We start from the raw sequence: 57671 nt of genomic DNA, 5'->3' as shown, positions 1-57671 counted from the left end.
AGGGCGAGTTGACGCTGCGGCCCATATTCTGGGGCTTGCTCCAGGTGTTGCCCGTGCGCCGCGAGATGTACAGGTCGCAGGAGCCCACGGAGCCAGGCCGGTCGCAGGAAGTAAATACCAACGTCTTGCCATCTCCCGAAATCGTGGCCGCGCCCTCATTGTAAGGCGTATTGATGGCCGGTGATATCGATACCGGCTCACTCAGCGACCCATCCTTGCTCTGTTTGGAAATCAGGATATCCTCGAAACTATCATCTGATGCGCTGGCTCGGGCCGTGAACACCAGAAAGCGGTTGTCGGCCGTCAGCACCGGGAAATACTGAAAGTAAAACGTATTTAGCGGCTCGCCGAGGCGCTCGGGCTGCTTGCCGGTGGGGTTGGCTATAGCCTTCAGAGCAAACTCGCAGTTGAGCAGTTGCTGCTGCGCCCGCGCCGTATTGCGCTGCCCTTTTGGCCCTACCTTCAGGTACTTGGTGTAGCCATCGGCTGCGGTTTTGTAATCGCCCATACTCAGGGCCAGTTCGCCCAGCGTGAAGTAGCTGTTGGCCTGCCCGGCGGCCACCGGTAACTTGCTCAGTCCGTCGCGGTAGGCTTCGTAGGCACCCTGGTTTTCGCCCATTGCCTTCAACAGAGAGCCGCGTAGTACATATGGCTCGCCTAAGGAAGGAAACTTCTCATTGAGCACTTGCAGCGTTTCTAGTGCCTTGTTAAAATCACGGGCTTTGGCTTGCTGCTGCGCTTTATCCCATAGGCCGCGCGCTTTGGTATTGGTAGTGGCCAGGGTTACCTGCGCGGAACTTGACAGAGGCAACGCCAGCACAAACGCCAACAATGAAGCAGGAAAGGAGAAGCGCATGGAAGGAGAAAGGGTGGGCTAAACCAGAAGATCGGCTAAGGAATATCGAGGTACTTATGCGTTTGCAACGACACCTGCCAGCGCGGATTGGCCTTCACGTAATCGATAATAAGCGGGGTTATGACGGCGGCTTTGCTCCACTCGGGTTGCAGGTACAAGCGGCAGTTCTCCCCTACCTGCGCGGCGTGTTCTTCAGCCCATTTAAAATCAGACTTGTTGAATACTACCACTTTAAGTTCGTGTGCTTCAGCCAGCACTTGAGGTAGAGGCGCTTTAAATTTCTTGGGCGAAACGCAGATCCAGTCCCAGCTGCCGGAGAGCGGGTAGGCGCCGGAGGTTTCAATCCAGGTTTGGCAGCCGGCCTCTTGCAGGGAGCTGGTGAGTTGGGTGAGGTCGTGCATGAGCGGCTCGCCGCCGGTAATCACGGCGTTGCGGCCGGGGTAGGACGTGACGGCGGCCACCATGTCGGCAATGGCCACGCGCGGGTGCGCCTCGGCATCCCACGACTCTTTCACATCGCACCACACGCAGCCCACGTCGCAGCCGCCCAGGCGGAGGAAGTACGCAGCGCGGCCCGTGTTGTAGCCCTCGCCCTGAATCGTGTAGAAATGCTCCATCAGGGGCAGCGTGGCTGCCCCTGTGCTATCGGCCATCAGGCCAGTTGCAACGGGAAGTTGATGTAACAAAACAGTCGGCAAAAAAGGTATCGGGCCTTAGGAAAGGCGCTGGGTACCATGGCACCCAAAAACCCTGCCTAAAGCCCGACTTTAAAGATACTAGTAAAGCTTCAAACCACGAAAATGGCGGTTTGGTTCTGGTTTTTTACCGCGGGTACACCTCGCCTTTCGCGGCGCGTAGCGTGTTCAGCAGCAGCATAGCAATGGTCATGGGGCCTACCCCACCCGGCACCGGCGTGATGTAGCTGGTTAGCGGCGCTACCTCAGTGAAATTCACGTCGCCCTTCAGCACGAAGCCTGACTTGCGGCTGGCGTCCTCTACCCGCGTAGTGCCCACGTCAATCACCACCGCGCCTGGCTTCACCATGTCGCTGGTTACGAACTCTGGGCGGCCTAGGGCAGCCACCACAATATCGGCCTGGCGCGTGATTTCGGCTATGTTTGCCGTGCGTGAGTGGCATAAAGTAACCGTGCAGTTACCAGGCTCTAGGTTCTTAGCCAGCAATATACTAACCGGCGTACCTACTATATTGGAACGCCCAATCACCACGCAATGCTTCCCGCTGGTTTTAATGTCATAGCGCTTCAGCAGCTCCACGATGCCCGAAGGGGTAGCCGGCAGTAATGCCGGTAGCCCTGCCACCATACGGCCCAGGTTCATAGGGTGAAAGCCGTCTACGTCCTTTTCGGGGCGGACTGCCTCAATCACCTTCTCCGCATTGATATGCTTGGGTAGGGGCAGCTGCACAATGAACCCATCGATTTCGGGGTCCTGGTTCAGCTCCTCTACCTTCGCCAGCAGTTCTGCCTCCGTAATGGTGTCTTCGTAGCGCAGCAGGGTGCTGCTGTAGCCTACCCGCTCGCAGGCCAGCACTTTGTTGCGCACGTAGGTTTCGGAGCCGCCGTCGTGGCCGACGAGGATGGCCGCTAAGTGAGGCACCTTTTGGCCAGCGGCTTTCAGCTGCACTACTTCGGCGGCAATTTCAACTTTGATGTCCTCGGCGGTTTTCTTACCGTCGATGAGTTGGTAGGTAGCAGCTTCGGGGGCTGGGGTCATATTAATGCGGGTTTACTCTTGGTCGGTTTTGGCCTTGTTTTCGTGGGCGGCAATGGCGGCGTTACCGGCTTCCGTGAGGGCTTTTTCCATAGCGGGCCAATCGTCGCGCCACCGGAACTTACGCTCCTGGCCTTTGATGATTTTTTCCAGTTGCTCCTGGCTTTTGCAGTTCTTGGTGATGTTCTCAGACATGGGATGGATGTGTAATCATACAACGCCGTGTCAAGAAGTGTATGAGGTGAAAAATACAGGGGCCAACAAAAAGCGCGGCCCCTGTCGGAGCCGCGCTTTCGGGCATTAGTCAATCTTCAATACAGCCAGGAAAGCTTCCTGAGGGATTTCTACGGAGCCCACTTGGCGCATCCGCTTTTTGCCCTCTTTCTGCTTTTCGAGCAGCTTACGCTTACGCGAGATGTCGCCGCCGTAGCACTTGGCAATTACGTTTTTGCGCAGGGCTTTCACCGTTTCGCGGGCTACGATTTTCTGGCCGATAGAGGCTTGAATAGCAATTTCGAACTGCTGGCGGGGTAGTAGCTCGCGCAGCTTTTCGCAGAGGCGCTTACCCCACTCGTAGCTCTTGCTACGGTGCACGATGGCCGACAAGGCGTCGACCTTCTCGCCGTTCAGCATGATATCCAGCTTCACCATGTCCGACTCGCGGAAGCCAATCAGCTCGTAGTCGAGCGAGGCATAACCGCGCGAAATGGTCTTAAGCTTGTCGAAGAAGTCGAACACGATTTCCGACAGCGGCAGCTCGAAGGTCATCTCTACCCGCTCAGACGTCAGGTAGCTTTGGCCTTTGATGATGCCACGCTTCTCCATGCACAGCGTGATGATAGAGCCTACATAGTCGGCGGCCGTAATGATCTGGGCCTTGATGAACGGCTCCTCGATGAATTTTACCGTGTTCGGCTCAGGCATCTCGGAGGGCGCATTGATGATGTACTCCTGATCCTTGGTGCCGGTGGCGTGGAACTGCACCGAGGGCACGGTGGTAATTACCGTCATGTCGAACTCACGCTCCAGGCGCTCCTGCACGATTTCCATGTGCAGCATACCCAGGAAGCCGCAACGGAAACCGAAGCCCAGGGCCGCGGAGGTTTCGGGCTCCCACACCAAGGCGGCGTCGTTGAGCTGGAGCTTTTCCATACACGAGCGCAGTTCCTCGTACTCAGTGGTATCCACGGGGTAGATACCAGCAAATACCATCGGCTTCACGTCCTCGAAGCCGTGAATGGCTTCTTTCGTGGGATTGATGACGTTGGTAATGGTGTCGCCTACCTTCACCTCGCGGGCTTCTTTAATGCCCGAAATCAGGTAGCCTACGTTGCCAGCCCGCATCTCGGGGCGGGGCTCCTGTTTGAGGCCCAAGATGCCGATTTCATCGGCGCCGTACTCCTTACCGGTAGCCATGAAGCGGAGCTTATCGCCCTTGCGCATGGTGCCGTTTTTGATGCGAAACAGCACCTCAATGCCCCGGTAGGAGTTGAACACCGAGTCAAAAATCAGGGCTTGCAGAGGGGCCTCAGGGTCACCTGCTGGGGCGGGAATCCGCTCGCAGATGGCATTCAGAATTTCCTCAATGCCAATACCAGCTTTGCCCGAGGCGTGGATGATTTCGTCCCGGTCGCAGCCAATCAGGTCCACAATCTCGTCCGACACCTCCTCCGGCATGGAGTGGGGCAGGTCAATTTTATTGAGGACCGGAATGATGGTCAGGTCGGAGCCAATGGCCAGGTAGAGGTTGCTAATCGTCTGCGCCTCAATCCCCTGCGACGAGTCCACGATCAGCAGCGCGCCTTCGCAGGCGGCAATGGAACGCGATACTTCGTAGCTAAAATCGACGTGGCCGGGCGTATCAATCAGGTTGAGCGTGTAGGGCTCGCCCTTGTATTGATACTGCATCTGGATGGCGTGGCTCTTAATGGTGATGCCCCGCTCGCGCTCCAGGTCCATATTATCGAGCAGCTGGGCCTGCATATCGCGCTGGGCCACGGTCTGGGTGAATTCCAGCAGACGGTCGGCTAGGGTGCTTTTGCCGTGGTCGATGTGGGCAATGATGCAGAAATTACGAATGTTCTTCACTAGAGGCGGTTTTTGCAACCACAAAGTTACGCAAACCGGCCCGCAAAAGCTAGCTGCCGGCACAAGTCGCCCTGCTACCTCCAAGCTCGACCAAACGCGCCGAATGACCTTTGCGTTTAAAGAAAACCCTATCCTGCCCGTGGCAGCCCGCCGCTGCTAGGGTAGGCTCTATTCATTTTCCTACCCCCTCCCCAACCATGAGCATCCAGGTAAACAAAAAAGCTGTGACGTATGCCAAGCAGCTGATCAAAGACGGCAAAATCAAGAACGACTCCGGCCACTGGAGCGAGCACAACCCCGACACGGCCGATGAAAACAAATTTCTCGAAAAGCACGAGATAGAAGAGTACGCCAAGTGGCACCTCGGCGAAGACACTAGCAAGGGCGAAGACACGAAAGGCCGTTATAAGTTTCCCTACGGTGACTTCAAAACCGTGCACCGCGACGGCCTGCTGGCGGCCAAGGAGCGCGCCGCCCAGCAAGGCTACCACGACATCGAAAAGGCCGCCGACGAGCTGGAAAAGGCGCTTGAAAAAGCTGCCAACAAATAAGTAAGTAGACACACAAACTACTCGGCGACTTTCGGAAATTCTGCGCATAAGTTCCGCGAGTTGCCGAGAGGTTTGTGAAAGTCGTCTGCTTCTCAAATCACTCTACAAAATTTGCGTCAACCTCGCCTGTCGAAGGACCTTTTGCGTTGTTAGGGTACTGCACACTCGTGTACCTACTTCTTTTATGACGCAAGCTACTCCTTTAGAAGACTATGGCCTGGTTGGCAACCTACACACGGTTGCGCTAGTATCGAACAGAGGCTCAATAGATTACCTTCCTTTCACCCGCTTCGACTCCCCTACCATCTTTGCCTCGCTGCTCGACGCTGAAAAGGGCGGACATTGGGCACTGACTCCCGCCGACGAAGGGGTGCAATCCAAACAACTCTACCTGCCTAACACGGGCGTGCTCCTAACGCGCTTCTACTTTAAAGGCGGCATTGCCGAGCTGACGGATTTCATGCCCATCAAGCACCAGGAGCAGAACTGCGCCGTGGTGCGGATGCTGCGTGTCATCAAAGGCAGCATGACGTTTACTATGCACTGCTGTCCCCGTTTCGACTACGCCCGCGCGCCGCACGAGCTGGTGCAACAGGAGAATGACCTGCTTTTCCGCAGCACCGGCGAGAAGGACTTTCAGTTTCGTCTGCTTGGCGACCGGCCGCTTCAGCCTACCGGCACCGGCGACGCTACCGGCACCTGGACCCTGGAAGCCGGCGACACGGCCAGTTTTGTAATTGAAGCCACACCCGTTGACGACCCTTCTTTTATCGCCCGCGACCTGGCGCACTACACCGAAGGCGCTTTTCAGGATACGCTAACGTACTGGCGCGAGTGGATTGAAAGTAGTACCTACATTGGCCGTTGGCGCGAAACGGTGCTGCGCTCCGCTATTACGCTCAAGCTGCTCACCTCACTCCAATACGGCTCAACGGTAGCGGCAGCTACTTTCAGCCTACCCGAGTGCGTGGGTGGTGCTCGCAACTGGGACTACCGCTTCACCTGGATTCGCGACGCGGCCTTTACCATGTATGCATTTCTGCGTCTGGGCTTTACCACCGAATCGAAAGCTTTTCTGCACTGGATTATGGAGCGGTGCAACCAGTTGAAAGACGCCGCCGACTTGCAGTTGATGTATGCCGTGGATGGCTCCACTGACCTACCCGAAAAGGAGCTATTGCACCTGGCCGGCTACCGCGATTCGCGTCCGGTGCGCATTGGTAATGGCGCCGCTCAGCAGTTTCAGCTTGACATCTACGGCGAGCTGCTTGACACGATTTACCTCTACAACAAGTACGGCGGGGCCATCACCTACGACTTCTGGAAACACGTGTCGCGGCTGGTGGATTTTGTGGCGGAGAACTGGCAGGAGGAGGACCACGGTATGTGGGAGGTGCGCGACGAGGAGCGCCAGTTCATTTCGGCCAAAATGATGTGCTGGGTAGCGCTGGACCGCGGCATTCAGATTGCCAACGACCGCTCGTTCCCGGCCCCGCTGGAAAAGTGGTACAAGGTGCGCGATGAGATTTACCAGGAAGTATTCACGAACTATTGGAGCGAGGAGAAACAAGCCTTTGTGCAGTATAAAGGCGGTGATGTGCTGGATGCCACGGTGCTGCTGCTCCCACTGGTGCGCATGTTTAGCCCAGCCGAGCCGCGCTGGCAGTCTACCATGCGCACCCTCGAAAAGGAGCTGATTATTGACTCGTTGATGTACCGCTACCACGCCGGCGGGGGTGCCTCCGATGGCCTGGAAGGAGAGGAAGGCACGTTCACGATGTGCTCGTTCTGGTACATCGAGAACCTGTCGCGGGCAGGCGATTTGGACAAGGCTACCCTGCTATTTGAGAAGCTACTGGGCTTCGCGAGTCCGCTGGGCCTCTACTCCGAGCAGATTGGAACGGCCGGCGAGCAGATCGGCAACTACCCACAAGCCTTTACGCATCTGGCCCTTATCAGCGCCGCGTTCCAGCTCAACCGTGACCTGGACGAGCGCCACAGCGGCAAGACGCAACAGGGTCATTTGTTTGTAGGGTAGGAACCATTGCGTTGCTGTTGTGGTGTTGGACGTTTGGAACTACGCAACTGAACTGACATCAGCAACTCCGATTATTTTGTATCCCTACTGCTAACTCTGACTTAGCATTTGCCTGAACAACTTCGGACAAATTCAACCTAAAAACTCCCAGCTTAAGCGCGTTGCTTCAGCCGGGAGTTTTGTTTTTGGGAGGGTAGCGTTGCAACGTTTGGGGTTTCCTTCTCACTCTATTGGCTACATCATTCTTCTTTACATGATAGCCTATCTCCTATTTCTTCCGCTTTCATCATTCTTCTTTCAGGCCCCTACCCCAGCCATTATCAATGCTGACACCAACGCCGCCGTGCCCTATGCCTCTGTGGGGGTGAAAGGCAAACCCATTGGAACGGTGGCTGATGCCCAGGGACATTTTAACCCGCAGCAACTGGCTGCCGCTGCGGCTAATGACACGGTAGTATTTTCTTGTGTGGGCTACCGGCCTTACAAAGTACTAGCTGCTGAGCTGACGCGTCACGTCACCATCAAGCTGACGCCACAAGCCCAGACCCTGGGCGAAGTGCACGTGCGCGCCAATGGCTGGAAACGCCACCGCCTGGGCCGCGACGGTATTTGGGGCTTCACCTACTACAACTTTCACCTGTCTACCGACAAAAGCCCCGCCAGCATCCCTGGCCGTGAGGTAGGGACCATCCTGCACGTGAAACCAGGCAGCTACCTAGAAGATGCACACGTATATTTCGGGACCCGCAACTATAAGAATCTACGTTTCCGCCTCAACGTGCGCACGCTCGACGCCGAAGACCACCCGGCCGCCAGCCTGCTCACGCAAGACATACAGTTTGCCGTACCCGACAATGCCCCCAAAGGCTGGCAACACATCAACCTACAACCCTACCTGGTTTGCGTAGGTGACAACAAGCGCGTGGCCGTGACGCTGGAGTGGCTCGACGGCCTGGAAGCCCGCGACCGCGCCGACAAAAACCAGTGGAACGTACTGCTGATTCCGGCTGCTTTATCGGCTACGCACCGCATGGTATTCCGTGACAAATCCGAGGATCAATGGCACGTGCAACCCGTAAATCTGAGCTTGTATGTGACAGTAGCGAGTCCCCGTGACTAGAGAAGTATTAGACTGAAGACCGCACCCTTCCGTAGCCCAGGACTTCAGCTTTGAAAGCTAAAATGAACGGGGCCTATCGTCCCAGGACTGAAGCCTTCGGCTACGAAGTAGCAAGCGGCATACTATAATAGGTGGATGGCTGCTAGTACCAGGTGCAATGCCACCGGGTAGGGACCCAGTCTACCTAGCCAGACACAATACTCGATAGTCCGTCGGGGTGATGCCTTCCAGTTGCCGGAACATGCGCGTGAAGTAGTTCAGGTTGCTGAAGCCCGCTTTGAAGCATATTTCGGTGATGCTGAGCGCCGGGTTTTTCAGGCACTTCTTGGCCAGCCGCATGCGCTCTTTGATGATGTAGTCGATGGGCGACAGGCCAAACTCGTGCTTGAAGGCCCGGTAGAAATTGGGCTTGCTCATGTACACCTTCTCGCTCAGGTCGTCGACGCTGATTTTCTCCGCAATATTCTCCTTAATGTAGTGCAGAATGTGGGCAAACCGGTTTGAGGTAGCCAGCACGGCCACGTTGTGCTCCTTTTCGTGGAGACTTTGCACCTGCATGATGCGGAGCAGCAGCTCTTTCACCGTAAAATCGGCCAGAATATCCTTGTTGCGGGAGTCGCCGAACCCAATGCGCACCAATTTGTATAGCAGCGCCGTCACTTCTTCATCGTTGTAGAAGTAGTGCTGGTTGAAGCTAAAGGTCCACTTTTCGTCCTCCGTTTTGGGGTAGTGCTCGTTCAGATAGTTCACCGTGTCGATGATTTGCAGCCGGTCAATGGCCAGGGCCACGCACTGGGTAGGGTTCTCATCTGAGGCCTCCGGGAAATCAATCCTCATCTTCAAATTGGGTGGCACTACCATCGTATTACCGGGCAGGTAGTTAAACTTCTCCTGCTCCAACAGGTGCATCACCTTCTTGCCACGTAGCATATTGGTGAGCACCAAGTCGCTGTACGACTGCTCTACCTGCGCGCTTTGTATATAGGTTTCGAGCAGACTAATCTCATAGTTTTCCAGCGTTTGTACCCGCCGGTTGTCAATCAGGGTCGTAAGGTTCTGCGCGTTGGGCAGCGGGATGAGAGGAAGCAAATCAGGTACACGCATGGGTGAGTGGTCAGAATGTATCTGCCCTCGGGCAGCGATGCAAATGGAGGTAAAATATGCGGGCTACCTGGCAAAACGTAGCCCGCAGGTGGGGTTCGATAGGATACTGCTACCACTTGATACCATTCTGCCAGTATGGCCGTGCAGCCTGCCCTAGCTTTGCAGCATAGTATCCTGATTCGCTTTTCCAGCCGAGCGGTACTACCTGAGTAACCAGCTACGTAGCCGAATCCAAAACCTGCGGACCCCATGAGCAAGACACCTTCCGATGCGCTGAGCACAACCCTGCACAACCATCTAGAGCAGATCATCCGGGAAAATCAACAGCTAGCCGAAAAGCTTGATTTCGACCAGGTAGCGGCAATCCTTCCGCTCTTGCAACAGGCCAACCGGGTGTTTGTTGTGGGCGCTGGGCGCACCGGACTGGCCCTGAAAGCCGCCGCCATGCGCCTGATGCACCTCGGCCTGACGGTGTTTGTGGTAGGCGAAACCACTACCCCCGCCATCGGCAGCGGCGATGTACTGCTGGCCGGCTCCGGCTCGGGCACCACCAGCAGCATTGTGAAAGCAGCCGAAAAAGCAGCCGCAGCCGGCGCCCGGGTGGTGGCTATTTCCACTACTACCTCGTCGCCGCTGGCGGCGCTGGCTACGCATGTGGCCGTGCTGCCCGCCGCCCAGAAGCAGGACCACGGCGGCGAAATCTCGGCGCAATATGCCGGCAGCCTGTTCGAGCAAAGCGTTCTGCTGCTCCTCGATGCTATCTTCCAAACCCTATGGGGCTTGGATGGCACCCCGGCCGAAGAGCTGTGGAAGCGGCACGCCAACCTAGAATAATTTCCTGGGGAGGCTCCTCCCCTTTTTCTTTCATGTAACCCAAACTCACCCCCATAACATGGCTAAATTACAAGTTGCAATCGACCTACTGACCACCCAGGAAGCCCTGGCCCTGGCTGGCAAAGTAGCACCCTACGTTGATATTATTGAGTTGGGCACGCCCCTTATCAAGAGTGAAGGCCTCGCCGTTATTACGGCCATGAAGCAAGCCCATCCCGACAAGCTCGTTTTTGCTGATTTCAAAACGGCTGACACCGGCGAGCTGGAAGCCGATATGGCCTTCAAAGCCGGCGCCGACCTGGTAACCATCTTGGGCGCTGTTGATAACGCCACCATCGTAGGTGCCGTGAAAGCCGCCAAGGCCCACGGCAAAGGCGTGGTAGTAGACACTATTGGCGTGACCGACCGCGTGAAGCGGGCTCAGGAAGTAAGTGCGCTGGGCGTAGAATTCGTGGAGCTGCACGCCGGTCTCGACGAGCAGGCTCTGGAAGGTTACTCCATCCAAGTCCTGATTGACGAGGCGAAGCGCGCCGGTGTACCCGTTTCCATTGCGGGCGGTGTCAACCTGAGCAACATTGCTGCCGTGAAGCAAGCTGGCGTAGCTGTTGCCGTTGCCGGTGGCGCTATCTACGGCGCCGCCGATCCGGCCGCTGCTGCCAAGGAGCTACGCGAAGCCCTCGACGCTGCGTAAGGCAGGTAGTCTCTTTGCTGCATCCGTAGTACACACGCCTCAATAGGCTAATAAAAAAAGCTCCGGCCATTGGCCGGAGCTTTTTTTATTAGCTGTGCGCGAATGGATGGATGAGGCAGAAGCGCCTCCTGAACGTTGAGACTATTATCCACGTTTTGGCATTAAGACCAAACGCGTATCTTTCTGCTATGCTACCTCTCTTCTCCGAACACAGCCTGGTTTTGCGCGGCCCGTACCTGGAAAAGATGACCGATGCGGAGTTTTTCGACTTCTGCCAGCAGCATCCGGAGTTGCGCATCGAGCGCACGGCCAACCACGAAATTGTGCTTATGTCGCCTACCGGCAGCCGCTCCGGCAAACGCAACGCCCGCTTGAATGGGCAGTTATACAACTGGTTTATTGACCATACAGAGCTAGGAGAGGTCTTTGACTCCAACACCGGCTTCACCCTACCCGATGGCTCCGTGCTGTCGCCGGATGCTTCCTGGGTTTCGGCGGCTAAGTGGAACGCCCTGACGACTGAGCAGCAGGATAAGTTTGCCCCCGTTTGCCCGGAGTTTGTGGTGGAGTTGAAATCGGCTACTGATTCGACTAAAACCCTGCAAGCGAAGATGCTTGACTGGCTCCGCAATGGTGCACAACTGGCCTGGCTGCTCGTACCCGAGACAGAAACCGCCTACCTATACCGCCCCGGCCAGCCAGAGCCGGAGGTAGTACAAGGCTTTGACCAGGAGCTTTCGGGCGAAGCGGTGCTGCCAGGGTTTCGGCTGCGGCTGACGGAACTGCGGTGAAATAGGTTATCCTTACTGGTTTCACTACGCATCATTACTTCTTAAACCCAGCATATGGCTCTTATTATTGATAACCGGAATTTTCGGCTTGTAATAGCAAGTGATGTGAACCCACGCGATGGCTTGGGCTGGGAGTTGTGGGAGGGCCATACACTACTACTAGAGATATTCAGGCATGACGATTTGAAAAAGATAACATTCTCAACATTTCACCAGGGTATTGACATTCCCATTGAGGCTCTGGAATACATTTTAAACAATTTTAATACTACTGGTGGTAGAAACTTCATTGAGGACTTCGAAGAAGATTCATCTAATTCTGAATGAATAGTCTGCCTAATGCAAACTCGCACCACGCCTCGGCCCTCGCCAGGGCTTTTTTATGCGCGTTGCAACGCTACGCTACCCGGCTGCACTCCCTTAGCTGTATCAATCAACGCTACAGCTTCATGCGCTTTACCCTATTAATCGGTTTTTCATTGATTTTATGTCGGCCTACCCTGCTGGTTGGCCAAACCTTGCAAGGGCAAGTGTACTACGATTCAACTGCTGCCCCCGTGCCGTTTGCTTCTGTTGGGGTGAAGGGCAAGGCTTTGGGAACCGTAGCAGATGCCCAAGGACGCTTCAGTTTCTCAGACTCGCCGGATCTTGCGGCGACGGATACCGTGGTGGTCACGTGCGTAGGCTACCAGCCGGCTCGACTGGTAGTACGTCAGTTACGGCAACAGCCCTTAACTATCCGGCTGCGGAGGCAGCCGCAGACATTGCGCGAGGTAATGGTGCGGCACCAGCAACTAAAGCCACAGGTACTGGGACGCACCGGCACCAGCGGAATAGCCCACTGGGGTGTGAATAGTATCGTGGCGGATAGTACCCGCCGACGCGAAAAGCTCGGCTCGGAGTTCGGGACTTTCCTCACTTCCTCTCGTAATTGCTACGTAGACGATTTCAACGTGTACGTGGCTAGAAATCCGTTCCGGCAGGTCCGCCTGCGGCTGCTGTTCTACGCCGTCCGCAACAGCCGGCCGGCGGAGTTGTTGCTGCCCGCCGATATTCAACTGGTGCTTACCGAACAGCAGCACGGCTGGATTAGCGTCGATTTGAGGCCTTATAATCTGCAACTCAACAAAGGCCAAAAGATAGTAGTGGCGCTGCAATGGCTCGACGCGGTGGGAGAAACAGCTGGCTATGATTCCTTCGATGTTCCAGCGGCCTTCCCGACTCCCCTGCATCTGGTCTACACCCGGAATAAAAGCCAGGACCAGTGGAAATTCTACCCCGGACAGCCCAGCCTGTATTTGAATGTGCAGAGCTGGCGGTAGGGGCGCGTTGCACGCGCTCGTCGTTGCTGACGTTGTTTAGGTAGCACGAGTTGAATGAGATAGCACAGCACGGACGCCTTATACGCGCCCCCGCTGCCTATTTCGTACCTTTAGCCCTACCCAAACTACCCTACCCCACCCAACATGCAAACCACCCCCGTTGCCCCTTATAAACCCCAGAACCACGTTCGTATCGTAACGGCGGCTGCCTTGTTCGATGGGCACGATGCCGCTATTAATATCATGCGCCGCATCATCCAGAGTAGCGGCGCGGAGGTGATCCACCTGGGCCATAACCGCTCAGTGCAGGAAATCGTAGACTGCGCCATTCAGGAAGACGCCCAGGCCATTGCCATTACCAGCTACCAAGGCGGCCACAACGAGTATTTCAAGTACATGCACGACCTGCTGCAAGAGCGCGGCGCCGGTCATGTGAAGATCTTCGGTGGCGGCGGCGGTGTTATCCTACCCACGGAGATTGAAGACCTGGAAGCCTACGGCATCACCCGCATCTACTCGCCCGACCACGGCCGGGCCATGGGCTTACAGGGCATGATCAACGACCTGCTGGAAAAATCGGACTTCCCGACAGGCCAGCACCTCAACGGTGAGGTCAGCCACCTGCAAGAGAAAGATGCCCGCAGCATTGGACGCTTGATTTCGGCCGCCGAAAACTTCCCGGAAGAATTCTCAGCTGTTAGCTCTCAGCTGTTAGCTGCTAGCTCTTCGTCCACAGAAAATAATGACAAGCCAACAGCTAACAGCCAACAGCTAATAGCTAAAACACCAATACTAGGCATCACTGGCACGGGTGGCGCGGGCAAGTCGAGCTTGGTAGATGAACTGGTAAGGCGCTTCCTGCTCGATTTTCCGGAGAAGACCATTGCCATTATTTCCGTCGACCCCAGCAAGCGCAAGACGGGCGGCGCCCTACTCGGCGACCGGATTCGGATGAACGCCATCAACTCGCCGCGGGTGTATATGCGCAGCCTCGCTACCCGTCAGAGCAATCTGGCCCTCAGCAAGTACGTGCAGGACGCCGTGGACGTGGTGCGCGCCGCCGACTTCGACCTGATCATCCTCGAAACCTCAGGCATTGGGCAGTCGGACACGGAAATCACCGAGCACTCCGACGCCAGCCTCTACGTGATGACGCCCGAGTACGGCGCGGCCACCCAGCTGGAAAAGATTGACATGCTGGATTTTGCCGACGTCATCGCCCTCAACAAGTTCGACAAGCGCGGCGCCCTCGACGCCCTGCGCGACGTGCGCAAGCAATACCAGCGCAACCACCAGCAATGGGATGCGCCGCTGGACCAGATGCCGGTGTTCGGCACCATTGCCAGCCAGTTCAACGACCCCGGTATGAATCGCCTGTACCGGGCCGTGTTGCACGTGCTGGAAGAAAAAACGGGTGCTACCTTTGCCTCGCACCTGGAAACCCCGGTGGGCGAATCGGAGAAGATCTATATCATTCCGCCCCACCGCACGCGTTATCTTTCCGAAATAGCCGAAACCAACCGCCAATATGACCAGTGGGTCCACCAACAATCCGCAACTGCCCAGCAGCTTTTCGGACTTCAGCAAAGTGTCGACGCCGTCCGCAGCCTCGGGGCCGGAAGCCCTAGCGGAACCAGCGGGGGCAGCCCAGCCCTCGACGCCGGCGCACTCGTGGCCGGCCTGGAGGCCACATTCGAGGAAGTCAAGCTGCGGCTGGACGGGCAAAACTGGAAACTCCTGGAAACCTGGCCGCACAAGGTAGCCGCCTACAAGGCCCCAGAGTTTGTATTTAAGGTGCGCGACAAGGAAATCCGCATCCAGACGCACACCCAGAGCCTCTCGGGCCAGCAGATTCCGAAGGTTTCCCTACCCCGCTATACAGCCTGGGGCGACTTGCTGCGCTGGCAGTTGCAGGAGAACGTGCCCGGCGAGTTTCCCTACACGGCCGGCGTGTTTCCGTTTAAGCGCGAGGGCGAAGACCCTACCCGCATGTTTGCCGGCGAAGGTGGCCCCGAGCGGACCAACCGGCGCTTCCACTACGTGAGCATGGGCCTACCCGCCAAGCGCCTGAGCACGGCCTTCGACTCGGTAACGCTCTACGGCGAGGACCCCGACCTGCGGCCCGACATCTACGGCAAAATCGGCAATGCCGGCGTGAGCATCGCCTGCCTCGACGACGCCAAGAAGCTTTACTCCGGCTTCAACCTAGCCAACCCCAGCACGTCGGTATCGATGACCATTAACGGTCCGGCCGCTACGCTGGCGGCGTTCTTCATGAATGCGGCCATCGATCAGCAGTGCGAACTTTATATTAAGGAGAACGGGCTGGAAAGCGAGGTCGACACCAAAATCAACCAGCTCTACCAGGAGAAAAACCTGGAGCGCCCGCGCTACCAGGGCGCCCTACCCGAGGGCAACGACGGCCTGGGCCTGCTACTGCTCGGCGTGACCGGCGACCAGGTCTTACCCTCCGACGTGTACGCTGCCATTAAGGCGCGCACGCTCTCGCAGGTGCGCGGCACCGTGCAGGCCGACATTCTTAAGGAAGACCAGGCCCAGAACACCTGCATCTTCTCCACGGAGTTTGCCCTGCGCCTGATGGGCGACGTGCAGGAATACTTTATCACGGAGAAAGTACGCAATTTCTACTCGGTGTCGATTTCGGGCTACCACATTGCCGAGGCGGGCGCCAACCCTATTACGCAGCTGGCCCTTACCCTCAGCAACGGCTTCACCTTTGTGGAGTACTACGTGAGCCGGGGCATGGACGTGAACGACTTCGCGCCCAATCTGTCGTTCTTCTTCTCCAACGGCATCGACCCCGAGTACGCCGTGATTGGCCGCGTGGCGCGCCGCATCTGGGCCAAGGCCATGAAGCTGAAGTACGGCGCCAATGCCCGCTCGCAGATGTTGAAGTACCACATCCAGACTAGCGGCCGCTCGCTGCACGCCCAGGAAATCGACTTCAACGATATCCGCACCACATTGCAGGCCCTCTACGCCATCTACGACAACTGCAACTCCCTGCACACCAACGCCTACGATGAGGCCATCACTACGCCCACCGAAGAATCGGTGCGCCGGGCCATGGCTATCCAGCTCATCATCAACCGCGAGCTGGGCTTGGCCAAAAACGAAAACCCGCTGCAAGGCTCCTTCATCATCGAGGAGCTGACCGACCTGGTAGAAGAAGCCGTCCTGGCCGAGTTTGACCGGATTACGGAGCGCGGTGGCGTGCTGGGCGCCATGGAAACCATGTACCAGCGCGGCAAGATTCAGGAGGAAAGCATGCATTACGAGATGCTCAAGCACACGGGCGAGTATCCCATCATCGGCGTGAACACCTTCCTCTCCTCCAAAGGCTCGCCCACGGTCATTCCGGCCGAGGTAATCCGGGCCACGGAGGAGGAAAAGCAGTATCAAATCACGATGCTGCAAAACCTGCACACCCGCAACCAAGGTACCACCGAGCAGCGCCTGAAGCAACTGCAACAGGTAGCCATTGCCAACGGGAATTTGTTCGAGGAGCTGATGGAAACCGTGAAGTTCTGCTCGCTTGGGCAGATTACGAATGCGCTGTTTGAGGTAGGCGGGCAGTATAGAAGGAATATGTAATTTGGAGCTGATTTCAGCTATTGTGAAAGGGTGCTATCTTGCTGAGGTAGCACCCTTTTTAAGTCACACTTATTTTATTCAAAAACGTGAAATCAATCAAAGACTTGATATATTTTGATCTTGAAAAAGCCAAATCGCTAATAAGTCAATTAAGCGGAGGACTAATAAGTGAAATATCTAGAGCTTTTGAAGACGAGAACGAGGTTTCGTCCGGAATAGGAATTGACATCAAACTAGTTAAAGCCAACGTAGGAGGCAGAGGCAAAGAGAGGTTAGTTAAGACTGAAAAATCAGAGCTATACCACGAGTTACTAAACGAAATAGAAAAGCAGTTATTAAACAATAGTTTACTAACGAACATTAACAATAGCTTCGATTTATGGCAAGGCTCATACAATGGTTTTATGGGTGAGATTCATAATATGAACTATATCAAAGCAAGCGGATGGGGAATATTTGAAGACTTTGAAAGATTTAAGCATATATTATCCAACTACAACGAAGTACAGCGGTTGATTTACAAGGCTCAACTAGACAACAGCCCTGAACTGCTATCTTTAAGAAAGCAACTATCTGATGCTCGCAAACTAGCCCATCAAAAAGACGACCGTAACGTCAAGTCTAGAGATTTAGCTCAAATCAGAGCATTTGAAAAGAAGATAGACTCTCTTTTAGAAAATAACACGGGAATAAGTTTTATCGACGAAGATTTTATTTCAGGAGTAAAGACATTTTTAAACACTTTTACTCCTAAAAGGCTAAACTTCAGATTACTCCCACTCGATAATTTTAATGAATTTCAAATTCTTGCAAATCTTAAGGATAAGTATATTATTGACGGAGATTTTGAAAGTATAATTTATACTTATGGCACAAGGCCTAATGTTAAACTTACAGTAGTAGGGATAATCACATCTGCACCTCGCCAACAGGATGTTAGAGTTGACCCAAACGACGAATTCCTCATTTATTCATCGGATGACTTAAGTGACGTACAGGGGTTTGACAAAGCTTTTCGAAACATGTTTTCTACATTTGAAAACTTTGAAAAGTTATTTTATGTGCCAGCATACCCTAAAATAGCCATTAGTCCAATTGCTATATATAGAGAAGTAATACTAGGCTCATCTGAAAACAATTAATTTCATTTGCAGCGTAAGCTGTGCCGATTCAGTATACAAGAAGCCCTAGCCGCCCCAGCGGCCAGCCGGTACCGCGCCGCTTTGAGTCGTCTGGGCGGCGTTAAATTGTTAAGAAATATTTCCATTTATTAATTACTGCACAGGAAATATAGAGGATTAAGAACATGGGGATGGCAACTAGGCTTTATGGCTGTATCGAAGAATACGGCTTACTAAAAGGCATAAAGCAGAACGAGGTCTATCATCATAATAGAAAGGTGATTGGAAACTTACCTATTAAAGATGAATGGCCTCCTCTGACACGAAATATGTTTGCTATCACGCATTGTGACTTAAATAGACCGGGAATCAATTATGCTTATTCGGGTAGGATAATACATTTCGGAGCAAACTTTAAATCGATAGAACATGAGTGGCGAGAATGGAAAGACAAGTTTGAGAATCTGCTGACTAGGTTATATTGGCTATCAGCGGCTGTTCACTTCAAAACCGAATACACCGACATACAAACATTTACCTGGGAAATTGACCTCGATAAGTGGTCTATTCCCTATGAGAGCAATGGCACTATCTTGCCAATCAAGAAAGACTATTGGCGTTACGAAGGTGCCCAATCGTGGGAAAGCTGAACCATAAAACCGCGCCGCTTGGAGCTATCCAAGCGGCGCGGTTTTATGGTAAGCAGAGAAGAATACTACCCTACTCTTGGCCTTGTTCGGACAGAATCCGCTGGGCAAGGTCGGTGTGCTTGTCGTCGGCCTGTTTGGCTTCTTGCACGGAGGCTTTCAGTTCTTTTTCGGTCTGCGAGAGGCCTGCGGAGGCAGCGTACGAGGCCACCGTGCCGAAGGAAGCAATCCAATAGTGTAGGGCCATTTGGCCGCTGGCAATGATGCCCAGATCGCGCACGCTGTCAGTTTTGGCTTGCGCCCGAATCTCTTTGCTCACTTGGTAGTGAGCTTCCATGATTTCGTTGTCCTGGTTGTTCGCGCCGCCTACTTCTTCGATGGCACGATCAAGGCGCTTGGCCCACTCCTTGGATGTTTCGTTGCCTTCCTTGAGGGCGGCTTTCAGCTCGGGGTGCGTGGCGTCGTCGAGAATTTCGTCGGTTGCTTTGGCGGCTACCTGGCTTCCTGCTTTTTGGGCCGATAAGCCGTCTTTGATGAGTTGCTTTAGGTCGTCGGTTTTCATGATACAGAGGATAAAAGATCGAAGGTGAGAATCACTTGTCTTGCCCTTTCAACGGTCCCCCTGTCGATTTGTTGGCGGCACCGATCAGCAACAAACACCGCGCTTTTATTTACTATTACTACCTTATTATCAATATTTTGCACTTATAAACAACCTCATTACTTTCTGCGATACGAAGACAAAACCAAGGCCTCCTACCCCATAAATCCTATTGTTGTGACCGCGCTAAGGCCGAGCTTCTTCTTCCGTTTTTCGTCACCAAGCATATAGGTGGCAGTCAACATTATAGCGTTCTATAGGCCACGAAATTATGCTGCATCAACATACCTAGCTCCGGTATAGTCAATCGCTCTTTCGTGATACTACCCTGTCTCCTAATACATGGGCTGGAGGAGGGTAGAACGTTATCGGCTAGTTCACGACAGCAACTCAGCAATGTCTTGTCACTGAGGCTGCAAAATGACAATATCCTGTAGGTAAAACAGCCTTGGGCCATGAGCTACGAGGTGGCCACTCAGCACGACCCCAGCCAGCGCGAGGGCGTACAGCCTACCTTGCGGTTGCAGCTACTATATGCGAGTTGTATCTTTAGTGAGCCTGCGGGCAAACCGCTCCGATTGGGTACAATGCCTACTTGCGTAAGCTGGCCTCGACCTTGGCTACCCTACACGGACGCTACCCGCGCAACGGCTGCTTGTTCTGCCCAGCGCACGGTGTCTTGCAGCCATTCCCGATACAGATGAACACTACCCTGATCGAGGTTGCGAGGCAGCTCGCGTAGGGCGGCTTGCGCCTGCGTGCGGGCACGCTCGGCATCGCCGGCGAGGCGAGCCAGGGCCGCTTCTACGCGCGGCGGTTGGTCGGCTGGGGTGAAGGCGTTGAGCTGGGCCTGGGCCTGGTAGGCGCGGGCTGCCGTGGCGTCGTGCTCGTAGGCGGCGCTGAAAAACGCGGATTCCAGCCAGCCGCTGGCTTGCAATGCCGCCGGCACTTGAGACAGCTGTTGGCGATAGTAGGCCAGTTGCTGCCCGGCGGCTACCGGGTCGCCCGCGTCGAGATAGTGCAGGTAGAGGTAGTGAGACAGATGGCATTTCAATGGGTGCTCGACGTGCAGGGCAGCGGCGGCTTCCAGGGCCGAGCGGTTCAACTCACGCGGTCGTGTGCCGACCATGCTGCGGATAGAGGCCGTCAGCATGCTCACTTCCAGTTCTTGTTTTGGTCCCCGGCGGCTTAGGTTGAGTAGGCGCATGCCGTCGCTGGCGAAGCCTCCGGTGTGAAAGGGGATTATGGTGACGACGAACAGCAGAAGAGAAATACCACCGCTCAGGGCCAGCGCTATTGCCGGCACCGTGCCTTGAGTTGCGGCCGGCAGCAGCGTGTAGAGGCCTACCCCCAGCGCGCCCCATGCCAGGCTCGCCAATGGCCCTCCCGCAGCGAATACGCGGAACCGTTCGCGCAGGTGTACGTCGTCGGGGGGCACGCTGAGGGCCAGGCCCCCGGCCGTATTGAGGTTGCGGTTCCACTCGAAGCGTAGGCGGCCTGTGGGCTGGCGGCGCCACATCAGCGGGCCTATCGTCAGCCAATGCAGGCAAAACCCTTGCAGGCGTCCGGCCAGCGCGTGGCCCAATTCGTGCAACCCAACCGCCACCAGCCACGCCACCGGCAGCAGGGCCAGCAGCCCCAGCTTTTGCATCAGGGTCCAGTGCAAGGTGATGGGAGGGGAAAGTAATCCGTACTTGGCACATAGAAAACCTATAACCCCGCCCACTATTGCGAATATAAATAGTCTTAGTTTCTTCATGATAAAGCTGTTTAGGAAGTTGAAAATAGGGAGGTTGAACGTCATGCTGAGCGGAGTCGAAGCATCTTGCGTGCTGACGATAGATAGGATCACACTCGATTCATCGAAAAGCACGGCCCGAAGCTCCGCAAATGCCTAGCTTTACTCTCATGCGCACGGTTTTCACGATTCAAGGACTACTCTTCTTCTTGCTGTTTGTAGGGCTGGCTGCTTGTTCCTCGTCGGACCAGCAAACCAGCGACCCGGCCCAGGCCGCAGACCCTACCTACACCCGGCAGCGCATCGTGGTGTCCGACTCGCTGCACCGGGGCCGCATTCTGGATCGGTGCGATTCGGTGCTGGTGGATACGCGCCCGCAGTTTCTCCTGAAACTCCCACGCCGCCTACTCGACACGCTGGCGCTGGGTCAGCTGCTGGACTGGGACTCGGTGACCGTCCGGCAGCGCCTGGCCGATGCCCTACCCTACGGCCTAGCCTCTACCGGCTACCCCATCCAGTTCCGCCTCACGGCCAAGGAAGCCGCGCGCGTGCGCCGCGACAGCAGCGCCACCAAGCTCCAAAAGCTTGTGCTGACCCAGCGGCGCCAGCGCGTGTACACCACCAGCGCGGGAGCTTCCGTACTGGGCTATCTGGGTGCCGAGGCGCAGGCTTTCTACCGCCAGGCCAAGCGCACCAAGCGCGGCCGCTTTTACCGACTGCGCAGTGGTGGCGTCGAAACCTATTATAATGGGCTGCTTACCGGGCATTGGGGCTATCTGCACCCGCTGGTGGATGAACAGGGCAATCAGCATGGCACCTGGGCGAAGGATACCGTTTTTCAGCAGGGTCAAGACCTGCACCTAACCATCGACGCAAAGTTACAGGCCTACGCCGAAAAGATGCTGAGCGGCCGCAAGGGCTACCTGGTGGCCCTGGACCCGCGCACCGGCGAAATCCTGGCCTATGTGTCGGCCCCGGTGTACCCGGCCAGCACCATCACCGCGCCCGACCAGGCTGGGGTGCGCACCCAGCTGCTGCAAGATGCCGATATGCCGCTGCTGAACCGGCCGGCCATGCTGGCCAACCCGCCCGGCTCAGTGTTTAAGCTGGTGAATGCCGCCGCCGCGTTGCAGTTGGGTGCTATTCTCCCTACCACCGGGTTTCGCTGCGACCAATCGTTGGTGCGTTGCGTGCACCATCACCCCCAGGCCAACAGCCTGACCATGGGCCTGAAGTACAGTTGCAACCCTTACTTCTACCAGGCAATGCAACAGCTCATCAACCGCGTGCCCGACAGCCTGGCCCAGGATTCGGCGGCGGCCCGCCACGTCAACCTGGCTTTGTGGCGGCGCTACGTCCGGTCGTTTGGGCTGGACTCGGTGCTGGGTGCCGACGTAGCACGCGAGGCACCCGGCTTCCTCCCTACCCCCGCCTACTATGATAAGAGCCGCGGCACCCAAAAGTGGACCTACCGCTCTATCTACTCGCTCAGCATTGGGCAGGGCGAAATCAACCTGACGGGCCTGCAAATGGCCAATATGGTGGCCATTGTGGCTAACCGCGGCTGGTATTACCCGCCGCACCTGGTGCGCAGCGTGGGCAACAGCGGCCCTCTACCCCGCTTCCGGGAAAAGCATCATACCCTGATTGATAGCGCCAACTTTGCGGCGCTGTTACCCGGCATGGTGGCCGTGCTACAGCGTGGCGGCACGGCCGAAGCCTCTAGCCTGGCCGACGTAGGCATTACAGTAGCCGGCAAAACCGGCACCGTGCAAAACGACGAAGGCGACGACCACGCTGCTTTCGTCGGCTTCGCCCCAGCCGACAATCCCAAAATTGCCGTGGCCGTGTACCTTGAAAATGCAGGTTTTGGGGCCACAGCGGCGGCGCCCTGTGCGGTGCTGGTGATGGAAAAGTACCTGCGCGGCAGCATTGCGCCTAAGCGCAAGCGCTGGGAACGGCGGATGCAGAGTAGGGCTACTGGTAGGTAGTATTTATGAGAGGAAGATTAATAGTTTTACTTTTTTATTAAACAACATTTTACCCTCACACCTAGCTATGCGGCTTTATCACCTATTGTTCTTTGTAGTATTTCTATCAGCTTGTTCCTCACCGACTCCATTGACACTAATTGATCCTACCACCAAAGCCGCAGCATTAGTGAGAGTAACGGATGAACTAACAGTTCTGGCGCCTATCATAACGCAAGAATCATCGCCATTCAATACCGTCTACTATGTCGCCGATGACAATAAGCGTGCGGCTACTTCACAGGAACGGCTCCAGGAGGCTACAGAGCTTCTCGAAGAATCACCGGATCTAATCAATAAAATGGTGGAAGACTTTTCACCAAACATGCTTTCTTCAAAGAAGGCAAAGCTGAAGAAGAAGACGCAGCTTCAATCCTGGCTTCAGACGCATCCGAATCTAGATTTAGGCTGGGCTTGGTTAGCTGGTTTACAAGAAGACCAGGATCAAGCTATTACCTCGCTTTCCAAGGCTATTGCACTAAATGGGCAAGTAGGTTATTACTATAGCCAACGAGCCCTTCGATATTTCCTGCAAGGCAATTACTCAGCTGCTATAGATGACGATAAAAAGGCCCTTACGCTCTATCATAACCGCTCAGCCGTATATAAAGAACTGGCTGATACATATGCTATGATGCAGGATGACAATCATTTCACTGAAACTAGTGATTTACGCATAGCAGAAATGCGGCAAGCGTTAAATGGACTTCGCAAGTCCACTAGCCATGAGTTAGAAAGGATTGACAGCCTGCGCTTACGAGAAGAAATTGGCTATGCCTACCTCACAAAAGCCTTATATTTTATTGAAAACCGCAAGCAACCAGCGCTTGGATGCAAAGATCTAAGTAAAGCCATTGCCTATAACGTAGCAGAAGCGGCAGAGCTACAAAGGAAACACTGTCGCTGAAGTAGCGCCCGAACTTACGCAGGCCAGGGTGGTTTACTTGGCATCCTTCTACGCACCTAAACCGCCCCTCCCCATGCCCTCCACCATCACCATCGCCTCTCACTCCACCCAACCGCTTACCGTCAACCGCTTGGGCTACGGCACCATGCGCCTACCCGGACCCGAGGTGTGGGGTGAGCCGGCCAACCGCTCCGAGGCCCTGCAAATCCTACGCACGGCCGTAGAAAACGGCGTAAACTTCCTCGACACGGCCGATTATTACGGCGAGGACGTCACCAATCGCCTCATCCGCGAAGCCCTCTACCCCTACCCCGCCGACCTAGTTATCTGCACTAAGGTAGGCGCTACCCGTCGACCCGATAAAAGCTGGGTACCCTTCAACACGCCCGAAAATCTGCGCACCAGCATCGAGAACAACTTGCGCACCTTGGGTCAGGAGCAGATCCAACTGGTGCACCTGCGCCTGATGGGCCACGGCGCGGTGCCCTTGGACGAGCAGTTGGGCGCTATGTTTGAGATGCAGCGCGAGGGTAAAATCCTGCACGTGGGCCTGAGCAACGTGACCCGCGAGGAGCTGGAAACCGGCTTGCAGCTAGGTGAAATTGCTACTGTAGAAAACATGTATGGCTACGCCCAGCGCACTACCTTAGCCCATGCACACGGCCACAACCCCGGCGGCGAGGAAGTGCTGGATCTCTGCGAAAAGCACGGAATCCCGTTGATTCCTTTTTTCTCGCTGCTGCACGCCCTACCCAAAGAACTCGATAAAATTGGCGAGATAGCCCGCCGCCACAACGCCACGCCTGCCCAAATTAACCTGGCTTGGCAGCTGCACAAATCGCTCTGGATTCTGCCGATTCCGGGTACTTCCTCGCTGGCGCACCTGCGGGAAAACCTGGCTGCTGCCGCTATCCAACTGAGTGCGGAGGACATGGCGTATCTGGGGTAGGAAACGGCGGAGCGACGTAGCCTAATCGCAAAGTTTGTTTCTTGTAGGCCCGCACCTTTCAACTCTCTGTATGTCGAGAAGCTTCTTCAGCGCCGTTCTACTCTGTGGCTCCACCTGTTTTTTAGCCAGCAAAACCTCCGACTATTTATCTGCCCACCACTTGCCAGGCCGACCTAGTGTCAGCGCGCCGGCGACCCCGCCGAAGCCTTACGGCGCCCTACCCTCGGCCAGGCAACAGGCGTGGCACACCACCGAAGTATACGGCATTGTGCATTTCACGCCTACTACCTTCGAGAACAAGGAGTGGGGCTATGGTGATGCGGACCCGAGCGTCTTCAACCCCACCGATTTTGATGCCGAGCAGATTGTGCGAGCAGCTAAGGCAGGCGGCTTGCGCGGTATTATTCTGGTAGCCAAGCACCACGACGGCTTTGCGTTGTGGCCCACCAAAACCACTGCGTACAACATCTCAAAAAGCCCTTTTCGTGGTGGAAAAGGCGATTTGGTGAAGGAGATGGAGCAGGCGGCTCGGAAGCAGGGCCTGAAGTTCGGGGTATACTGCTCGCCTTGGGACCGGAACAACGCTGCCTACGGTACCTCCGCCTACCTCCCCATCTACCAGGCCCAGTTGAAAGAGCTATACGCCAACTACGGGGAGCTGTTTATGAGCTGGCACGACGGCGCCAACGGCGGCGACGGCTACTACGGCGGTGCCCGCGAGAAGCGTTCCATCGATAACACCACCTATTATAATTGGGACCAAACCTGGGGCATCACCCGCAAGATGCAGCCCATGGCCAATATCTTCAGCGATATTGGCTGGGATGTGCGCTGGGTAGGCAACGAGGAAGGCCACGCGGCCGAAACCAGCTGGGCTACCTTCACGCCTCGCCCGCCCGAGGGTAAAAACGTAGCCGTGCCGGGTCAGGCCAACTACCCGCAAAGCCCCATGGGTATCCGCAACGGCGAGTTTTGGATGCCGGCCGAGTGCGACGTACCACTTCGCAAAGGCTGGTTCTACCACCCCACCGAGGCGCCCAAAACGCCCGAAGCGCTGTTTGATTTGTACCTGAAAAGCGTAGGCCGCGGCGCGGCCCTGGACCTGGGCCTGGCCCCCGACACCCGCGGCCAGCTACACGCCGACGACGTAGCAGCCCTCAAAACCTTTGGCGATATGGTGCAGCATACCTTCGCTGACAACCTAGCGAAGGGCGCCCGCCTCACGGCCAGCAACACCCGCCACAACACCTACGCCCCCGCCAAGCTGCTCGACGGCAACCGCCAAACCTACTGGGCCACCACCGACAACGTGCACACGCCCAGCTTGGAAATAGCTTTCACCGCGCCCAAAACGTTCGATATCATCAGCTTGCAGGAGTACATTCCGCTGGGCCAGCGCGTAGAGGGTTTCACCCTTGAAGCTTGGCAGGATGGCGCTTGGAAGCCACTTTACACAGGCACGAGCATTGGGGCCAAGAAGCTGGTGAAGCTGGATGCGCCCGTGACGACCACCAAACTGCGCGTGGCCATCACAGCATCGCCGGTTTGTGTGGCCCTGAGCGAGGTAGGAGTGTATAAGCAGAGGCCGTAGATGCAGAGTAGGCCCGGTGAGCACTATACCTCACTGGGCCTGAGATGAAAGCAGGTGGCGGGGCGCTCGAAAGCTCAATGTGTAATCTAGCTTGATAAATGTGAAGCCTCTTATGGCCGTGCAAGACGAATTGCCGTATGTAAGAGACTTTTGCTTCACTTAAAACAGATTTTATTGAATTTTTCGACGCCAACTAATGCGCTTTCCTTTTTCTCCAAAGTAGTTGGCAGCATACTTCTGAATGTTGCAACTATATTCCAGACTGTTGCACAACCCACAGCCACCCCATCTGATACGCTGACTACCCAGCAGAAACGCACTCGGCAGCTTGTATTGGGTACTGGCTTTGTAGTGGGCTATGCGGTTTCGCTCAAACTGCTCAGCGACGCGTGGTACAAAGAATATCCTCGCACCCGCTTTCACTTCTACGACGACAGCCACCACTGGAAGCAGATGGATAAAGCGGGCCACTTCTGGACTGCTTTCCACGAAAGCCGCATGGGCGTGGACGCGTTGCGCTGGGCAGGCACCTCCGAGAAAAAAGCCATCTGGCTTGGCAGCCTAGTTGGTCTGGCCCTGCAAACGCCCATCGAAATACTGGATGGCATGAGCGAAGGCTACGGCTTTTCCAACAGCGATATGGTAGCTAATGCTGCCGGTGCGGCGGGAGTGCTGGGGCAGCAGTTGGCCTGGGGCGAAATCAGGGTGATGCCGAAATTCTCGTTTCATAGTACGTCCTACCCCACTACCCGCCTCGAAAGCCTGGGCAACAGCTACGCCGGGCAGGTATTGAAAGACTACAATGGCCAAACCTACTGGCTCTCGACGGATATATCCCGCTTCCTACCCTCTAGCACGCGCTACCCGAAGTGGTTGAACGTGGCAGTAGGCTACGGCGCTGCCGGGATGGTGGCAGGCGACCCGGCCCAGAACCGGGCGCTGGGCTACCGGTCCTACCGCAAGTTCTACCTTTCTCCCGACCTGAACCTACAGAACATTCCTACGCGCAGTGGCCTGCTGCGCACAGCCTTCTACGTGCTTAGCATTGTGCGCATACCTGCACCGGCTTTGGAATACAATACCAAGCGCGGGCTCGTGTTCCGTCCGCTCTATTACTAAGTTTGTGTACCTACCAGCCATCTATTCAGCTGAATATAGTATCTTTGCCCACAACCAACTGACCATCATCATGCTACCATCCATCACTATGAAAAGAAGCACTGTTGCCGTTTCGTCGTTTCTGTTGCTGAGCAGCCTGGGGTCGTTGAGCTTCCTGGCCTCTCAGGTGCGGGACCTGAACCTGTTTTTTGACCTGCGCGACGGCGAGGAGTTGCATTTCTAGGCTGCTGCCTACTAGCTGTTTTTCCCTAAACCCCGCTACAAGCGGGGTTTTTCTATGCTTGGCGCATCGTACAAAAACTCACTGATTATCAAATAATTATTTTATAAATCCAAAAAAATCAGAACTGTTCGCAGGGGTTTTCGGTACTTCACGCTGAGTTAACCCATACAGGGTCATCTCTACTTTTCACTCGCTGCTACCCCATTATACTGGCTTGCAGCACAATTTAGAATGTATGAACCTGAGTAGCCTCAAGGAGCAAATCAGCTACATTATCGGCCGCGACATGGCCAGTAACTTCTCGCAGCAAGGCCTCGACCTAAACGTAGATGTGCTGGCTCAAAGTATGAAGGATGCCCTGGGCGGCAAGCCCAGCGCCCTCTCCAACGAGCAAATTGAGGCCGCCATGCGGCAGCTCCAGGAGCAACTGGGCGGCGCCGAAGAAGATGACACCCAAGACCCCAACGCCATGAACAACAACAAAGCCGAAGGCGAAGCCTTCCTTGCCGAAAACAAAAACAAGCCGGGTGTGACTACCCTGCCCAGCGGCCTGCAATACGAAGTACTGACTGAGGGCAATGGCCCCAAGCCTACCCCTAGCTCGTCGGTAACCACACACTACCACGGCACGCTCATCAACGGCAACGTGTTCGACAGCAGCTACCAGCGCGGTCAGCCCGCTACCTTTGGTGTGAACCAGGTAATTGCCGGCTGGACAGAAGCCCTGCAACTGATGCCCGAAGGTTCAAAATGGCGCCTCTACATCCCTTCGGACCTGGCCTACGGCAAGCGTGGCGCCGGCCGCGACATCGGCCCCGATTCCACGCTCGTCTTCGACGTGGAATTGCTGAAAGTGAATAACTAACTGTTTCCCCGGCACCCGCTGCGTCTTCCGACCCGGCGGCTGTCGGGGAAACGTTTTTCCTGCCTTCTCCTACGGACTTTTCTACTCCTCCCCTTCCTCCCGTCGACTTGCCTACCCTGCGTAGCGAGGACAACCGCCTGGAGCTAACGGCCACAACTCTGCGCGTGCACGACCAACGCTACAGCCTGCTGGAGCTGGAAGCCGCCGAGCTGACGCCTGTGCGGTGGTTGCTGTGGTATATGCTGGGCGCGCTGGTGCTGGCGGGGGTGCTGCTGGCTTTCCTGCAAAACTGGCTGCGCACCCTACCTACTGCGCTGGGTCTGACGGTAGGCGCTCTGCTACTGATTTACGGAAACCGCGGCACCAACCGGCTGCGCCTGCACCGGGCCGGCCGCGAAGCCGCGCACTTTTCCCTACCCGGCGACCCGGCCACTTGGCAGCCCTTACTCCGTGAGCTAAACCGCCGCATTCGGGCCCAGCATGATGCTGCCGCAGCCCATGCCGCGCAGCTGCTGGCTGCCCTCACCCCGCCCGACGCTGCCCCGGAAACTCCACCTACCGATTCGTTTTAACCCGTCATTGCTTTAACCGCGCATCCAGTGGTTTTGCTTTACCTTTGACGCGTCCGTTTCACTGGTTAATACCACCGTTTTCCCTCCTATTTTTTATGGACTCTAAACACCAGCACACCGCCATTTCTACGGCAGGTTTGCTTATCGCCCTGGGCATTATCTACGGTGATATTGGCACCTCGCCACTCTATGTGATGAAGGCAATTGTGCCGGGCACCATCGACCCGATTCTAGTGTACGGCGGCATCTCGTGCGTACTCTGGACGCTGACGTTGCAAACCACCATCAAATATGTATTGCTGACACTGAACGCCGATAACAACGGTGAAGGCGGCATTTTTTCGCTCTACGCATTGGTGCGGCGCCGAGCGGGCTGGCTTACCATCCCGGCCATTGTAGGCGGCGCAGCCTTGCTGGCCGACGGGGTTATTACGCCTCCCATCTCGGTGTCGTCGGCGGTAGAGGGGTTGGAGGCTATCTACCCCACTATCCCTACGGTTCCTATCGTTATCGGTATTTTGCTGCTGTTGTTCTTGTTGCAGAGCTTCGGAACGCAGATTGTGGGCAAGGCTTTTGGGCCAATTATGTTTTTGTGGTTCAGCATGTTGGCTACCCTGGGCATCTTAGGCATTGTGCAGCATCCAGAAATTCTGAAAGCTGCCAACCCCTACTATGCCTACGACTTACTGGTGAACTACCCCGGCGGTTTCTGGCTACTGGGTGCCGTGTTCCTGTGCACCACGGGGGCCGAGGCACTCTACTCCGACCTGGGCCACTGCGGCAAGGGCAACATCCGCATCAGCTGGATGTTCGTGAAGCTATGCCTGCTACTCAACTACTTCGGGCAGGGCGCTTGGCTGATAAGCCATGCGGGCGAACAGCTTGATGGTCGTAACCCATTCTATGCTCTCATGCCCGAGTGGTTCCTGATCATCGGCATCGGCATTGCCACCATTGCAGCGGTTATTGCCTCGCAAGCGCTTATAACGGGCTCGTTTACCCTGGTAGCAGAAGCTATCCGCCTGAATATGTGGCCCAAGGTGAAGCTCAACTACCCTACCGATGTGAAGGGCCAGCTGTTTGTCCCGAGCATGAATCGGCTATTGCTGTTTGGCTGCATTGGGGTAGTGCTGTATTTTCAGCGCTCCGAGCACATGGAAGCAGCCTACGGTCTGGCCATCACCCTCACCATGCTGATGACGACGCTGCTGCTCACCATGTGGCTGCGCAGCAAGCGGGTACCCATAGCCGCTGTCGTGCTGTTTGTGCTACTCTACGGTAGCATCGAGGGGTCATTTCTAGTGGCCAACCTCATCAAGTTCCCGCACGGGGGCTGGGTGTCGCTGGCCATTGGGGCCGCGCTGGTGGGCGTGATGTATGTGTGGCTGCGGGCCTTCTACATCAAGAAGCGCCTCACGGAGTTCGTCAAGATTGACCCCTATATGGAAGCGCTCAAGAATCTGAGCCACGATGATTCCATCCCCAAATATTCCACCCACCTGGTGTTCATGACCTCGGCCGAGCGAGCTTCCGAAATTGAGTCGAAGATCATCTACTCCATCTTCCAGAAGCGTCCCAAGCGTGCTGATATCTACTGGTTTGTGCACGTAGATACCACCGACGAGCCGTATACCATGGAATATAAAGTGGTGGAACTAGCGCCCAACGATGCCTTCCGCATCACGTTCCGACTGGGCTTTCGGGTAGAGCAACGCATCAACCTCTATTTCCGCAAGGTGATTGAGGACCTAGTGCGCAACAAGGAAGTGGACATCACCTCGCGCTACGAGTCGCTGAGCAAGCAGCACGTGACGGGCGACTTCCGCTTTGTGGTGCTGGAGAAGTACCTGTCTGTCGAAAACGACTTCCCTACCGTGGAAAAGCTGGTGATGCAGGCGTATTTCTACATCAAGCAATTCATTGCGTCGGAAGACAAGTATTTCGGCCTCGATACCAGTTCGGTGAAGGTGGAAAAAGTACCGCTGGTGATTGCGCCCGTTCGTGACGTAGCCCTCAAGCGAATTCAATAAGTACGGCTCGCCCACCTGTTGCTATGCCTTTACTAACCCGCGACGATTTTTCAGAGCTGCTAGCGAAAGTGCAGCAACGGGGGGCAAGTTATCTTTTCTCAAAGCTGAACCCTAGTGCCTTAGCCCGCACCCAGCGCACGTTCGACGACCCGACGCTGCAAACGGCTAACTGGTGGATTGTGCCTGCTGTGCGGGCGCGCTGGAATCAGAGAATCACGGGCGACCCTACCTTTCCCTACGAGCCCTACGTGGTGGCAAAGTATCTGCGAAACCGCACGGGCTTGTCGCTGTGCTCGCTGGGAAGCGGCAGTTGCAGCCACGAACTGGCTTTTGCCCGCCACGCCGCATTTAGCCAAGTAGAGTGCGTAGACATTGCTCGTGCCCTACTGGACCAAGCTAAAATTCAAGCTCAACGCGAAGGGCTGCACAACATGCACTTCGTGGTGCGCGATATCAACCGCCAGCACTGGCCGCAAAACACCTACGACGTGGTGCTGTTCCACTCAGCCCTCCATCACTTCCAACATGTGGACGACGTGCTGGACAATGTGTGGCACGCCCTGCGCCCCGGCGGCCTAGTGGTCCTTTATGATTATGTAGGCCCCAACCGCTTGCAATGGAGCGCTGCGCAGCTATTCGCTGCCAACGAGTTGTTGGCGACCCTACCAGCCTCGTATCGGCGGCGCTACCGCAGCCAGCGTCTGAAAACGCGCATCAGCGGCCCCGGCCTGATCCGGATGCTGGTTTCAGACCCTTCGGAAGCTGTGGAGAGTGAACAGATCAGAGGAGCAGTAAAGCAACGCTTTACGCTGCTGGAGGAAACTGAAGTAGGCGGCAATTTGCTTGCCCTCGTGCTCAAGGACATTGCCCATCACTTTCTTGCTAACACGCCACAGACGCACCAGTTATTGGCTACGTTGTTTGCGGCAGAAGACGCTTTCCTGACTTACCATCCTAGCGACATTCTGTTTGGGGTGTACCAGAAAACCTGAGCTTGCGTTTTGTCACAATACAACGGCCCCGCTGAATCTTTCAGCGGGGCCGTTTGCAGTTAAAGGACGTTGGGTTAGGGAGAATATAATAGGACGAAAGCGTACAAAAAGATTATTGTTTACTTCTCCTACTGTCTGTAACCTACTGCCCTACCGGCAGCCACTTGCGCAGCACTTTCAACTGCTCTTCGGTGGGGTTTTCTACCTGCTCCACGCGGTAGCGCTGGGTGGTGCCGGCCAGCAGCGGGAAGCTCACTTCCTTGATCTGGCCGTCGCGGTTTACCAAGAGTTTGACGGTGGTACCGGCCGGCCGGCCAGTGAGGGCCGTGTTGGGGTCGGTGGTGATGCGGCCGCCGTCGAGGGCCAGGATTTCGTCATTCACGTTCAGGCCGCCTTGCCAAGCGCTACCGTCGCGCACGACCGTCGTGACGGTAGGCGCGCCGCTGCGGGTACTGACCACGGCACCCAGGACGCCATCGGAGGTAGTAGGCGTGTTGGTGAGGCGCAGGCCCGCGTAGCCTAGGGCCGTGTTGTAGGGTAGGGTTTCGGTGCCGTACACGTAGCGACGGAAGAAGTCGTCGAAGCGTTGGCCGGCTATTTTGGCCACGGCCGCTTGGTATTCTTCGTCGGTGAAGCCGCGCTTTTTCTTGGTGTAGTACTCCGAGTAGAGGTAGCGCATCACGTCGTCGAGGCTTTTCTCGCCCTTGGTGGCGTTAATCACCATCAGATCCAGCACAGCACCAATCACCTCGCCCTTATCGTAATAGCTGATGCTGGTGTTGTAGGAGTTTTCGTTGGGCCGGTACTGCTTGATCCAGCTGTCGAAGCTCGACTCGGCGGCTGACTGTACTTTGTTGCCAGGCGTATTTTCTACGCGGGTAATCACGTTGCTGAGGTCGGCCAGGTAGTTTTCGGGCTTCACGAAGCCGGCGCGCTGGGTAATCAGGTTGGAGAAATATTCCGTGCCACCCTCGCTCACCCACAGCATGTGCGTGTAGTTTTCCTTGTCGTAGTCGAACGGCCCGAGTGCGATGGGCCGGATGCGCTTCACGTTCCAAAGGTGGAAATACTCGTGCGCCACCAGCCCCAGGAAGCCTTTGTAGCCACCGGGTGTGTTGTAGGTGGTGCGCGACACTTCCAGGGTAGTCGAGAACAGGTGCTCCAGACCACCGCTGCCGCGCTCCAGGTTATGCACAATGAACACGTAGCGGTCCAGCGGATTCTGGCCCACCACGCGGTGCGCTTCCTCACACACCTTCTTCATATCGGCCAGCAATTGCTGCTCGTCGTAGCGGGCCTCGCCGTACATGGCTACCGTGTGGGGCGTGCCGTTGGCAGTGAATTGCAGGATTTTCTGGTTGCCGATTTCAATGGGCGAGTCAGCCAGCTCGTCGTAGTTGGTGGAGCGGAAGGTGAAGGGCACGCTGCCGCTCACCGGCTTCAGGCTGGTGCTCACCTGGCTCCAGCCAGTGGCGGGCTGCACCGTGAGGGTACTCTCCAGCGCTTTTCCCTCGGCCGGATACATAAACACGCTGGTGCCGTTGAGGTAGCCGTGCGAAGCGTCCAGGAAGCTGGTGCGCACGCTCAGTTCATAGGCGTACACCTTATATTTAACGGTGAAGTCCTTGGCTTTCGGGTGATACACGCGCCAAGTGTTTTTATCCACCTTATCGACTTGCAGCGCCTGCCCGCCGGCCGTTGCTACCATGCCCTCCACGTTTTTCTCAAACTCCCGCACCAAGTAGGAGCCGGGTGCCCACACGGGCATTTTCACGTCGGTGTAGGGCTTGTTGAATCCTCCCAAGCTCATTTCCACCTCGAAATAGTGCGTTTGCGGAGCGGGCATCGAGAGGGTGTAGCGCAGGGTAGGCGAAGCGGCGGCGGCCGTGGCGGCCGTCAAAAATGACAGCGCCCCAGCGGCCACCAGTGTGCGGAAACGGGTAGGCAGCATGAACAAAAAATAATAAGTAGAAAAGCAGGAGTACACCCGACCCCAAAAGGCAGCCGGGGTTGCAAAGTACAGCCGATTTTTGAGCCTACCTACTCGTCCGCTCCTACCCCGCCGGAACCCCTACCCGCTGGTTGCCGTTAGGCTGCTTACTTCCCTACCCTCTTATGCGCTACGTCTGGATAACCTTTCTGAGTTTGGTAGCCGTGCTACTGGCCGTGTTTCTCTGGCCACGCCCGGCAGCTCCTTCTGCTCGCGTGGCGCCTACCCAAGCCGTGCCGGTGGTAGCCGTTGTGCACCGCACGCCCCGCGCCCCTACCCCCGTAATGAACGACCGGGCTGAGGCCATCATCCGCTTTGCCGAGCAGCAGCTAGGCACGCGCTACTGCTACGCCGGCACCACGCCCGCGGGTGGCTTCGATTGCTCAGGCTTCGTGTACTACGTATTCAAGCAGTTCGATATCAGCGTACCGCACTCCACCGCGCAGCTTATCAGCGTGGGCCGGCCCGTGGAGCGTAGCCAGGCCCACCCCGGCGATATTGTGGTGTTTACGGGTACGGCTGCTACTTCCACCACGCCCGGCCACGCGGGCATTGTGCTCTCGGAGCCCGGCGAGCCGTTGCGTTTCATTCATTCCTCCTCGGCCCGCCGTGAGTCCGGCGTGAAAATCAGCCAGGTAGAAGGCTCCGGCTACGAGCGCCGCTTTATGCAAGTGCGGAGAGTGCTTTAGAATGGTGAGTTGAGAGTTTGTAAAGTTGTGAGTAGGCAAGCGTCTGTCATCCTGAACGCAGTAAAGGACCTTATAAACGTTGAACGAGTCGTTGTGGCAAGTATCGTTCTCACGTGATAAGGTCCTTCACTGCGTTCAGGATGACAGACGCTTGCCTACTCACAACTTCACAAACTCTCAACTCACCATTCTAAAAAAGCGATGCCCGGTACTGCCTGTGCAGGCCTACTGAAAGGCTGCTGGGCAATACCGGGCATCTAATCCTTCAAATCTTACCAAGCGACGGGTCTGGGGTACAGCCCCGCCATCCGTGAGATAAGACCTTGCCAGAATGCGGGAGCACGCCCTGCTGGGCTAACAAGTGCTCCGCGCGAAAAGCTGTTATTACGCGCGTCCGGCGGTGATGCGGACTACATTCGACAGGCTCGGCAGGATTTGGTTGGGACTACTAGACATTTTGTACCTCCTTTCTTTACGTTCGACATAACCGTTGTTCGCGCGGCCCAGCACCTTAGGGCTGCTTGAACAGGGCTGTAGCACTCGCTACTGGTCTGTAAAGTTAAAAGCCCACCGGATGGTTCAAAATAAAAACCCTACTATTTTACCCCCTGAAGCTACTACCCTGAGCATCAGCACGTTTTTTTCAGAAAAAAGATGTCTTTCTTTTCGCTATCGTCTGATTGGTAAGCTGGCGTTATGTTTGCATCCTAAGCATGGTACTCTGGCGCGGTCTGTTTGCACTCAGTTGCTTTGATCGTTTCATGGTTTTCCTCTATCTTTTTCCCCGAACCCACCACTCTCAATTATCACCATGAAAAAGATGTTGTTTCTCTGCCTGGCAATGCTGCTGGGTTTCACTACGCTTGCTACGGCCCAAAGCCTCTCGCCATTGGGCATATGGACAAACTCCGAGAAAAAGGCCACGTTTGAAATTTACAAGTGCGATGGCAATAAGCTATGCGGCAAAATTGTGTCGCTGACCGTACCAAACGACCCCAAAACCGGCAAGCCCAAAACCGATACTGTAAACCCCGACCCTAAGCTGCGTAGCCGTCCCCGCCTGGGCATGGTGTTCATGCAGGGCTTTGAGTACGACTCCGATAATAAGTGGGACGATGGCAAAATCTACGACCCCGAAAGCGGCAAAACGTATTCCTGCTACATTAAAATGCTGAATGCAAATACCATGGAAGTGAAGGGTTACATCGGCTTTTCGCTGATTGGCCGCTCGCAGACCTGGACGCGGGTGAAGTAACCGACGAACTTATTTAGCAGGCAGCGGCGTTTCCAGCGGAACGCCGCTGTTTTTGCTTATATTCAACCGGTTACCGCCCTGGCGTAGCTACACTCTCTTTTCTTACGTAACCAGTTTGTTTCCCTGCGCCTATGCCCATCCTTCCCCGCCCCATTGCTAGTGCCGTTCCTATGTTTTCTATCTGGCTGCTCTGCCTGGGCATGTTGCTACCACTGATGGGTCAGGCGCAGGCACTGTCGCCGGTGGGGATGTGGGAAGACGACTCGGGGGAGGCCCGCGTGGAAGTGAGCGTGCGCGACGGTGAGCTGACGGGCCGCCTGATTTGGATGCATCACGCCATTGACCCCAAAACCGGCCAGCCCCACCTCGATGGGCGCAACCCCAATCCTACGCTGCGCACCCGTCCGCTTCAAAACTTGGTGGTGCTGTACAAAATGCGCTATAACCCCGACTCGGGCCGCTGGGAAGACGGCGAAATCTACGATCCGCACAGCGGCCACTACTATTCCTGTTACCTGCACATGGAGTCGCGCGACCGGCTGGAGGTGAAGGGCTATATCGGTTTTTCACTGCTGGGCCGCTCCCACTATTGGCACCGCCTGAAACCCGGCACGGCGCTGTAATTGCGCAGCCTTCCGACGCCCCTACCCGCAAACTATTTGCAAGGTCGAGTGTTCTTTTGAAACTCCGAACCTGCTTTCCTTCCACCCTTGCGTCGTTTTTTCAAACAGCTTTTTGGTTCTACTGCTGCTGCCTGTCAGGCCGAGTGGCAGCCGTTGGTGCGTACCAATGTGCAGCAGCAAGCCTACGCCCGCTGGGTGGAGCAACGGGTGTACCTGAACTGGATGGGGCCATTTTTCAAGGCCTATCACTTTCAGAAAACCAACGTGCGCGGCCGGGGGCTGCGCGTGCAATTGTTGAGTGAGGGTGGCCGGCAGGGGGCTCTATTTTTCTATGATCCCAGCATTGGATCTAATTTTCAGCACCTGTTCGACTTCATTCGCGACCGGGTGCTGGCGCTGGGCTACCACCTCTCTACCTCCGACCGGCGCCGCCTACCCCACCCCGAGTACACCGAAACCATTGAGAAGCACTTTCTGAAGCCCACACCCGGCGACTGCCCCGATACGGGCCGCTGCAACCAGCGCTTCGGCAACGTGACGGTAGACCTGGTTCGCATCAACGACCAGCCAGGCTTTATCCGGTTTGTGAGCAACCCCTACCACGACACCATCTTTGCCCCGGCGCATACCTTCGATGAGCTGCTGGATGCCGTGTTTAACCTACCCGCAGCCAGTGCAACTGAGCAGGCGTGCGCCCAGCAGTTTCTTAAATAGCGCCAACATCTGGCCTATTATGATTTGCCGCGCCGAAGCAGTATCTTTTCAAGGAAAAATATCCTTGTCTTAAGATGGTGCTATGGCTTGTTTTCTACGCTTGTTAGGGAGTGGTGGGCTGCTTATACTGTTGCTGCTGCTGAGCTTTTCAGCAAGGGCCACGCACATTGTGGGGGGAGAGATGGATCTGCAATATGTATCAGGCAATAATTACCAGCTGACGCTCACGCTCTATTTCGACGCCATCAACGGCAGCCCTGGCGCACTGGATAACGACCTGACGGCTGGTATTTTCGACAAAGCCACCAATGGGTCGATGCAGAATGTGGTGCTGCCGCTGGTGGAGAATACGTACGTGGCCTACACCAACCCGGCCTGTACGTCGCCCTCGCTTAGCACACGCAAGCTGGTGTATCGTAGTGTGGTGCAGCTTTCGCCCAACGTGTATACCGGCGCCCAGGGCTACTATGTAGCCGTGGAGCGGTGCTGCCGCAACAACGGCATCAGCAACATTGTGAGGCCGGGCGAGTCGGGCCAGACGTTTTACCTGGAGTTTCCGGCGGTACTGCGCAACGGCCAGCCCTTCCGCGACTCCACGCCCCGCATTTTTCCGCCTCTGAGCGACTACGCTTGCTTGGGCGAGTTGTTTTACTACGACTTTGGCGGCCAGGACCCCGATGGCGATTCGCTGGTGTATGAGCTGGCCACGCCGCTCAACGGCTACTCCTCTACGCGCGTACCCAAGCCGGCCACGGCTACTTCAGCGCCCTACCCTACTATCAGCTGGGGTCCTGGTCGTAGCGAGCAAAGCCAGATACCGGGCGCTCCTACCCTCACCATCAACCGGCGCACAGGGCGGTTAGAGGTACGTCCTACCCAGCTGGGGTTGTTTGTATTTGGTATCAAATGCTCGGAGTACCGCAACAAGGTGAAGATTGGCGAGACGCGGCGCGACTTTCAGTTGAAGGTCATTACGTGCCCTACCAATGCCGACCCGACTATTACCGCGCAGGCCCAACTTGGCAACGCTACCTACCTGCCCGGCCGCGACACCATTCGGCTGGTGCCAGGCGGCAACCCTTGCGTGCGCCTGCGCTTCACCGACGCGGATAATGCCTCGGCGCTGTCGCTTTCCTTGCAGCCCGTGAACTTCACAGGGCCCCTACCCAGCATATCACTCCTACAAGGCATGGTGCGCGCCACTGGCATGCCCGACACCCTCATTTCGCAGTTGTGCTTTCCTACCTGCTTCGACACAAAGGGCCAGGTGTATTACCTGAATGTGATTGTGGCCGACAACGGCTGTAGCCTGCCCAAGCGCGATACAGTGCAACTGGCTATTCTGGCCCAGCCCGCGCCTACCCATACGCCCGAGTTAACTTCGGTGCCTACCTTGATGCAGGACAACAACACGCCCCTGGTGATACGCGTAGCCCCCGGTAGCGTGTATGAGGCAAACCTCACGGCTACCGACGCCGACAACGACCCACTGATCCTTACGGCAGCCGGCACTGGCTTCGATATGACAGCGGCCGGCATGAGTTTCGTGCCGACGAATGGTAAGGGGCGGGCTACGGGCGTGTTTCGGTGGGAGGCGTCTTGCTCGGCGGCGCTCCTGCAACAGATGGAGGTCACCTTTCGGGTGCAGGAAAGCACGTGCTACCCGCAGCCCCAGGTGCAGGTGGTGCGCTTTGAAGTAGTAAGCCCCGACACGCTAGCGTTTCTGCCGCCCAATATCATCACGCCCGGCAACCACGACGGTAAAAACGATGAATTCACCCTACCTACTCTCCCGCCTGACTTCTGCGACAACCGCTTTGCTAACATCAAGATTTTCTCGCGCTGGGGCAACGAGGTATACAGCTCCGCCGACCGCAACTTCCGCTGGGACGGCGGCGGCCGCCCCGCCGGCGTGTATTTCTACCTGATTGAGTACACCAACAAGCGCCGCTTCAAAGGCATGCTGACGCTGGCGCCTGCCTATCAGTAGCGAGGCTTTTGCAAAAACAAAACGCCCTGGTCGTGCAGCACGACCAGGGCGTTTTGTTTTTGCTTCTGGCACCTACTCTACGGTTTGGCCGGTGGGGCCGAGCGGTAGGCGGGTTCTTTCGCTTTCTTCTCGGCCAGAGTCTTCTTGGCCTTCTCGAAGTCGCCGGCTTCCACGAATACCAGTTTGTTGTAGTCGAGGTATTTCTTCACGGCGGCATTCACCTGCTCGGGCGTGAGGGCGGCTACTTTCTTCTCGAAGTCGGCGTCCCAGGCCAGGGTGCGGTTCAGGTCGAGGTAGGAGTTCAGGCGGCCGGCCAGGGCATCGTCCTGAGCGCGCGATACGGAGCGGCTTTGCAACCAGCCACTCTTGGCCGCTTTTATTTCGTCGGCCGAAAAGCCAGTTTTCGACATCGTGGCAAACTCTTCCTGAATGGCTTTTTCCAGCCGCTCGTTGTTTTCGGGGTTGTAGATGGCGTACACCATGTAGGAGGCCAACTTGTCGCGCGAGTCGGCACTCACCTGCGAGCCGATGCCGTAGCTGATGCCTTCCTTCTGCCGCACCCGCGTAGCCAGGCGCGAGTTCAGGAAGCCACCGCCGAACAGGTAGTTGCCCAATACCAGCGCGGGGTAGTCGGGGTCGTCGTCGCGCATGGGTAGGTTGAAGCCGGCCACGTACACGGCGTTGGCCTTATCGTTGGCCTGCACCGACTGTTTGCCGGCCTTCACATCCTGGTAGTTGCGCACGATGCGGGCGTAGGGCTTGTTGGCTTTCCACTTGCCCAGATCGGTTTTCACCAGCTTCTGCACGGCCGCTTCGTCTGTGGCGCCTACTACGGCCACGGTGGCGTTTTCGGCGCCGTAGAAGTCTTTGTAGAACTGGCGCACATCGTTCACGGTAGTGGCTTTCAGGGCGTCAATCTCTTCCTCGAAGGTCATCACGTACAGTGGGTGGCCTTTGGGGTAGGGATTGAGCAGGCGCTGGCTGGTGTTGAACGCTATGGCATCTGGTTCCTGCTTCTGTGACTCCAGCGAAACCAAGCGTTCCTGCTTCAGCTTGTTGAACTCCGCCTCCGGAAACGTCGGATTCTTCAGGTAGTCCGTCACAATATTCATCACGGCCGGCAGGTTTTCCTTTGCAGCTTCCACCACCACCCCGGCCGACTGGCTGCCGCCATACACGTAGGCACGGGCCTTCAGCTTGTCCAGCTCGTCGCGGATTTGCTGGTAGGAGCGGGTTTTGGTGCCGCGCTCCAGCATAGAGGCGGTGAGGCTGGCTAGGCCGGGCTTGTTGGTCAGACTCTTTTCGTCGCCGTAGCGCAGGGTGAGCTGCACGTTTACGCTGTTGCCGCGGGTGCTTTTGGGCAGTACGGCGTACTTGGTGCCTTTGCCCTCCTCACCGCGCTTGGTGCGGGCCTCAATGTTGGCGGGCGAGGCGTCGAAAGCTTCGCCGGCGGCTATGGCTTTCTCGCCTTTGTAGTCCTTCACCAGCGCCAGCACGTTGGGCGTTTCCGGAATGTCGGCACGGTCGGGTTTCTGCTCGGGAATGAAGGTACCGACGGTGCGGTTGGAGGGTTTCAGGTAGGCGTTGGCCACGCGCTGCACGTCGGCGGGCTTCACCTTGCGAATGTTGTCGCGGTAGAGGAACACCAGGCGCCAGTCGCCGGCCGCAATCCACTCGCTTAGGTCCAGCCCTACCCGGTCGGTATTCTTAAACAGCAGCTCAATGCCCGTGAGCAGTTTGGTTTTGGCGCGGTCTACCTCCTCGGGGGTAGGCGCTGTGGTAGCAGCCCTGTCCAGGGTGCGCAGCATGGTCGTGCGGGCCGAGTCCAGGGACTGTTCTTTGCGCACTTCGGTGTAGAAGAAGGCAAAGCCAGGGTCGTGCAGGGCGGGCGTCCAGCCGTAGGTGTAGGCCGCTTTTTTGGTGTCGATAAGGGCTTTGTACAAACGACCCGAGGGCTCGTTGGTCAGCACGTCCATCAGTACGTCGAGGGAGGCGTAGTCGGGGTGGGCGCCGGCGGGCGTGTGGTAGGCCACGGCCACACTCTGCGCGTCGCCCACGCGGCGCAGGGTCACATTTCGTTCGCCATCTTGGGTAGGCTCGGTGGTATAGGCTTTGGGCAGCTGCCGGGTTGGCTTTGGGATAGAGCTGAAATACTTGTCTACCAGCGCCAGCGTCTTGGGCTCGTCCATCTTGCCGGCTACCACCAGCACGGCATTGTCGGGCTGGTAGTATTTCTGGTAGAAGGCTTTCAGGTTGTCAATTGGCACGCGCTCAATGTCTTCCTTGGAGCCGATAGTCGACTTACCGTAATTATGCCACAGGTAGGCCGATGACAATACCCGCTCCATCAGCACCCGGCTCGGCGAGTTTTCGCCCATTTCAAACTCGTTGCGCACCACCGAAAATTCCGTGGCCAGGTCCTTCGCGTCGATGAAGCTGTTCACCATGCGGTCGGCTTCCAGATCGAGGGCCCAGTTCAGGTTTTCGTCGGTAGCCGAGAAGGTTTCGAAGTAGTTGGTGCGGTCGTACCAGGTGGTACCGTTGGGGCGGGCACCGTGCTCGGTCAGCTCCTGCGGGATGTTTTTGTGCTTGGCAGAGCCCTTGAAGGCCATGTGCTCCAAAAGGTGCGCCATGCCGGTCTCGCCGTAGCCCTCGTGCCGCGAGCCTACCAGGTAGGTGATGTTGACGGTGGTAGTCGGCTTGGAGTTGTCGGGAAACAACAGCACGCGCAGGCCATTTTTCAGCTGATACTCCGTGATGCCTTCCACCGATGCTACGCGGGTGAGGCCTTCGGGCAGCTTGCTTTGCGCCGCCGATGGCAACGCAGTTGGTAGGAGCGCAGCCACCAGGGGCCACAGTCGGATAAAAGAACCAAAACACCGCATAAGATAGTAGTTATGTGAGTAGGTTAATACGCTGCATACTACTTACTATCTATCTAGAAACAAACACTATACGGCAATATTCATATACTATTTGAAACAGTCTATTTCTTCCGCAACACAGTGTCTTTTTCGCCACTAATCAGGCACGCCACCTACTCACACAAGCGCTTTGCGCAGAAAGTAGCGAGTGAAGCCGGTGGGGTAGTTTTCGAGTTGTCCGAACACGGTGTAGCCTTGCTTCAGATAAAAGTCTTTGGCTTGAAACCCGAACGTATCGAGGTGGGCGTGCTGGCAACCGCGCTGCTTAGCGGCCTGCTCGGCCTCTTGCAGCAGGCGGGCACCTAGGTCCTGGCCGCGTAGCGCCTCTGGCACAAATAGTAGCTCTACAAACAGCCAATCGTAATAGGTGCGCCCCCACAAACCGCCGATGGTTGCGTCTTGCTCATCGAGGAGCAGCACAGCCAGCAGTTGCGATTCGCCAGGCACTTGCTGCCGGTTGTATTCCTGCAATCCTGCCAGAATTGGCTGGCGGGTGGCGAGGTCAGGATCAGTAGTCAGGAGCAGGCGTGGTGGCATGGAAGCGTGTTATAACTAGTTACCACAGGACTTCCGAACGGAGTCGTGTACTAAGAAAGGGCCTTAAGTTAGATGAACGAATCGTTGTTACGTCGGTCGTTCATCTAACTTAAGGCCCTTCGCGTTGCTCAGGATGACAAATAACTAATTTCAGCCTAATACAAGAATAGGAACGCACAGAATAACAGCACCCACAGCCCATCCACAAAGTGCCAGTACGTGCTCATGAGCTTGAGCTGCAAGCGGCGGTACGGGTCGCGGATAAACAGCAGCGTGCGAATACTGTCGCGGGAAGCGTGCTGGGCGCGCAGGAACAGCAACATCAGAAAGAGCACGCCACCCAACAGGTGCATGACGTGAATGGCAGAGATGAGGTAGACGTAGGTGCCGCTGGGCTTGTCTCTGAAGAAGACGCCCTGCACCTGCAAATCATGCCAGCCCAGCGCCTGCAAGCCGGCAAAGGCCAGGCCTAACAGCAGCGTAGCCCCAAGGCAGCGCGCCAGATTCGTAACGTCGTCTTCGCGGTAGAGGCGTTGGGCCTGGCTGAGCGTGTAGCTACTGGCCAGCAATACCACCGTACTGATGGAAAAGTAACGCGGAAACGGGTGCAGCCCCGCCGGCACCCCGCTGGTGTAGCGCGTGTGCGCGTAGGCCGATATCAGCACCACAAACAAAACCAGGCTACCCACCAGCCCCAGGTAGAGCAGCAGCAGCGACAGGGGCACCCGGGCGGGACGGGTGGAGGGGGTAGGGCGATTGGCCCCGATTCGTCCCTGGCGTTCTTTACCGAAATCAGAATTCATTACAGAGCAGACGTAGCAGCATACGGTTGGGCAAGTTATTTCAGGGACCTTTAGTTCCGTGGCAAACCCATTGAGCCTTTTGCCAATATAAACAAAACCCACACGGATTGCCGCTTGTTTTCGTCGGCTCAGCTACGAAAGAATGACCCGATTTTGCCCAGTACCGCGTGAAAGGTGATACTCGGGCGTTTCCCTTGCCCAAACGTAACGTAGGTTTTGCCGCTCACGCGCAGTTCCAGCACCAGTCCCAGCCGTTTGGCCAGCTCATGCAGCTGCTGCAAGGGGTCGGGTTTGGGGCCGGGGGCGCGCGGGGGGGCGTTGGGGTCTTTGGGTGGTCCGCTGGTGAGCTTGTCGAGGACGCGCTGGCTGGGCACGTTCAGGATGAGGTAGGTGCCGGAGGCCGCCAATTGCAGCTCGTCGCCCTCTATCGTGACGGTCAGCCGGGCGTCTATTTCGAGGCCGCTAGCCAAGGGGCTGGGGCGTGGAGCCGGGGGTAGGGTTTTCGCCGCGCGTGCGGATGCGCAACGAGCCGTTGATGCGCCAAGTGGCGGGCGCGCCGGCAGGATTTTGCGGATTGGGCACCTGCACTTCTATCTGATCGAAAGCGCAGGACAGCTCTACGCCGCCCGAGAGCTTGGATAGCACAGAAGCGGCCATATCGGCCCAGTTGGTGGTGGGAGCGGCGGAGTCAGCCATATAGGTTTTGGTAAGAAATTTGGGTAGAAGCGTATCCGGGACACGTTGCTCGCAAGCTACGGCCATGTCCCGGCAAACGCAAAACACCCCGCAGGGTTACCCCAATCGTAACTTATGCCCCCCTGCCCCGCGTATGCAGCAAAATAGCTAGTACCCTACCCATATTGTACTTTTCCTTTTCCATGATACGCATTCTCACGCGTCCGGCTGCGCTGTTGGCACTCTTGGTTGGTGCCAGCGCCTTCACTCCTACCCACCTCCTTTTGGAAGACCCTACTCCGTTTCATCTCGCCGATAACGCCGAGTTGGTGTATAACTTATTGGATGCGAAGGGTAAGAAAACGGGCTCTATCACCCAGCGTGTGGTGCTGCTTGGCTCCGAAACCAATAAAAAGCAAACGCTCACTACCACTACCGCCCTACTGAAAAGCGGTACCTACGACGCCAAAAACCGCTTGGTGCGTATGCAGGACCTCACCTACGCCGCTCACCGCGACACGTCTTTCACCGATGGGATGGCCGAGTTGTCGCCGGATGCGCTACGCCGTTTTCGGGACCGGATCTACACCTATCAGCCTACCCGCCTGGCCTGGCCCGATAACCCCACCGTAGGCAGCAAACTGCCCGACGGCGGCGTAGTGGTGCAAGTCAGCAGCTCGGCCGTGGACATTGCCAAGGTGCAGGCCATGCTCACGAATCGACGGGTGGTAAGTGGCCCCCAGGCCGTGACCACGCCCGCCGGCACCTTTCAGTGCTACAAAGTAGAAGCTGAGCGCGACCTGACCACCCGCGCGCGTGCCGACATAGCCATTCGCAAAGTGGAGCGTGAAGTAACGTACTACGCCCCTTCGGTGGGCATTGTACGCACCGAGTATTACGACCGGGATAAGCTGCGCGAGGTGAAGGAGTTGGCGAAGCGGTAGGCGCGGAGTTGCGGGGCGCTGATGTGCGGTTTGTTTGCTATTTTGCAACAATACGCCCTGACCATCAGCCTTTCTCGCAGACAACGCCTGAGCGGTGGCGGTGGTGGCTTTCCCTTACTTTTCATCCCACTTCCGATGCGTTTTTTCCTTGTAACTGCCTGTAGTTTGTCTTGCACCCTGGCCATAGGGCAAGTCAATAAATCGCCTAAAACCACCAAACCCAGCACCCACACGGCGTTGCTGGCTACCACGCAGCCGCAGACCTACGGCGCGCCCGTGACGCCCGCCGGGGCCGTGCCCGTACAGCAGCTGCAAACAGTGCTGGCCGGCCGCGACTCGGCCCGCGTGAAGCTGGTAGGCCCTATTGCCGACGTGTGCCGCGCCGAGGGCTGCTGGATGACCATGCAACCCGCCCCCGGCCAAATGATGCGCGTGCGCTTTAAAGACCACGCTTTCTTTGTGCCCAAAGACATCAGCGGGAAAACGGCCGTAATTGAAGGGGTAGTGGTGCACGAAACCGTATCGGTAGCTCAGCAGCGCCACTATGCCGAGGACGCCGGCAAATCGAAGCAGGAAATTGCGGCCATCACCACACCCGTAGAGCAATACAACTTCATTGCCGACGGCGTGCGGGTGCAGTGAGTGGTGAAATTGTGAGGTGGTGAAATGGTGAGTTTGCCGTTTTTGCGACGCAACTTGCAGTATCTGCGCGGCGAGAAATTAAACTCACCCTCTCACCATTCCGCACTCTTCACTACTATGTCCAGCATTCAGGAACAGATAGCCACCCTCACGGCCCGCCTGCATCACCTTAACTATCAGTATTATCAGAACGATGTGTCGGAAGTGCCCGACCAGGAGTTCGACAAGATGCTAGCGGAGCTGGCGGCCCTGGAAAGAGCCCACCCCGAGCTAGCCCTGCCCAACTCGCCTACCCAACGCGTGGGCGGCACCATTACCAAACAGTTCCCCACGGCCCTGCACCGCTACCCCATGCTCAGCCTGGGCAATACCTACTCGGAGGCTGATTTGCGCGACTTCGACGAGCGGGTGCAGCGCGGCCTGGAAGGCGCCGAGTACGCCTACGTGTGCGAGCTGAAGTTCGATGGCGTGGCTATGAGCCTTACTTACCACAACGGCCAGCTCAAGCAGGGCGTCACGCGCGGCGACGGCACCCGCGGCGACGTGGTGACCAGCAACGTGCGCACCATCAAAAACCTACCCCTGCACCTGCGCAACGCTGGCCCGGCCCAGCCCGAGGAATTTGAGGTGCGCGGTGAAATCTTTATGCCTCAGCCAGTTTTTGCGGAGCTGAACCAGGAGCGCGAAGCCAACGGCGAGGCCCTGCTTGCCAACCCGCGCAACGCGGCTAGCGGCGCCCTCAAGCTGCAAGATTCGGCGCTGGTGGCGGCGCGACGGCTGCGCTTCTTCGCATACAGCTACCTCAGCCAGGGCCGCAACTTCCCTACCCACAGCGCCGCCCTGGAGGCCCTACGCGCCTGGGGCCTGCCTGTGTCGGACACGTGGCGCAAGTGCCACTCGTTGGACGAAGTGTTGGAGTTTATTCATCACTGGGACAAGCACCGCTTCACCCTCCCCGTGGCTACCGATGGCATTGTGGTGAAGATAGACGACCTGCGCCAGCAGGAGCTGCTGGGCTACACGGCCAAGAGTCCGCGCTGGGCCATTGCGTATAAGTACCCAGCCGAGGCTGGCCGCACCCGCCTGCGCGAGATACAATACCAGGTAGGCCGCACCGGCGCCGTGACGCCCGTAGCCCTACTCGACCCCGTGCCGCTGGCCGGCACCATCGTGAAGCGCGCCTCGGTGCACAACGCCAACCAGATTGCTGCCCTCGACCTGCGCCTGGGCGACATGGTATTTGTGGAGAAAGGCGGCGAAATCATTCCCAAGATTACCAGCGTCGACCTCACGGCCAGGCCCGCCGACAGCCAGCCCATTGTCTACCCCACGGAGTGCCCAGCCTGCGGTACGCCGCTTATTCGGCCCGAAGGCGAGGCGCATTTCCGCTGCCCCAACGACCGGGGCTGCCCGCCCCAGCTGAAAGCCAAGCTGGAGCACTTTGTGTCGCGCAAAGCCCTGGATATTGACGGATTGGGTGCCGAAACTGTGGGCCGGTTCTTCGATCTGGGCCTAGTGACGGATGCTGCCAGCTTATACGAGTTACCTGGGAAGGCCGAGGAGCTGGCTCAACTGGAACGTATGGGCGAGAAATCAGTACAGCGCCTGGTGGCGGGTTTGGAAGCCAGCAAGCAGGTGCCATTTGACCGGGTGCTATTTGGCCTGGGCATTCGCTACGTGGGCGAAACAGTGGCTGAGAAGCTGGCTGCGCACTACCGCACGGTGGAGGCGCTAGGCGCGGCTACGGCCGAGGAGCTGGCCGCCGTGCCGGAGGTAGGCGGTGTCATTGCCGAATCGGTGGCGGCGTGGTTTCAGGAGCCGCAAAACTGCGAGATGGTGGAGCGGCTGCGGGCGGCAGGGGTTCAGTTGGCCCTCACCGGCGAGGCGCCCAAGGCCCAGAGCGACCGGCTGGCCGGACAAACCTTCGTACTGTCGGGCGTGTTTGAGCAGCACAGCCGCGAGGAGCTGCAACAACTGATTCAGCAGCACGGCGGCAAGGTAACGGGCAGCATTAGCAAGAAGCTGAGCTACTTGGTGGCCGGCGACAAGATGGGTCCTGCCAAGCGCGAAAAAGCTACGGAATTGAAGGTGCCCATCATCTCCGAAACCGACCTACTGGCGATGCTCCCGGATGCCGCTACCCTCCCCGACTCCGAGGCCGAAGCCGCCGCCGATTCGGCGTTGGATGCCCTCGCTGCCCCGACCCTACCGCAGGGCGGCCAAGGGTCGTTGTTCTGATTGGCATAAGTGACGCGTCGCTATACAGCAGCTCTGTCACTAAATGTTGATCAGTATCACGTATAGCATTCTGAACCTTGTTGTTACTAAGTTTTCTTATAGAAGTTGTTTGAGTTAGTTGTTGCACGATGTCTCGTCGGCTGCGCCGTGTGGACGAAACTGTTCAGCGATGAGACGCAAATATGCGTCTCTACATCGTACAACAACTACCTCAAACAACTTCTAAATCGTGTCCCGCTTCTCAAACACTTTCCCTACCCATAATGTCCCGTTTCCTTCTACTGGCTTTCGCCGGCGCACTCACCTTCACGCAGCTTTCCTGCTCTTCAAACACATCGGTAACGCCTACCGAAACCGCCGCGCTGCTGCAAAAGCCCGACGTTGTGGTGCTGGATGTGCGCACGCCCGAGGAGTACGCCGATGGCCACTTGGCCGGTGCCCGCAACATCGACTTCAAAGCGCCGGACTTTGACGACCGGATTGCCCAGCTCGACAAATCCAAAACCTACGTGCTGTATTGCGCCTCCGGCAACCGCAGCGGTAAAACAGCCACGCTGATGGCCGAAAAGGGCTTTGCCAAGGTAGACAACGCAGGAGGCTTCAAAGATTTGAAGGCAGCCGGCTTGCCAACGGAATAGCCCGATGGGTATTTTCTGCTGTAAGCGTAGCGGTTGGGTGCTGGTATTAGGACTGCTCTTGGCTAGCTGGGCGAGCCGTGCCCAAACGCCTACCCTGGCGCGCGATACGTCGTTCACGGTATACAGCGCCCTCGCCAAAGCCCGCAAGACCGATCCTACCATTACGCTGGCCCAGCCAGTGGTACCGGCAACTATTCACTCGCAGACGAACGTGCCGTACTGTACGGCTAGTGGGCGGGCGTTGCAGCTCGACGTGTTCTACCCCAAAGCCCGCCGCCGGGGCGGCTACCCGGCGGTGCTGTTGATTCATGGAGGTGGGTGGCGCTCTGGCGACCGGAGCCAGCACGTGCCGATGGCCCAGCAACTAGCGGCGCGCGGTTTTGTAGCCGTCACGGCCGAGTACCGCCTCTCCACCGAAGCGCCCTACCCCGCGGCTGTGCTGGATCTGAAAGCAGCCGTACGATGGATGCGGGCGCATGCCCGGGAGTATCATCTAAATCCCAAACAGATTGCTTCGTGGGGGTTTTCAGCAGGAGGCCAGCTAGCAGCGCTTGTTGGCACTACCAACGAGGAAACCCGCTTCGATTCGTTGGCGTGTAACACGGGCTATTCCAGCCAAGTGCAGGCCATTGTGGACGTAGACGGCATTTTGGCCTTCATCCACCCCGAATCGGGCGAAGGCGACGACCGGAAAAGCATTTCGGCGGCCACCTATTGGTTTGGCAGCTCCAAGACCGAGCGGCCTGCTTTGTGGCGCCAGGCTTCGGCCCTCACCTACGTAGGGCCGCGCACGCCCCCTACCCTGTTCCTCAACAGCTCCGTGGACCGCATGCACGCCGGCCGCGACGATATGATGCAGCAGCTCAGTCAATTCAACATCTACCACGAAGTGCACACTTTCCCCGACGCGCCCCACCCCTTTCCATTGTTCAACCCGTGGTTTGCGCCTACCTTGGACTACACCGTGGCGTTTCTGAATAAAGTATTCAGCAGGAAGTAAGCATAACAGTAGCACGTCCCGCTGAGCTTGTCGAAGCCTTTCTACCGCCTCGTTATCATACTATACTATATGATTAGCGTTGCGGCAGAGAGGCTTCGACAAGCTCAGCGGGACGTGCTACTGTTATGCTTACTTTAAATATAGATGCTTAAAAGCTGCGCACCATGCTGTTATGCAGCGTGCGCGGCGTCCAGTAGCCGCTGGCAATGATGCGGCGAATGGTGAACAGTGGATCTTGCTGGTCGCGCTTTTCGGCCAAAGAAAAAGCGGCCACAAACCCGCGCTTCTTCAGCTCTGGAATGGCCTCGGGGTTCCAGAGGCCGAAGGGGTAAGCGAAATAGGTAACCTTCTGCCCCGTGATTTCCTCCAGGGTTTTGGTCGGCTTTTCGATCTGCGTCACCCAATCCTGACCCTGGTATTTCTTTACGTTGTGGTGGTCCCAAGTGTGTGAGCCAATGACGTTGCCTTCGTCGGCGAGCTGTTTCACCTGTGCTTTGCTCATGTACTTGGGGCGGCCCAGGCTCACGGTCATCACAAAATACACCGCCTTGAAACCGTGCTTTTCCAACTCGGGGCGGGCCACGGTGAACTGGTCCAGGTCCGTGTCGTCGAAGGTGAGCATCACAGGCTTGGGGGGTAGTGGCGCGCCGGTGGCGAGGTAGGCGTAGAGCTGATCGGGCAGAATGGTGTGGTAGCCCGAATCGGCTAGCATCTGTATCTGCTTTTTAAACGCGTCTACCGGCACAATGTAATCCTTAGCCGATTTAGAATCGCGCGGGCGCCAGTCGCGTATTTGATGGTAGCACAGGATAGGCACCTGCGGCCGGGCGTAGATAACCGCCGCGCTAGCTACGCTAGCCGCCGGAATGCTAGCGGGCGCAGCGGCAACTGGGGCCGCAACAGGCGCTACGACAGTAGCAGAATCGGTAGTTACAGCTGTAGGAGGGTCGGTTTCGGAAGCGGTGGCAGATTTGATATCGCAGGCGGGTAGGGCCAGCGTAGTAGCCAGCCCGGCGGCTAGCAAAGCGGTACGAAATACAATCATGGATATTTAAGAGCACCACGCTCTCAAAAAATGGGTATTTTTGAAAATAATTAATGGGAAAGGCTGCGCTGGATGAGTGCATTTATGCATTGTACTTTCAGCAGAGCAGCTTCCTTACAAATCAACTGATTTTCCACTCATGAACCAACTCCGTGGTACGGGCGTTGCGCTCGTCACGCCTTTTTTGCCTACCCCTGACCACGCCGTGGATTACGCCGCGCTGCGTCGTATAATTGACTTTACACTAGATGGAGGTGCTGATTATCTGGTGATTAACGGAACCACGGCAGAGTCGCCTACCCTGACAGTGGAAGAGCGGGCAGAGATTCTGCGCGTGGCGCAAGAACAGGTAGCCGGCCGCGTGCCGCTGGTTTTCGGATTGGGTGGCAACAACACCGCCGCTGTGGCGCGCACCCTGCGCACCATTGATCTTACCGGTGTAGTGGCCGTTCTGTCGGCCTCGCCTTACTACAACAAACCGTCGCAGGCTGGTATCGAGGCGCATTACCAGCACTTGGCCGATGCCTCGCCCCTACCCCTACTCCTGTATAACGTGCCTGGTCGTACGGGTTCTAATATCACGGCGGATACTACCCTGCGCCTGGCCCAGCACCCGAACATCATTGGCATTAAGGAGGCGAGCGGCAATCTGGAGCAGTGCATTGCTATTGCTGCCGGCAAGCCCGATGATTTCCTGCTGATTTCGGGCGACGATATGATGACGACTTCCCTCATCAGTTTTGGCGCCGTGGGCATCATCTCGGTGTTGGCCAACGCCTTCCCTCGCCCCTTCTCCGACATGACCCGCCACGCCCTGGCCGGCGACTTCGCCCAGGCCAGCCAGGTGCTCTACGATTTTGTGGCCCTCAACCCGCTGATGTACGAGGAGGGCAACCCCGTAGGCGTGAAAGCTGCTCTGGCGGCACAGGGCTTATGCTCAGCTGCTGTGCGCTTGCCGTTAGTAGAGGCGTCAGAAGGGTTACAGGAAAAGATTACGGTGCTAACGCACAAAATGCAGGGGGTAACGGTAGGGTAGCCACCACAGCAGCGCTAAGCAATCAGAAAACGGGTGTCATCCTGAGTGTAGCGAAGGACCTTATCACGTAAGAACGACTGTCGTACTTACGTGATAAGGTCCTTCGCTACACTCAGGATGACACCCGTTTTCTGTCTATTTATCTATTGCTACCGTTGCTCTTTACCACCCACTAGCCAGCACATCGGCCACGTGCAGGGTTTTGATGAGCTTTTTCTCGCGGCGGATGTAGGCGTTGAGGTGCATTAGGCAGCTGGTATCAGTGCTGATGAGGTAATCGGCGCCGGTAGCCAGGGCGTGCTCTACCTTCTGCTCGGCCATGGCCACGGAAATTGCCTGAAACTTGACAGCAAACGTACCCCCGAAACCGCAGCAAGTCTCTGTTTCGGCCATTTCCAGGCGCGTGAGGCCCTGCACGCCGTCTAGCAACTGGCGCGGTGCCTCCCGGATGCCGCATTCGCGCAGGGCCGAGCAGGAGTCGTGGTAGGTATACTGGCCGGGTAGGGCGGCGCCGGGAATGGTGGTAATGCCCAGCACATCTACCAGGAATTCGGTCAACTCGAATACGCGCCGTTGTAGGCCGTAGTGCTGAGTTTGCTGGGGCGTACTATCGAACAGCTCGGCGTAAGTGTTGCGCACCATGCCCACGCACGAGGCCGACGGGCTGACCACGTAGCGGCCCGGCTCGTTGGGAAAATCCTTCAGAAACTTGGTGGCTACCTCGCAGCTTTCGGCCTTGAAGCCCGCATTGTAGGCCGGCTGGCCGCAGCAGGTTTGGTTGCCGTTGTAGTGCACCTCGCAACCCACGGCTTCCAATACCTTCACCATGTTGAGGGCCGTGGTAGGAAAAAGCTGATCAACGAAGCAAGGAATAAAGAGGTCGACGGCAGGCATAGGATGTTTGGCTGTTGGCTACTGGCTGCTAGCTTTTCCACTGCGAAACGGTAGCCGAATCTGGAAAAAGACAACAATGCCCTGCAAAGGTAGGGGCAGCCAGGCAATGCAAGCGCTTATGCTGTCTCGTTTGTCTTCTACCGAGACGCTATCAGCTAACGGCCAATAGCTAGAAAAATCAACGCACTAGCAAATCGGCAATGAGGGACTTTAGCTCGGGGTCGGCGGGGCGCAGGGCGTCGGCGTAGCGCACGATGCCGTACTTGTCGAGTAGCACGTAGCGCGGAATGCTATTGACGGTGAAGCGTTTCAGGAAGCCAGCCGTGGTAGGGCTGGCGAAATGATACTGCTCACGCACGCCCGCGAGAAACTTCTTGCCGGCCTGCTGCCACGCCTGCTTGTCTTTGTCAGTAGAGAGCTGAATGACTATTACCGGCTTGCCCTGGTAGTGGCGGCGCAGCGCTGCCGTGGCGGGAAATTCCATGATACAGGGTGCGCACCAGCTGGCCCACAGATCGAGGTAGATGACTTTGCCCCGGTGTCGGGCCAGCAGCGCGGCCAGCGTTTGGCGGGAGCCGTCGGGGGCTACCAACGTATCATTGGTAGCCATTTGCTGGTTGGGCATCACCAACGTGAATTGATCCTGATGGGTGAGGCTGCGCACGAAACGGCTCTCCGGCATCACCCAGGTGCGGTAGTCTTTCAGCAGCGGGCCGATGGGGCGGTGCATAGACTGTGCATCTTCCATCAACGCATAGCATACCCATTCCCGCTCCAGGCCTGTAAGCTCCTGCTTTGCCACCGCGTACTGCGCGCTGGTGGAAGCTGGCCGATTTCGCAGCATGGTGAGGTAGGGAACCATCGCTGCCAGTGTTTGCAACCGTTTCGGCGAAGCTGTTGGCGGCAGCAACTGCATACTCCGCAGTAGCCGTAGTTGTGCGCGTACCGAATCTTGGTAGACAGTTGGAAACGTTGTCACCAAATCCAGTTTTAGTGTATCTCGCATCATCCGCACGCCACGCGAGACGAAGGGCTGCGTGTTGTGTAACTTGTGGTACCAGACACCACCAAGTAGGTAGATGACACGTTGCAAGTGCAGTTCCCGCGCCAGAGCCTCAGCTATGATTGGTCGGATACCTGGTGTGGTGCGCACAGTTGCTATCAGGCTGTCGCCGGTGAGGCGTAGGCGTTGCCAGTGAGCCATAAACTCTTCCATCGTGGCGGGCATTTCTAGGGTAGTCTGATCATCCAGAAATGCCCAATTACCTAGACTGAACGGACTGCACCAAAGCCGGTCGAAAAAGCGCAATTCAGTAGGGTGGCTACCGGCAAATGTGTAGGCGTTGGTAGCTTTTATATGATGAATGGTAATTACGTCGCCAGGCATTACCAACAGCACCGGCTGTTCCACAGGGTTGTGCAGCTCCCTTGCAAAGTGAATAGCTGTTGGCAAGAATGAATTCTCATCAAAAACTATGCGCAGCGTATCACCCGGCTTTACTGGGCCACCTTTTCCCTTTTGCAGGATATTCCGATATCCAGGCCAAATATTATCCTCTAACCCACCATTAATCAACAGCGCTTCCCGTCGCTGGGCGTAGCTGCTATTACTGGTAAACAAAGCACACATTACAGCAAGCAGCAGAATCCGACACATCAGCATAGCGCAATAGATAGTTGTAAATCAAACCGATATCTACAACTAACGCTCATTAACTGACAATCAATATAGTGCGCTCAAAATACTTGCCCAGCCGCTACCTGTGCTTCCCGAAAGGCCTGCATATCCAGACCCAACGCCTCGCCCTGGCTTTGCAGGTAGGCGACCAAGTGCATGGTGGGCATGTTGCCGGTCAGCTCGTCGGTGGCCATGGGACAGCCGCCGTAGCCGCCCAGCGCGCCATCGAAACGGCGGCAACCGGCGTGGTAGGCAGCGGCTACTTTTTCCTGCCAGGCATCGGGGGTGGTGTGCAAGTGCGCCCCGAAGGTGATGTCGGGGAAAGCCGGAATCAGGGTTTCAAACAGGGGCGTGATGGTGGCGGCTGTACTCACCCCAATGGTATCCGACAGGGCCACAATGCGCACGCCCAGCGCCGCTAGCCGGCGTGTGAATTCCGCCACAATATCCGGGTGCCACGCCTCACCGTAGGGATTTCCAAAACCCATCGACAGGTACACAACTAACGTTTTGCCTACCCGCCCGCACAATGCCTGCATCTGCGCTACCTCTTCCAGGGCCTCCGCAATGGTTTTGTTGGTGTTGCGCCGCTGGAAGGTTTCGGACAGGGAAAGCGGAAAGCCGATGTAGGCAATTTCGGAGAAGCCAGCCGCCGTTTCGGCTCCGCGCAGGTTGGCTACGATGGCCAGCAGCTCGGTGGGCGAGTTGCCGGTGTCGAGGCCGGCCAGCACCTCGGCCGTATCGCGCAGCTGCGGAATAGCCTTGGCTGATACAAAGCTACCGAAATCCAACGCCGAGAAGCCGACGCGCAGCAACTGGTTGAGGTAGGCAATTTTAGTGGCCGTAGGGACGAAGTCGGCCAGGCCTTGCATGGCGTCGCGGGGGCATTCAATGAGTTGCATAGAAGGTGATACGTGGGTGGGGGTAGGTATACGCAAAAGTACTACGAACCCGACCAGCGACTTCGGCCCTGTTGCCTAGAACTAGGATATACGTGCTGCTGCGCCTAGCTTCGTGACCTATGTATACTATTGGGCCGATGTGGAAACGCTCTTTATTCAGCGTACTTATTGTATTCGTGCTGGCCTGGCTGGGCCGTTCTTTTTATCAATACATGCAGCTTCCTATAGATGGCGACCTGGCCGCCATCGTGGTACCATTGGGGTGGTATGCGCGGGTACTACACGACCCATTTGGGTGGGCCGTGCTTACGCATGATGCCGTGTATGCCGCTCCTAACCGTTTTTTCGCGCATGTGCTGCTCAATCAATACTTTCGGCACGTACCCGGCTGGTTGCAGCACTTCCTTGCTCCCATCCAGAGCGTGTATGTTGCCATCGCTCTGTTGAAGCTGCTCACGCACCTGTTGCTACTCTACTTGTTGGCTGTTTACGCCACGGGTGCCAGCAAGCTGAATCATCGAGGGCTATGGCTGGTCATGGCGCTGTTGCTCCCTTTGTTTCAGACGGCAGGCTACAACCTCCAGATGGGCATCATTGACCATGCCACTACTTACGCCGCGTTTTACGCCCTACCTATGGCACTACTGCTGTTGCTGCTATTGCCTTTTTATCGGGCCGCACAGCACGGCGTATGGCGGCCACTCCGGTGGGTTGAACTAATCGCCTTGATCGGCCTGACGATGGTAGTAGCCTTCAACGGCTCCGTTGTGCTAGGGGCAGTGGCCGTGTTGCTACCCGGCATTGTGCTCTATGCGCTTCGCCGCCAGGCGCAGGTAGATAAGATGTTTTTATGGTCTTCCTGGCAGCCCATTTTGCTGCTCAGCTTGCTGGGCCTGTTGTGCGTCTACTCGTTGTACATTGGCCTTAACAACAGCGAGAACCCTACCGTACTACCCTCGCTGTGGGAGCGGTATCAGCGGTTGCCACTGGGTTTTTTCCGGCAGTTCACGGTGAAGTTGGGCCTTCCTCTGTTGCTGGTCATGCTCCTGCTCAATGCGCAGCTGATTCGGCGGGTATTGCCAGCTACTTCCGAGGGACAGCACCTGCTCCGCAGTCTGCGCTGGCTGGCCCTATTTGCCCTAGTCTATATTCTGCTGCTTCCGCTAGGTGGCTACCGCCCCTACCGGCCGCTGCTGCTCCGCCGCGATACGGTGCTACCCATTATTCTGGGCATGGTGTGCCTATACGGTGCCTCCTCCTACTACGTGTGGCGCTACCTACCCATGGGCCGGCTGCGGGTAGGCTACATAGTACTCCTGGGTGTATTCTCTGCTATCTTTCTGAATGCCGACCGGCTGCACATCTCGCCGGTTGATAACAACAACTGCGAGCAACAGGCGCTATCCTATCTGGCCCACGCACCAGCCGGCGTAGTGCAATTGCCGCAAGCGTGCCCCGTTTTGAGCTGGAACGTGGCTACTGATCCCGCTCAGATCACCGTACAGGCGCATCTACTCAACTTGTGGGGCATTACGCGGGGTCTCACAGGGTACTACCAGCAACCTCCGGACCCAACTCAGCAGTTGCTCCCTACCCCACCGAACTAGTTTGGGACGCGGGAAGTTGAGAGGAAGATTTACGTCTTCCTTCATGCTCCTATCCTCCGCACACCGCTTTGCTGCCTGGCTCTTTCTGCTTATTTTGGTTTCTTCCTGCGGCAAGCAGCAAACCCTGCAAGGCATTTTCAACCAACCGCGCACCCCGCACGAGGCCTACGCCCGCCAACTGCACCAAACCCGCCTCGACGAAACCGCCCTGGGCCGCGACTGGCTGCAAGCTGCTGACCAGGCCCTGCGCGATTCGCTGGTCGTGACGCTACCTTTCCAGGAATCCGGCATTTTCCGGGCCGATAAAGCCTCCGCGGCCGCATACCGCTACGCCGTACGGGCCGGCGAAACCATTCGCGTGACGCTCACCCTAAGCCCTGGCACCGATGCCCGTGTGTTTCTGGATGCGTTCGAGCTGAACCCCGACCGCCCTACCCCTCAGCCCATCACCTCGGCTGATACCACGGCGCTTACCTTCAGCTACGACGTGAAAGACGACCACCAGCATCTGCTGCGCGTGCAGCCCGAGTTGCTGCGCGACGGCCGCTATACCGTTCGCATTCAGCGGGCGCCTTCGCTGGGCTTTCCGGTGAAGGGTAAGAGCGACGTGGCAGTAGGCAGCTTTTGGGGCGCCAACCGCGACGGGGGCAAGCGCCGCCACGAGGGCATCGACATCTTTGCCAAACGCGGTACGCCTACCGTGGCCGCCATAGATGGCTAC

At 56.9% G+C, this 57671-nt stretch carries 53 protein-coding genes (2 of these 53 cut by a window edge); 35 read left to right on the top strand and 18 right to left on the bottom strand.

Going from position 1 to position 57671, the window contains the following annotated elements; translation table 11 throughout:
* From J4D97_RS02995 to lepA, 5 genes are all read right to left on the bottom strand, one after another.
* A protein-coding gene (locus J4D97_RS02995) for an OmpA family protein (RefSeq protein WP_185283571.1) crosses the window boundary here: on the bottom strand, positions 1-856 show its beginning. The gene continues 1091 nt to the left of window position 1, outside the view; only the first 856 of its 1947 coding nucleotides appear in the window; the start codon lies at positions 854-856; its stop codon lies beyond the left edge, outside the window.
* Between the two features lie 35 nt (positions 857-891).
* Positions 892-1509: a 7-carboxy-7-deazaguanine synthase QueE gene (locus J4D97_RS02990; RefSeq protein WP_432207206.1), complete on the bottom strand. Its 618-nt coding sequence runs from the start codon at positions 1507-1509 to the stop codon at positions 892-894.
* A gap of 169 nt (positions 1510-1678) precedes the next feature.
* A complete protein-coding gene (locus tag J4D97_RS02985; protein WP_208306296.1) occupies positions 1679-2590 on the bottom strand; it encodes a bifunctional 5,10-methylenetetrahydrofolate dehydrogenase/5,10-methenyltetrahydrofolate cyclohydrolase in 912 nt (303 codons plus the stop codon).
* A 12-nt stretch (positions 2591-2602) separates the two neighbouring features.
* Complete coding sequence (locus tag J4D97_RS02980) at positions 2603-2782, bottom strand: hypothetical protein (RefSeq protein WP_185283569.1); 180 nt, start codon at positions 2780-2782, stop codon at positions 2603-2605.
* Positions 2783-2887: 105 nt separating this feature from the next.
* Complete coding sequence (gene lepA / locus J4D97_RS02975; RefSeq protein WP_185283568.1) at positions 2888-4675, bottom strand: translation elongation factor 4; 1788 nt, start codon at positions 4673-4675, stop codon at positions 2888-2890.
* Between lepA and J4D97_RS02970 the strand changes: the two genes are divergently transcribed.
* The 4 genes from J4D97_RS02970 (at position 4665) to J4D97_RS02955 (ending at position 8384) form a co-directional block, all read left to right on the top strand.
* Positions 4665-4835, top strand: a complete 171-nt coding sequence (locus J4D97_RS02970) for a hypothetical protein (RefSeq protein ID WP_208306295.1) — start codon at positions 4665-4667, stop codon at positions 4833-4835. The genes lepA and J4D97_RS02970 overlap by 11 nt on opposite strands.
* 37 nt (positions 4836-4872) lie before the next feature.
* Positions 4873-5226: a hypothetical protein gene (locus J4D97_RS02965; protein WP_185283567.1), complete on the top strand. Its 354-nt coding sequence runs from the start codon at positions 4873-4875 to the stop codon at positions 5224-5226.
* Positions 5227-5410: 184 nt separating this feature from the next.
* Complete coding sequence (locus J4D97_RS02960) at positions 5411-7264, top strand: glycoside hydrolase family 15 protein (RefSeq protein ID WP_185283566.1); 1854 nt, start codon at positions 5411-5413, stop codon at positions 7262-7264.
* A 253-nt stretch (positions 7265-7517) separates the two neighbouring features.
* Positions 7518-8384, top strand: a complete 867-nt coding sequence (locus J4D97_RS02955; protein ID WP_208306294.1) for a carboxypeptidase-like regulatory domain-containing protein — start codon at positions 7518-7520, stop codon at positions 8382-8384.
* 180 nt (positions 8385-8564) lie between these two features.
* Here J4D97_RS02955 and J4D97_RS02950 read toward each other — a convergent pair whose 3' ends face one another.
* Complete coding sequence (locus J4D97_RS02950; protein ID WP_185283564.1) at positions 8565-9488, bottom strand: AraC family transcriptional regulator; 924 nt, start codon at positions 9486-9488, stop codon at positions 8565-8567.
* A gap of 249 nt (positions 9489-9737) precedes the next feature.
* On the opposite strand from J4D97_RS02950, the gene hxlB reads away from it, so the two are divergent.
* From hxlB to J4D97_RS02910, 8 genes are all read left to right on the top strand, one after another.
* Entirely contained in the window at positions 9738-10322 is a 585-nt protein-coding gene (hxlB, locus tag J4D97_RS02945) for a 6-phospho-3-hexuloisomerase (protein ID WP_185283563.1), read from the top strand.
* A 58-nt stretch (positions 10323-10380) separates the two neighbouring features.
* The gene (gene hxlA / locus J4D97_RS02940; RefSeq protein ID WP_208306293.1) at positions 10381-11013 is read left to right on the top strand and encodes a 3-hexulose-6-phosphate synthase; all 633 of its coding nucleotides are present in this window, start codon (positions 10381-10383) and stop codon (positions 11011-11013) included.
* 188 nt (positions 11014-11201) lie between these two features.
* On the top strand, positions 11202-11804 hold the full coding sequence (locus tag J4D97_RS02935; protein WP_208306292.1) for a Uma2 family endonuclease: 603 nt from the start codon (positions 11202-11204) through the stop codon (positions 11802-11804).
* Between the two features lie 54 nt (positions 11805-11858).
* Positions 11859-12131 carry a hypothetical protein gene (locus J4D97_RS02930; protein WP_185283562.1) on the top strand — a complete coding sequence of 91 codons (273 nt, stop codon included), beginning with the start codon at positions 11859-11861 and terminating at the stop codon, positions 12129-12131.
* The gene (locus J4D97_RS02925; RefSeq protein ID WP_208306291.1) at positions 12128-13126 is read left to right on the top strand and encodes a carboxypeptidase-like regulatory domain-containing protein; all 999 of its coding nucleotides are present in this window, start codon (positions 12128-12130) and stop codon (positions 13124-13126) included. The genes J4D97_RS02930 and J4D97_RS02925 overlap by 4 nt, the downstream gene beginning before the upstream one ends.
* Positions 13127-13270: 144 nt before the next feature.
* Positions 13271-16741 (top strand): methylmalonyl-CoA mutase family protein, encoded by a 3471-nt coding sequence (locus J4D97_RS02920; protein ID WP_208306290.1) that lies wholly within the window; start codon positions 13271-13273, stop codon positions 16739-16741.
* 86 nt (positions 16742-16827) lie between these two features.
* Positions 16828-17883 carry a DUF6414 family protein gene (locus J4D97_RS02915; RefSeq protein WP_208306289.1) on the top strand — a complete coding sequence of 352 codons (1056 nt, stop codon included), beginning with the start codon at positions 16828-16830 and terminating at the stop codon, positions 17881-17883.
* A 164-nt stretch (positions 17884-18047) separates the two neighbouring features.
* The gene (locus J4D97_RS02910) at positions 18048-18512 is read left to right on the top strand and encodes a hypothetical protein (protein ID WP_208306288.1); all 465 of its coding nucleotides are present in this window, start codon (positions 18048-18050) and stop codon (positions 18510-18512) included.
* A 70-nt stretch (positions 18513-18582) separates the two neighbouring features.
* On the opposite strand, the gene J4D97_RS02905 is transcribed toward J4D97_RS02910, so the two are convergent.
* Positions 18583-19071, bottom strand: a complete 489-nt coding sequence (locus tag J4D97_RS02905) for a ferritin-like domain-containing protein (RefSeq protein WP_208306287.1) — start codon at positions 19069-19071, stop codon at positions 18583-18585.
* Positions 19072-19735: 664 nt separating this feature from the next.
* Positions 19736-20776 (bottom strand): M50 family metallopeptidase, encoded by a 1041-nt coding sequence (locus J4D97_RS02900; protein ID WP_208306286.1) that lies wholly within the window; start codon positions 20774-20776, stop codon positions 19736-19738.
* A 242-nt stretch (positions 20777-21018) separates the two neighbouring features.
* Between J4D97_RS02900 and J4D97_RS02895 the strand changes: the two genes are divergently transcribed.
* The 10 genes from J4D97_RS02895 (at position 21019) to J4D97_RS02855 (ending at position 32126) form a co-directional block, all read left to right on the top strand.
* Complete coding sequence (locus J4D97_RS02895) at positions 21019-22839, top strand: peptidoglycan D,D-transpeptidase FtsI family protein (protein ID WP_208306285.1); 1821 nt, start codon at positions 21019-21021, stop codon at positions 22837-22839.
* 67 nt (positions 22840-22906) lie between these two features.
* Positions 22907-23785 (top strand): hypothetical protein, encoded by an 879-nt coding sequence (locus J4D97_RS02890; protein WP_208306284.1) that lies wholly within the window; start codon positions 22907-22909, stop codon positions 23783-23785.
* Between the two features lie 73 nt (positions 23786-23858).
* A complete protein-coding gene (locus tag J4D97_RS02885) occupies positions 23859-24734 on the top strand; it encodes an aldo/keto reductase (protein ID WP_208306283.1) in 876 nt (291 codons plus the stop codon).
* A 70-nt stretch (positions 24735-24804) separates the two neighbouring features.
* Positions 24805-26325, top strand: coding sequence for an alpha-L-fucosidase (locus tag J4D97_RS02880; RefSeq protein WP_208306282.1), 1521 nt, complete (start codon positions 24805-24807; stop codon positions 26323-26325).
* Positions 26326-26658: 333 nt separating this feature from the next.
* Complete coding sequence (locus tag J4D97_RS02875) at positions 26659-27444, top strand: DUF2279 domain-containing protein (RefSeq protein ID WP_243900094.1); 786 nt, start codon at positions 26659-26661, stop codon at positions 27442-27444.
* Between the two features lie 88 nt (positions 27445-27532).
* A complete protein-coding gene (locus tag J4D97_RS23705) occupies positions 27533-27667 on the top strand; it encodes a hypothetical protein (RefSeq protein ID WP_258049046.1) in 135 nt (44 codons plus the stop codon).
* A gap of 235 nt (positions 27668-27902) precedes the next feature.
* Positions 27903-28532, top strand: coding sequence for an FKBP-type peptidyl-prolyl cis-trans isomerase (locus tag J4D97_RS02870; RefSeq protein WP_208306281.1), 630 nt, complete (start codon positions 27903-27905; stop codon positions 28530-28532).
* Positions 28533-28639: 107 nt separating this feature from the next.
* Positions 28640-29104, top strand: coding sequence for a hypothetical protein (locus tag J4D97_RS02865; protein WP_208306280.1), 465 nt, complete (start codon positions 28640-28642; stop codon positions 29102-29104).
* A 95-nt stretch (positions 29105-29199) separates the two neighbouring features.
* A complete protein-coding gene (locus J4D97_RS02860) occupies positions 29200-31134 on the top strand; it encodes a KUP/HAK/KT family potassium transporter (RefSeq protein WP_185283548.1) in 1935 nt (644 codons plus the stop codon).
* A gap of 23 nt (positions 31135-31157) precedes the next feature.
* Entirely contained in the window at positions 31158-32126 is a 969-nt protein-coding gene (locus J4D97_RS02855; RefSeq protein WP_208306279.1) for a class I SAM-dependent methyltransferase, read from the top strand.
* Positions 32127-32268: 142 nt separating this feature from the next.
* On the opposite strand, the gene J4D97_RS02850 is transcribed toward J4D97_RS02855, so the two are convergent.
* Complete coding sequence (locus J4D97_RS02850) at positions 32269-34077, bottom strand: M61 family metallopeptidase (protein WP_243900093.1); 1809 nt, start codon at positions 34075-34077, stop codon at positions 32269-32271.
* 164 nt (positions 34078-34241) lie between these two features.
* Between J4D97_RS02850 and J4D97_RS02845 the strand changes: the two genes are divergently transcribed.
* The 5 genes from J4D97_RS02845 to J4D97_RS02825 all read left to right on the top strand — a co-directional run bounded on the left by J4D97_RS02845 (position 34242) and on the right by J4D97_RS02825 (position 39387).
* On the top strand, positions 34242-34805 hold the full coding sequence (locus J4D97_RS02845) for a C40 family peptidase (RefSeq protein WP_208306278.1): 564 nt from the start codon (positions 34242-34244) through the stop codon (positions 34803-34805).
* 811 nt (positions 34806-35616) lie between these two features.
* Positions 35617-36060, top strand: coding sequence for a DUF2147 domain-containing protein (locus tag J4D97_RS02840; RefSeq protein ID WP_208306277.1), 444 nt, complete (start codon positions 35617-35619; stop codon positions 36058-36060).
* Positions 36061-36191: 131 nt separating this feature from the next.
* Positions 36192-36683 (top strand): DUF2147 domain-containing protein, encoded by a 492-nt coding sequence (locus J4D97_RS02835; protein ID WP_185283544.1) that lies wholly within the window; start codon positions 36192-36194, stop codon positions 36681-36683.
* 87 nt (positions 36684-36770) lie between these two features.
* Complete coding sequence (locus J4D97_RS02830) at positions 36771-37397, top strand: hypothetical protein (protein ID WP_185283543.1); 627 nt, start codon at positions 36771-36773, stop codon at positions 37395-37397.
* A gap of 82 nt (positions 37398-37479) precedes the next feature.
* A complete protein-coding gene (locus J4D97_RS02825) occupies positions 37480-39387 on the top strand; it encodes a gliding motility-associated C-terminal domain-containing protein (protein WP_208306276.1) in 1908 nt (635 codons plus the stop codon).
* Positions 39388-39464: 77 nt separating this feature from the next.
* Here J4D97_RS02825 and J4D97_RS02820 read toward each other — a convergent pair whose 3' ends face one another.
* The 5 genes from J4D97_RS02820 to J4D97_RS02800 form a co-directional block, all read right to left on the bottom strand.
* Complete coding sequence (locus J4D97_RS02820) at positions 39465-42272, bottom strand: M16 family metallopeptidase (protein WP_208306275.1); 2808 nt, start codon at positions 42270-42272, stop codon at positions 39465-39467.
* Positions 42273-42428: 156 nt separating this feature from the next.
* The gene (locus tag J4D97_RS02815; protein WP_208306274.1) at positions 42429-42848 is read right to left on the bottom strand and encodes a GNAT family N-acetyltransferase; all 420 of its coding nucleotides are present in this window, start codon (positions 42846-42848) and stop codon (positions 42429-42431) included.
* Between the two features lie 155 nt (positions 42849-43003).
* Positions 43004-43651 (bottom strand): cytochrome c oxidase subunit 3, encoded by a 648-nt coding sequence (locus tag J4D97_RS02810; protein ID WP_185283539.1) that lies wholly within the window; start codon positions 43649-43651, stop codon positions 43004-43006.
* A gap of 128 nt (positions 43652-43779) precedes the next feature.
* Positions 43780-44121, bottom strand: a complete 342-nt coding sequence (locus J4D97_RS02805; RefSeq protein WP_208306273.1) for a hypothetical protein — start codon at positions 44119-44121, stop codon at positions 43780-43782.
* The gene (locus J4D97_RS02800; RefSeq protein ID WP_208306272.1) at positions 44114-44347 is read right to left on the bottom strand and encodes a hypothetical protein; all 234 of its coding nucleotides are present in this window, start codon (positions 44345-44347) and stop codon (positions 44114-44116) included. Before J4D97_RS02800 ends, J4D97_RS02805 begins: the two co-directional genes overlap by 8 nt.
* Before the next feature lie 182 nt (positions 44348-44529).
* Here J4D97_RS02800 and J4D97_RS02795 point away from each other — a divergent pair, with 182 nt between their 5' ends.
* The 5 genes from J4D97_RS02795 to J4D97_RS02775 all read left to right on the top strand — a co-directional run bounded on the left by J4D97_RS02795 (position 44530) and on the right by J4D97_RS02775 (position 49788).
* A complete protein-coding gene (locus tag J4D97_RS02795; protein WP_208306271.1) occupies positions 44530-45270 on the top strand; it encodes a TapB family protein in 741 nt (246 codons plus the stop codon).
* A 135-nt stretch (positions 45271-45405) separates the two neighbouring features.
* On the top strand, positions 45406-45912 hold the full coding sequence (locus tag J4D97_RS02790) for a DUF4920 domain-containing protein (RefSeq protein ID WP_208306270.1): 507 nt from the start codon (positions 45406-45408) through the stop codon (positions 45910-45912).
* A gap of 117 nt (positions 45913-46029) precedes the next feature.
* Positions 46030-48150, top strand: coding sequence for an NAD-dependent DNA ligase LigA (ligA, locus tag J4D97_RS02785; protein ID WP_208306269.1), 2121 nt, complete (start codon positions 46030-46032; stop codon positions 48148-48150).
* A 263-nt stretch (positions 48151-48413) separates the two neighbouring features.
* The gene (locus J4D97_RS02780; RefSeq protein ID WP_208306268.1) at positions 48414-48788 is read left to right on the top strand and encodes a rhodanese-like domain-containing protein; all 375 of its coding nucleotides are present in this window, start codon (positions 48414-48416) and stop codon (positions 48786-48788) included.
* 4 nt (positions 48789-48792) lie between these two features.
* Positions 48793-49788 (top strand): alpha/beta hydrolase, encoded by a 996-nt coding sequence (locus J4D97_RS02775; RefSeq protein WP_208306267.1) that lies wholly within the window; start codon positions 48793-48795, stop codon positions 49786-49788.
* A 148-nt stretch (positions 49789-49936) separates the two neighbouring features.
* Here J4D97_RS02775 and J4D97_RS02770 read toward each other — a convergent pair whose 3' ends face one another.
* Entirely contained in the window at positions 49937-50833 is an 897-nt protein-coding gene (locus J4D97_RS02770) for a polysaccharide deacetylase family protein (protein ID WP_208306266.1), read from the bottom strand.
* Between the two features lie 139 nt (positions 50834-50972).
* Between J4D97_RS02770 and dapA the strand changes: the two genes are divergently transcribed.
* Positions 50973-51869, top strand: a complete 897-nt coding sequence (gene dapA, locus J4D97_RS02765; protein WP_208306265.1) for a 4-hydroxy-tetrahydrodipicolinate synthase — start codon at positions 50973-50975, stop codon at positions 51867-51869.
* A gap of 162 nt (positions 51870-52031) precedes the next feature.
* On the opposite strand, the gene J4D97_RS02760 is transcribed toward dapA, so the two are convergent.
* The 3 genes from J4D97_RS02760 to J4D97_RS02750 form a co-directional block, all read right to left on the bottom strand.
* Complete coding sequence (locus J4D97_RS02760) at positions 52032-52763, bottom strand: (Fe-S)-binding protein (RefSeq protein WP_208306264.1); 732 nt, start codon at positions 52761-52763, stop codon at positions 52032-52034.
* Positions 52764-52941: 178 nt separating this feature from the next.
* Entirely contained in the window at positions 52942-54174 is a 1233-nt protein-coding gene (locus tag J4D97_RS23820) for a TlpA family protein disulfide reductase (RefSeq protein ID WP_208306263.1), read from the bottom strand.
* 326 nt (positions 54175-54500) lie between these two features.
* Positions 54501-55343, bottom strand: a complete 843-nt coding sequence (locus J4D97_RS02750; RefSeq protein ID WP_208306262.1) for a hydroxymethylglutaryl-CoA lyase — start codon at positions 55341-55343, stop codon at positions 54501-54503.
* Positions 55344-55480: 137 nt separating this feature from the next.
* Between J4D97_RS02750 and J4D97_RS02745 the strand changes: the two genes are divergently transcribed.
* Together J4D97_RS02745 and J4D97_RS02740 are read left to right on the top strand one after the other, a co-directional pair.
* The gene (locus J4D97_RS02745; RefSeq protein WP_208306261.1) at positions 55481-56950 is read left to right on the top strand and encodes a hypothetical protein; all 1470 of its coding nucleotides are present in this window, start codon (positions 55481-55483) and stop codon (positions 56948-56950) included.
* A 43-nt stretch (positions 56951-56993) separates the two neighbouring features.
* Positions 56994-57671, top strand: the 5' portion of a protein-coding gene (locus tag J4D97_RS02740; RefSeq protein WP_208306260.1) for a M23 family metallopeptidase. It continues 675 nt past the right edge of the window; only the first 678 of its 1353 coding nucleotides appear in the window; its start codon is at positions 56994-56996; the stop codon falls past the right edge of the window.

Source organism: Hymenobacter defluvii (assembly GCF_017589435.1).
GTDB lineage: Bacteria > Bacteroidota > Bacteroidia > Cytophagales > Hymenobacteraceae > Hymenobacter > Hymenobacter profundi.
This window is presented reverse-complemented; position numbering and strand designations above follow the sequence as displayed.

Coding starts and splice junctions, on each gene's coding strand:
- J4D97_RS02930 (WP_185283562.1), top strand. CDS start 11,859: ATGGCTCTTATTATTGATAACCGGAATTTTCGGCTTGTAATAGCAAGT.
- J4D97_RS02750 (WP_208306262.1), bottom strand. CDS start 55,343: ATGCAACTCATTGAATGCCCCCGCGACGCCATGCAAGGCCTGGCCGAC.
- J4D97_RS02810 (WP_185283539.1), bottom strand. CDS start 43,651: ATGAATTCTGATTTCGGTAAAGAACGCCAGGGACGAATCGGGGCCAAT.
- J4D97_RS02850 (WP_243900093.1), bottom strand. CDS start 34,077: ATGCTGCCTACCCGTTTCCGCACACTGGTGGCCGCTGGGGCGCTGTCA.
- hxlB (WP_185283563.1), top strand. CDS start 9,738: ATGAGCAAGACACCTTCCGATGCGCTGAGCACAACCCTGCACAACCAT.
- J4D97_RS02990 (WP_432207206.1), bottom strand. CDS start 1,509: ATGGCCGATAGCACAGGGGCAGCCACGCTGCCCCTGATGGAGCATTTC.
- J4D97_RS02795 (WP_208306271.1), top strand. CDS start 44,530: ATGATACGCATTCTCACGCGTCCGGCTGCGCTGTTGGCACTCTTGGTT.
- J4D97_RS02905 (WP_208306287.1), bottom strand. CDS start 19,071: ATGAAAACCGACGACCTAAAGCAACTCATCAAAGACGGCTTATCGGCC.
- J4D97_RS02965 (WP_185283567.1), top strand. CDS start 4,873: ATGAGCATCCAGGTAAACAAAAAAGCTGTGACGTATGCCAAGCAGCTG.
- J4D97_RS02835 (WP_185283544.1), top strand. CDS start 36,192: ATGCCCATCCTTCCCCGCCCCATTGCTAGTGCCGTTCCTATGTTTTCT.
- J4D97_RS23705 (WP_258049046.1), top strand. CDS start 27,533: ATGAAAAGAAGCACTGTTGCCGTTTCGTCGTTTCTGTTGCTGAGCAGC.
- J4D97_RS02985 (WP_208306296.1), bottom strand. CDS start 2,590: ATGACCCCAGCCCCCGAAGCTGCTACCTACCAACTCATCGACGGTAAG.
- hxlA (WP_208306293.1), top strand. CDS start 10,381: ATGGCTAAATTACAAGTTGCAATCGACCTACTGACCACCCAGGAAGCC.
- J4D97_RS02895 (WP_208306285.1), top strand. CDS start 21,019: ATGCGCACGGTTTTCACGATTCAAGGACTACTCTTCTTCTTGCTGTTT.
- J4D97_RS02920 (WP_208306290.1), top strand. CDS start 13,271: ATGCAAACCACCCCCGTTGCCCCTTATAAACCCCAGAACCACGTTCGT.
- J4D97_RS02800 (WP_208306272.1), bottom strand. CDS start 44,347: ATGGCTGACTCCGCCGCTCCCACCACCAACTGGGCCGATATGGCCGCT.
- J4D97_RS02950 (WP_185283564.1), bottom strand. CDS start 9,488: ATGCGTGTACCTGATTTGCTTCCTCTCATCCCGCTGCCCAACGCGCAG.
- J4D97_RS02780 (WP_208306268.1), top strand. CDS start 48,414: ATGTCCCGTTTCCTTCTACTGGCTTTCGCCGGCGCACTCACCTTCACG.
- J4D97_RS02840 (WP_208306277.1), top strand. CDS start 35,617: ATGAAAAAGATGTTGTTTCTCTGCCTGGCAATGCTGCTGGGTTTCACT.
- J4D97_RS02860 (WP_185283548.1), top strand. CDS start 29,200: ATGGACTCTAAACACCAGCACACCGCCATTTCTACGGCAGGTTTGCTT.
- J4D97_RS02770 (WP_208306266.1), bottom strand. CDS start 50,833: ATGATTGTATTTCGTACCGCTTTGCTAGCCGCCGGGCTGGCTACTACG.
- J4D97_RS02760 (WP_208306264.1), bottom strand. CDS start 52,763: ATGCCTGCCGTCGACCTCTTTATTCCTTGCTTCGTTGATCAGCTTTTT.
- J4D97_RS02775 (WP_208306267.1), top strand. CDS start 48,793: ATGGGTATTTTCTGCTGTAAGCGTAGCGGTTGGGTGCTGGTATTAGGA.
- J4D97_RS02880 (WP_208306282.1), top strand. CDS start 24,805: ATGTCGAGAAGCTTCTTCAGCGCCGTTCTACTCTGTGGCTCCACCTGT.
- J4D97_RS02970 (WP_208306295.1), top strand. CDS start 4,665: ATGTTCTTCACTAGAGGCGGTTTTTGCAACCACAAAGTTACGCAAACC.
- J4D97_RS02890 (WP_208306284.1), top strand. CDS start 22,907: ATGCGGCTTTATCACCTATTGTTCTTTGTAGTATTTCTATCAGCTTGT.
- J4D97_RS02960 (WP_185283566.1), top strand. CDS start 5,411: ATGACGCAAGCTACTCCTTTAGAAGACTATGGCCTGGTTGGCAACCTA.
- J4D97_RS02820 (WP_208306275.1), bottom strand. CDS start 42,272: ATGCGGTGTTTTGGTTCTTTTATCCGACTGTGGCCCCTGGTGGCTGCG.
- J4D97_RS02980 (WP_185283569.1), bottom strand. CDS start 2,782: ATGTCTGAGAACATCACCAAGAACTGCAAAAGCCAGGAGCAACTGGAA.
- J4D97_RS02925 (WP_208306291.1), top strand. CDS start 12,128: ATGAATAGTCTGCCTAATGCAAACTCGCACCACGCCTCGGCCCTCGCC.
- J4D97_RS02870 (WP_208306281.1), top strand. CDS start 27,903: ATGAACCTGAGTAGCCTCAAGGAGCAAATCAGCTACATTATCGGCCGC.
- J4D97_RS02745 (WP_208306261.1), top strand. CDS start 55,481: ATGTGGAAACGCTCTTTATTCAGCGTACTTATTGTATTCGTGCTGGCC.
- J4D97_RS02955 (WP_208306294.1), top strand. CDS start 7,518: ATGATAGCCTATCTCCTATTTCTTCCGCTTTCATCATTCTTCTTTCAG.
- J4D97_RS02885 (WP_208306283.1), top strand. CDS start 23,859: ATGCCCTCCACCATCACCATCGCCTCTCACTCCACCCAACCGCTTACC.
- J4D97_RS02790 (WP_208306270.1), top strand. CDS start 45,406: ATGCGTTTTTTCCTTGTAACTGCCTGTAGTTTGTCTTGCACCCTGGCC.
- J4D97_RS02935 (WP_208306292.1), top strand. CDS start 11,202: ATGCTACCTCTCTTCTCCGAACACAGCCTGGTTTTGCGCGGCCCGTAC.
- J4D97_RS02855 (WP_208306279.1), top strand. CDS start 31,158: ATGCCTTTACTAACCCGCGACGATTTTTCAGAGCTGCTAGCGAAAGTG.
- dapA (WP_208306265.1), top strand. CDS start 50,973: ATGAACCAACTCCGTGGTACGGGCGTTGCGCTCGTCACGCCTTTTTTG.
- J4D97_RS02845 (WP_208306278.1), top strand. CDS start 34,242: ATGCGCTACGTCTGGATAACCTTTCTGAGTTTGGTAGCCGTGCTACTG.
- J4D97_RS02825 (WP_208306276.1), top strand. CDS start 37,480: ATGGCTTGTTTTCTACGCTTGTTAGGGAGTGGTGGGCTGCTTATACTG.
- J4D97_RS02910 (WP_208306288.1), top strand. CDS start 18,048: ATGGGGATGGCAACTAGGCTTTATGGCTGTATCGAAGAATACGGCTTA.
- ligA (WP_208306269.1), top strand. CDS start 46,030: ATGTCCAGCATTCAGGAACAGATAGCCACCCTCACGGCCCGCCTGCAT.
- J4D97_RS02815 (WP_208306274.1), bottom strand. CDS start 42,848: ATGCCACCACGCCTGCTCCTGACTACTGATCCTGACCTCGCCACCCGC.